53 protein-coding genes (1 of these 53 only partly in view) are annotated in these 57671 nt (G+C 71.0%); 29 read left to right on the forward strand and 24 right to left on the reverse strand.

Annotation, left to right across the window (positions count from 1 at the left end):
* Positions 1–67 precede the first annotated feature (67 nt).
* The 3 genes from ABT137_RS09700 to ABT137_RS09710 all read right to left on the reverse strand — a co-directional run bounded on the left by ABT137_RS09700 (position 68) and on the right by ABT137_RS09710 (position 3527).
* Complete coding sequence (locus tag ABT137_RS09700; protein WP_351705813.1) at positions 68–2026, reverse strand: ABC transporter ATP-binding protein; 1959 nt, start codon at positions 2024–2026, stop codon at positions 68–70.
* 359 nt (positions 2027–2385) lie between these two features.
* A complete protein-coding gene (locus ABT137_RS09705) occupies positions 2386–2823 on the reverse strand; it encodes a hypothetical protein (protein WP_351705160.1) in 438 nt (145 codons plus the stop codon).
* Positions 2820–3527 carry an ATP-binding protein gene (locus ABT137_RS09710; RefSeq protein WP_351705163.1) on the reverse strand — a complete coding sequence of 236 codons (708 nt, stop codon included), beginning with the start codon at positions 3525–3527 and terminating at the stop codon, positions 2820–2822. The genes ABT137_RS09705 and ABT137_RS09710 overlap by 4 nt, the downstream gene beginning before the upstream one ends.
* Before the next feature lie 441 nt (positions 3528–3968).
* Between ABT137_RS09710 and ABT137_RS09715 the strand changes: the two genes are divergently transcribed.
* From ABT137_RS09715 to ABT137_RS09725, 3 genes are all read left to right on the forward strand, one after another.
* The gene (locus tag ABT137_RS09715; RefSeq protein ID WP_351705166.1) at positions 3969–4829 is read left to right on the forward strand and encodes a Sco1979 family transcriptional regulator; all 861 of its coding nucleotides are present in this window, start codon (positions 3969–3971) and stop codon (positions 4827–4829) included.
* Positions 4830–5105, forward strand: coding sequence for a DUF397 domain-containing protein (locus tag ABT137_RS09720; protein ID WP_089100964.1), 276 nt, complete (start codon positions 4830–4832; stop codon positions 5103–5105).
* 104 nt (positions 5106–5209) lie between these two features.
* Complete coding sequence (locus ABT137_RS09725; RefSeq protein WP_351705169.1) at positions 5210–5992, forward strand: SAM-dependent methyltransferase; 783 nt, start codon at positions 5210–5212, stop codon at positions 5990–5992.
* Between the two features lie 274 nt (positions 5993–6266).
* Here ABT137_RS09725 and ABT137_RS09730 read toward each other — a convergent pair whose 3' ends face one another.
* The 7 genes from ABT137_RS09730 to ABT137_RS09760 all read right to left on the reverse strand — a co-directional run bounded on the left by ABT137_RS09730 (position 6267) and on the right by ABT137_RS09760 (position 11895).
* Positions 6267–7208 carry a hypothetical protein gene (locus tag ABT137_RS09730; RefSeq protein ID WP_351705172.1) on the reverse strand — a complete coding sequence of 314 codons (942 nt, stop codon included), beginning with the start codon at positions 7206–7208 and terminating at the stop codon, positions 6267–6269.
* A complete protein-coding gene (locus ABT137_RS09735) occupies positions 7208–7708 on the reverse strand; it encodes a PEP-utilizing enzyme (RefSeq protein WP_351705175.1) in 501 nt (166 codons plus the stop codon). Before ABT137_RS09735 ends, ABT137_RS09730 begins: the two co-directional genes overlap by 1 nt.
* Before the next feature lie 49 nt (positions 7709–7757).
* Positions 7758–8174, reverse strand: coding sequence for a hypothetical protein (locus tag ABT137_RS09740; protein WP_351705178.1), 417 nt, complete (start codon positions 8172–8174; stop codon positions 7758–7760).
* Positions 8175–8204: 30 nt separating this feature from the next.
* Positions 8205–8423: a hypothetical protein gene (locus ABT137_RS09745; RefSeq protein WP_351705181.1), complete on the reverse strand. Its 219-nt coding sequence runs from the start codon at positions 8421–8423 to the stop codon at positions 8205–8207.
* Between the two features lie 388 nt (positions 8424–8811).
* The gene (locus ABT137_RS09750) at positions 8812–10299 is read right to left on the reverse strand and encodes a glutamate synthase subunit beta (protein WP_351705183.1); all 1488 of its coding nucleotides are present in this window, start codon (positions 10297–10299) and stop codon (positions 8812–8814) included.
* Between the two features lie 246 nt (positions 10300–10545).
* Positions 10546–11025 carry an anthrone oxygenase family protein gene (locus ABT137_RS09755; RefSeq protein ID WP_351705816.1) on the reverse strand — a complete coding sequence of 160 codons (480 nt, stop codon included), beginning with the start codon at positions 11023–11025 and terminating at the stop codon, positions 10546–10548.
* A gap of 168 nt (positions 11026–11193) precedes the next feature.
* The gene (locus ABT137_RS09760) at positions 11194–11895 is read right to left on the reverse strand and encodes a DUF2293 domain-containing protein (protein WP_351705186.1); all 702 of its coding nucleotides are present in this window, start codon (positions 11893–11895) and stop codon (positions 11194–11196) included.
* A 173-nt stretch (positions 11896–12068) separates the two neighbouring features.
* Between ABT137_RS09760 and ABT137_RS09765 the strand changes: the two genes are divergently transcribed.
* Both ABT137_RS09765 and ABT137_RS09770 read left to right on the forward strand, forming a co-directional pair.
* The gene (locus ABT137_RS09765) at positions 12069–12701 is read left to right on the forward strand and encodes a nucleoside/nucleotide kinase family protein (RefSeq protein WP_351705189.1); all 633 of its coding nucleotides are present in this window, start codon (positions 12069–12071) and stop codon (positions 12699–12701) included.
* Positions 12702–12816: 115 nt separating this feature from the next.
* On the forward strand, positions 12817–13230 hold the full coding sequence (locus tag ABT137_RS09770) for a PPOX class F420-dependent oxidoreductase (RefSeq protein ID WP_351705192.1): 414 nt from the start codon (positions 12817–12819) through the stop codon (positions 13228–13230).
* A gap of 23 nt (positions 13231–13253) precedes the next feature.
* On the opposite strand, the gene ABT137_RS09775 is transcribed toward ABT137_RS09770, so the two are convergent.
* Positions 13254–14381 (reverse strand): magnesium and cobalt transport protein CorA, encoded by a 1128-nt coding sequence (locus tag ABT137_RS09775; RefSeq protein ID WP_351705195.1) that lies wholly within the window; start codon positions 14379–14381, stop codon positions 13254–13256.
* A gap of 199 nt (positions 14382–14580) precedes the next feature.
* Between ABT137_RS09775 and ABT137_RS09780 the strand changes: the two genes are divergently transcribed.
* Positions 14581–15375: a methyltransferase domain-containing protein gene (locus ABT137_RS09780; protein WP_351705198.1), complete on the forward strand. Its 795-nt coding sequence runs from the start codon at positions 14581–14583 to the stop codon at positions 15373–15375.
* 28 nt (positions 15376–15403) lie between these two features.
* Here the strand turns inward: ABT137_RS09780 and ABT137_RS09785 are convergent, their stop codons facing one another.
* Entirely contained in the window at positions 15404–16330 is a 927-nt protein-coding gene (locus ABT137_RS09785; RefSeq protein WP_351705201.1) for a carbohydrate kinase family protein, read from the reverse strand.
* A gap of 68 nt (positions 16331–16398) precedes the next feature.
* Positions 16399–17307 (reverse strand): pseudouridine-5'-phosphate glycosidase, encoded by a 909-nt coding sequence (locus ABT137_RS09790; protein WP_351705204.1) that lies wholly within the window; start codon positions 17305–17307, stop codon positions 16399–16401.
* A gap of 97 nt (positions 17308–17404) precedes the next feature.
* On the opposite strand from ABT137_RS09790, the gene ABT137_RS09795 reads away from it, so the two are divergent.
* Positions 17405–17833, forward strand: coding sequence for a VOC family protein (locus ABT137_RS09795; protein ID WP_351705207.1), 429 nt, complete (start codon positions 17405–17407; stop codon positions 17831–17833).
* 44 nt (positions 17834–17877) lie between these two features.
* On the opposite strand, the gene ABT137_RS09800 is transcribed toward ABT137_RS09795, so the two are convergent.
* Both ABT137_RS09800 and ABT137_RS09805 read right to left on the reverse strand, forming a co-directional pair.
* Complete coding sequence (locus tag ABT137_RS09800) at positions 17878–18432, reverse strand: methylated-DNA--[protein]-cysteine S-methyltransferase (RefSeq protein ID WP_351705210.1); 555 nt, start codon at positions 18430–18432, stop codon at positions 17878–17880.
* Between the two features lie 51 nt (positions 18433–18483).
* Complete coding sequence (locus tag ABT137_RS09805) at positions 18484–19359, reverse strand: glycerophosphodiester phosphodiesterase (protein ID WP_351705213.1); 876 nt, start codon at positions 19357–19359, stop codon at positions 18484–18486.
* A 277-nt stretch (positions 19360–19636) separates the two neighbouring features.
* Between ABT137_RS09805 and ABT137_RS09810 the strand changes: the two genes are divergently transcribed.
* From ABT137_RS09810 to ABT137_RS09840, 7 genes are all read left to right on the forward strand, one after another.
* The gene (locus tag ABT137_RS09810; RefSeq protein WP_351705216.1) at positions 19637–20503 is read left to right on the forward strand and encodes an MHYT domain-containing protein; all 867 of its coding nucleotides are present in this window, start codon (positions 19637–19639) and stop codon (positions 20501–20503) included.
* A gap of 40 nt (positions 20504–20543) precedes the next feature.
* Positions 20544–22691: an excinuclease ABC subunit UvrB gene (gene uvrB / locus ABT137_RS09815; RefSeq protein WP_351705219.1), complete on the forward strand. Its 2148-nt coding sequence runs from the start codon at positions 20544–20546 to the stop codon at positions 22689–22691.
* A 157-nt stretch (positions 22692–22848) separates the two neighbouring features.
* Positions 22849–23427, forward strand: a complete 579-nt coding sequence (locus ABT137_RS09820; RefSeq protein ID WP_351705222.1) for a TerD family protein — start codon at positions 22849–22851, stop codon at positions 23425–23427.
* Positions 23428–23626: 199 nt separating this feature from the next.
* Positions 23627–25678, forward strand: a complete 2052-nt coding sequence (locus ABT137_RS09825) for a TerD family protein (RefSeq protein ID WP_351705225.1) — start codon at positions 23627–23629, stop codon at positions 25676–25678.
* A gap of 221 nt (positions 25679–25899) precedes the next feature.
* On the forward strand, positions 25900–26901 hold the full coding sequence (locus ABT137_RS09830; protein ID WP_351705228.1) for a TerC family protein: 1002 nt from the start codon (positions 25900–25902) through the stop codon (positions 26899–26901).
* A 130-nt stretch (positions 26902–27031) separates the two neighbouring features.
* Complete coding sequence (locus ABT137_RS09835; protein WP_351705231.1) at positions 27032–27334, forward strand: hypothetical protein; 303 nt, start codon at positions 27032–27034, stop codon at positions 27332–27334.
* A gap of 117 nt (positions 27335–27451) precedes the next feature.
* The gene (locus tag ABT137_RS09840) at positions 27452–28552 is read left to right on the forward strand and encodes a calcium:cation antiporter (RefSeq protein WP_351705234.1); all 1101 of its coding nucleotides are present in this window, start codon (positions 27452–27454) and stop codon (positions 28550–28552) included.
* 15 nt (positions 28553–28567) lie between these two features.
* Here the strand turns inward: ABT137_RS09840 and ABT137_RS09845 are convergent, their stop codons facing one another.
* Positions 28568–29872 (reverse strand): MFS transporter, encoded by a 1305-nt coding sequence (locus tag ABT137_RS09845; RefSeq protein ID WP_351705237.1) that lies wholly within the window; start codon positions 29870–29872, stop codon positions 28568–28570.
* Positions 29873–30030: 158 nt separating this feature from the next.
* On the opposite strand from ABT137_RS09845, the gene aroQ reads away from it, so the two are divergent.
* On the forward strand, positions 30031–30504 hold the full coding sequence (gene aroQ / locus ABT137_RS09850) for a type II 3-dehydroquinate dehydratase (RefSeq protein ID WP_351705240.1): 474 nt from the start codon (positions 30031–30033) through the stop codon (positions 30502–30504).
* A gap of 4 nt (positions 30505–30508) precedes the next feature.
* On the opposite strand, the gene ABT137_RS09855 is transcribed toward aroQ, so the two are convergent.
* The 5 genes from ABT137_RS09855 to ABT137_RS09875 form a co-directional block, all read right to left on the reverse strand.
* Complete coding sequence (locus ABT137_RS09855) at positions 30509–31261, reverse strand: amino acid ABC transporter ATP-binding protein (protein ID WP_351705243.1); 753 nt, start codon at positions 31259–31261, stop codon at positions 30509–30511.
* Entirely contained in the window at positions 31258–32187 is a 930-nt protein-coding gene (locus ABT137_RS09860) for an amino acid ABC transporter permease (RefSeq protein ID WP_351705246.1), read from the reverse strand. The genes ABT137_RS09855 and ABT137_RS09860 overlap by 4 nt, the downstream gene beginning before the upstream one ends.
* Complete coding sequence (locus ABT137_RS09865; protein WP_351705249.1) at positions 32184–33068, reverse strand: ABC transporter substrate-binding protein; 885 nt, start codon at positions 33066–33068, stop codon at positions 32184–32186. Before ABT137_RS09865 ends, ABT137_RS09860 begins: the two co-directional genes overlap by 4 nt.
* Before the next feature lie 338 nt (positions 33069–33406).
* Positions 33407–34063 (reverse strand): MBL fold metallo-hydrolase, encoded by a 657-nt coding sequence (locus ABT137_RS09870; protein WP_351705252.1) that lies wholly within the window; start codon positions 34061–34063, stop codon positions 33407–33409.
* 55 nt (positions 34064–34118) lie between these two features.
* Complete coding sequence (locus ABT137_RS09875) at positions 34119–34808, reverse strand: maleylpyruvate isomerase family mycothiol-dependent enzyme (RefSeq protein ID WP_351705255.1); 690 nt, start codon at positions 34806–34808, stop codon at positions 34119–34121.
* Between the two features lie 224 nt (positions 34809–35032).
* Between ABT137_RS09875 and uvrA the strand changes: the two genes are divergently transcribed.
* On the forward strand, positions 35033–38098 hold the full coding sequence (gene uvrA / locus ABT137_RS09880; RefSeq protein WP_351705258.1) for an excinuclease ABC subunit UvrA: 3066 nt from the start codon (positions 35033–35035) through the stop codon (positions 38096–38098).
* 158 nt (positions 38099–38256) lie between these two features.
* On the opposite strand, the gene ABT137_RS09885 is transcribed toward uvrA, so the two are convergent.
* The gene (locus tag ABT137_RS09885) at positions 38257–39174 is read right to left on the reverse strand and encodes a carbohydrate kinase family protein (protein WP_351705260.1); all 918 of its coding nucleotides are present in this window, start codon (positions 39172–39174) and stop codon (positions 38257–38259) included.
* A 41-nt stretch (positions 39175–39215) separates the two neighbouring features.
* Positions 39216–40274: a LacI family DNA-binding transcriptional regulator gene (locus tag ABT137_RS09890; RefSeq protein ID WP_351705263.1), complete on the reverse strand. Its 1059-nt coding sequence runs from the start codon at positions 40272–40274 to the stop codon at positions 39216–39218.
* Positions 40275–40572: 298 nt separating this feature from the next.
* On the opposite strand from ABT137_RS09890, the gene ABT137_RS09895 reads away from it, so the two are divergent.
* Positions 40573–41001 carry a Rieske (2Fe-2S) protein gene (locus tag ABT137_RS09895; protein WP_351705265.1) on the forward strand — a complete coding sequence of 143 codons (429 nt, stop codon included), beginning with the start codon at positions 40573–40575 and terminating at the stop codon, positions 40999–41001.
* A gap of 26 nt (positions 41002–41027) precedes the next feature.
* Here ABT137_RS09895 and ABT137_RS09900 read toward each other — a convergent pair whose 3' ends face one another.
* A complete protein-coding gene (locus ABT137_RS09900; protein WP_351705268.1) occupies positions 41028–41978 on the reverse strand; it encodes a hypothetical protein in 951 nt (316 codons plus the stop codon).
* Between the two features lie 813 nt (positions 41979–42791).
* Between ABT137_RS09900 and uvrC the strand changes: the two genes are divergently transcribed.
* The 12 genes from uvrC to pgi all read left to right on the forward strand — a co-directional run.
* Positions 42792–44915, forward strand: a complete 2124-nt coding sequence (gene uvrC, locus ABT137_RS09905; RefSeq protein ID WP_351705271.1) for an excinuclease ABC subunit UvrC — start codon at positions 42792–42794, stop codon at positions 44913–44915.
* Complete coding sequence (gene rapZ, locus ABT137_RS09910; RefSeq protein ID WP_351705273.1) at positions 44912–45958, forward strand: RNase adapter RapZ; 1047 nt, start codon at positions 44912–44914, stop codon at positions 45956–45958. Before uvrC ends, rapZ begins: the two co-directional genes overlap by 4 nt.
* Positions 45955–47022 (forward strand): gluconeogenesis factor YvcK family protein, encoded by a 1068-nt coding sequence (locus tag ABT137_RS09915; protein WP_351705275.1) that lies wholly within the window; start codon positions 45955–45957, stop codon positions 47020–47022. The genes rapZ and ABT137_RS09915 overlap by 4 nt, the downstream gene beginning before the upstream one ends.
* The gene (gene whiA, locus ABT137_RS09920) at positions 47013–48002 is read left to right on the forward strand and encodes a DNA-binding protein WhiA (RefSeq protein ID WP_030642347.1); all 990 of its coding nucleotides are present in this window, start codon (positions 47013–47015) and stop codon (positions 48000–48002) included. Before ABT137_RS09915 ends, whiA begins: the two co-directional genes overlap by 10 nt.
* 168 nt (positions 48003–48170) lie before the next feature.
* The gene (locus tag ABT137_RS09925) at positions 48171–51125 is read left to right on the forward strand and encodes a M14 family metallopeptidase (protein WP_351705277.1); all 2955 of its coding nucleotides are present in this window, start codon (positions 48171–48173) and stop codon (positions 51123–51125) included.
* Between the two features lie 274 nt (positions 51126–51399).
* Positions 51400–52410: a type I glyceraldehyde-3-phosphate dehydrogenase gene (gap, locus tag ABT137_RS09930; protein ID WP_351705280.1), complete on the forward strand. Its 1011-nt coding sequence runs from the start codon at positions 51400–51402 to the stop codon at positions 52408–52410.
* Positions 52411–52561: 151 nt separating this feature from the next.
* The gene (locus tag ABT137_RS09935) at positions 52562–53773 is read left to right on the forward strand and encodes a phosphoglycerate kinase (protein WP_351705282.1); all 1212 of its coding nucleotides are present in this window, start codon (positions 52562–52564) and stop codon (positions 53771–53773) included.
* A gap of 6 nt (positions 53774–53779) precedes the next feature.
* Positions 53780–54556, forward strand: a complete 777-nt coding sequence (tpiA, locus tag ABT137_RS09940) for a triose-phosphate isomerase (RefSeq protein WP_351705285.1) — start codon at positions 53780–53782, stop codon at positions 54554–54556.
* A 130-nt stretch (positions 54557–54686) separates the two neighbouring features.
* On the forward strand, positions 54687–54917 hold the full coding sequence (secG, locus tag ABT137_RS09945; RefSeq protein WP_502984499.1) for a preprotein translocase subunit SecG: 231 nt from the start codon (positions 54687–54689) through the stop codon (positions 54915–54917).
* 210 nt (positions 54918–55127) lie between these two features.
* The gene (locus ABT137_RS09950; protein ID WP_003976875.1) at positions 55128–55463 is read left to right on the forward strand and encodes an RNA polymerase-binding protein RbpA; all 336 of its coding nucleotides are present in this window, start codon (positions 55128–55130) and stop codon (positions 55461–55463) included.
* Positions 55464–55601: 138 nt separating this feature from the next.
* The gene (locus tag ABT137_RS09955; RefSeq protein ID WP_502984500.1) at positions 55602–56852 is read left to right on the forward strand and encodes an MFS transporter; all 1251 of its coding nucleotides are present in this window, start codon (positions 55602–55604) and stop codon (positions 56850–56852) included.
* A 71-nt stretch (positions 56853–56923) separates the two neighbouring features.
* Positions 56924–57671, forward strand: the start of a protein-coding gene (pgi, locus tag ABT137_RS09960) for a glucose-6-phosphate isomerase (protein ID WP_351705291.1). Its footprint extends 905 nt past the window's final position; the window shows 748 of its 1653 coding nt (coding positions 1–748); the start codon lies at positions 56924–56926; its stop codon lies off the right edge, out of view.

A 57671-nucleotide genomic window follows, 5' to 3' on the forward strand; every position in this document is an offset into this window, starting at 1 on the left:
TGCCTCTGACGGCTGACCGCCTCCGGACCGCTGACCGGGCCTTGGACCGCTGACCGCCCCCGGACCGCTAACCGGCTTTGCGGACCGGCAGTTTCACCGTGAACTGGTTCGCCTGGAGCGCGTACAGCTCCGCGTAGACCCCGCCGCTCGCCAGGAGTTCGTCGGGGGTGCCCGACTCCACCACCCGGCCCTGGGCGAGGACGTGCACCAGATCCGCGTGCCGGACCGACGCCAGCCGATGGGTGATCAGTACGACGGTCTGCCCGCTGCCCGCCAGCGCGCGGATCTTCTCGAAGACCTCCAGCTCGGCCCGGGCGTCCAGGGCGGCCGTCGGCTCGTCCACGATCAGGATGCGGCCGCGCCGGTAGGCGGCCCGCGCGATGCCCAGCCGCTGCCACTGGCCGCCGGACAGCTCGTGCCCGCCGCTGAAGTTGCGGGCCAGCAGGGTGTCCAGGCCGCGCGGCAGGTCCTCGACCACCTCCTCCGCGCCTGCCTCCGCGACCGAGGTGGCCAGCCGCTCGTCGGTGAGCGGTGCCGACGAGCGGCCGACGGCCACGTTGACCTTGGCGGTGAACGGCCAGCGCTTGAAGTCCTGGGCGACCATGGCGATGCGCTCGGCGAGCCGGTGCCGGTCGGCCCGTGCCGCGTCGACGCCGTCCCACAGGATGCAGCCGCGATCCGGCTGGTACAGCCCCGCCAGCAGCTTGACCAGGGTGGTCTTGCCGGAACCGTTCTCGCCGACCAGAGCGATGATCCGGCCGAGGGGGAGCGCGAGCGTCACGTCGTCCAGGGCGGGGCGGGCGGCACCACCCGGACGGTCACCCGGATGATCGCTCGGATGATCGCTCGGATGATCGCTCGGATAGGTGAAGGTGACGTTCTCGAAGCGGATCTCCCGGGGATCGTCGGGGAGCGGGTCGCCGCCGACCGGGATCGCCCGTTCGGCCGCCTCGACGTACAGCCGCTCCAAGTCGCCCACGAACAGCGCCTCCTCGTGCAGCGTGTTGATCTCCAGCACGAGGGTGTTGAGGCTCGCCGAGCCGCTGCGGATCGCGATCACCGCCGTACCGGCCACCGACAGGGCCATCGCCCCGCTCAGCAGCAGCCCGCCCAGCGTCGCGTACGTGGCGACGGTCGCGAGGCCGGTCCAGGCCGCCGCGATCAGGCCGGTACGGGCCGCCAGCCGGGCCAGCCGGGCCTGCTCCGCCTCCGCCGTCTCCGACATCGCCCGGTAGTGCCGCAGCAGGAACGGGCCGACCCCGTGCACCCGGATCTCCGGCGCCGCCTCCGGCTCGGTGAGCAGGGCGCTGATCAGGTGGCCGGCGCGGGCGTGCTGCACCCAGGTGTGGAACGACTCGTAGCGGCGCCGGGCGTTGGTCAGGGCGCCCCAGGCGCTCGGGATCGTCATCGTGATCAGCAGCGGGAGCAGGGCCGGGTGCAGCACGGTCAGCACACCGGCCGCGGTGATCAGCGAGATCATCGCGTTCACCACGCGCGTGCCGTACATGATCATGCGGCGGGCCGAAGATGCGCCGTACTGCGCGGTGTCCAGCAGCTTGTGGAAGGCGTGGTCCTCGATCGCGGCGAGTTCGACGGCCGCGGCCCGCTCCAGGTACATCTCGGTCGCCACCCGCTCGACCTTGGGCTCCAGGCGGCCGGTGGCGTACGTGGACGCGGCGCGCAGCAGGGCGGCCACGAACATGACGGCGGCCATGACCACCAGGGCGGGGGCGGCGCTGCGCAGCCGTTCCTCGATGGTGCCGGTGCCGATCAGCCGGCCGAGCACGCTGTTCACGGCGAGCAGGCTCACGGCCTGGGCCACCCCGACGCCCACCTGCGCGGCCAGCACGATCCGCGCGGCCCCGGCGTCCGCCTGCCGGGCCAGCCGCAGACTGGACGCGAGCATGCCGGGCAGCCGGGTCATCATGGCGCGGAAGTCCAGCTCCAGGAAGGCGTTTCCGTGCTGGCTCCAGCCCATGTCGTAGCGGAGCGGTCCCCCGAACAGCAGCTGTTCCGACTCCGACATCTCGGGTGCCGCCGTGTCCCGCCTCTTCCTCACCGCGATCCTCCCCGGGGCCGTGTCCGAGTCCGTGTCCGTGACGGCGACTGAGTCCGTGTCCGTGACCGTGACTGAGCCCGTGTCCGTGACGGTGACTGTGACCGTGGACGAACGGCCACTATCGCGGGCGGAGCCGCCACCGGGCAGGGCGCGCGACGAGGCTCTCGGGGCGCGGGGGAGTGCGCGAGGGGTACGGATCGAGGGGACCCCGACGTGCGGGGGAGTGCACGAGCGGCAGGGACCGAGCAGATCCCGAGCCACCACGGAGCCGACTCACGTCCCGAGAAGGCCGGTTCCGCCCCTCTGCCGGCCGAGGCCGCGCAGCGTCACGCGCTCAGGGGACGGGACCACTCCGGTGTCGTTCCCGTCATCCGGCACAGGGCGAGGTACAGGGGTATCGGTGGGGTGTACGGCACCGTGCCCTCGGGGCGGTGGATCAGGCGGGCGGTGTCGGGAAGCGGGGCGCCCGGGCCGTAGTGGGCGGGGGCGGGCCAGGTGAGGGCGTCGTCGGAGTCCGACGGGACGATCCACCACCAGTGCGTCCCATCGGCGTACACGCATCCCACCCGCGGCAGTCGCGGTACCACCAGCGGCCCGAGCCGTGCCGGTACCGCCACCGCGTCGCAGCCCAGCGGTGCCGTCATGCCCTCGGGCACCGGGAACGACCCGCCGACACCGCCCGCGGACGACGACCGCCGGTCGCGCTTCAGGCGGATCAGCGTGTCGAGGCCCAGCGAATGGCCGGAGCCGGATGCGCCGTTCATGCCTGCCTCCGCCGGGGCACCGGCCCCAGCGCCTCGGACTGCCCCTCCGCGCCGGAGCCCGACGACGGCCGGGGCACCGTGGTGTGCGCCGGTTCGTGGGACGAGCCGTGTGACGGACCCGGAGCGGGACGCGCGCCCCAGCCCAGGTCGTTGCGCGGCTCGCCGGTCTCCCGGGCGGCGTCGGTCTGGCGCCGCAGCTCCGCCCAGACCAGCAGCCCGGGCCCGTGCTCCTGAGCCCCCCAGGCCTGGCACAGCGCCTCGACGAGGAGCAACCCCCTCCCGTGCTCCTCCTCCGGGCGCTGCGGGGACGGGTGGGGCTCGTCGGGCGCACAGCCCTCGTCCTGCACGGCGATGCGCACCGTGTCGTCGTGGTCGTGCAACTCGCATACGACGCGACTGCTCGCGGTGTGCACGATCGCGTTGGTGACCAGCTCGGATATGACCAGGGCTGCGGTGTCACAGGTGTCCGCGCAGACCGACCAGCCGGCCAGCCGGGCACGCACCAGGCGTCTCGCCTGAGCGGGGGAACCCGGATGAGCGGCGAGCTCGAACCGGAACCGGCGCGTGGCAGTGCCCTCACCTGGGTCGACTGCCTCCCCCACGCTCGAACGAGTTCGCACGGGAGGACCCCCATCAGCACCGAGACCAAGACGGTCTGCGGTGGTGTCTGTTCCTAAGGGCGCGGACGGAATCACGCTTGCCACTATCTCCCCGCCGTGAACACTTGGCAAGTGTCACTCTGAAAAATGCAGAGTGCTGTGTGACGCGGTGAAGGGCCGTGGCACACTGCTCGCAACAGCATGTCGAGCGGCGCCAGTTGGGATGAGTGAGGATCCGACGGACCGATCCGGCCAATGAGATCGATGCGACCGAACAGGATGTTCCGGCTGTTACGGCCAATTCGGTCTTATTGGTTGATTCGGTGGTTTCTGCCGGGTCTTCGAGTGAGTCTTCGAATGGCGCCGCTGGGCTGTCAGCATGCCGGGTGACACCTGTATGTGCGGCGTGACGGTGTGCATGCGTGATCGTGTGCGTGCGTGACCGTGTATGTGCGTGACCGTGTATGTGCGTGACCGTGTATGTGTGTGGCGGCCAGGGCGCAGGCGAGCCCGGCCGGGGAACAGTGAACTTCGTGGAGGTGGAGCGTGAGCGAGCCGCGGTCCGCGCCGACGGTGGGCCAGGTGGTCCTCGGTCGGCGCCTCCTCGACCTCCGGGAACGCGCGGGGCTCAAGCGCGAGGAGGCCGCCCGTGTGCTCCGCGTGGCGCCCGCCACCGTCCGCCGTATGGAGATGGCCGAGGTCGCCCTCAAGATCCCGTACCTCCAACTGCTCCTGAAGGCCTACGGGGTGACCGACGACGAGGCCGACCTCTTCGTCCGGCTCGCCGAGGAGGCCAACAGGCCCGGCTGGTGGCAGCGGTTCCACGACATCCTGCCGAGCTGGTTCTCCATGTACGTCAGCCTGGAGGGCGCGGCGAGCCTGATCCGCTCCTACGAGCCGCACTTCGTGCCCGGGCTGCTGCAGACCGAGGACTACGCGCGCGGGGTGCTGAAGTCGGGCGCCGTCGGCCAGACCGAGCCGGAGGAGATCGAGCGCCATGTCGCCCTGCGCATGCAACGCCAGCAACTGCTCACCCGTGCCGAGGCGCCCCGCTTCTGGGCGGTGATGGACGAGACCGCACTGCGCCGCCCGGTCGGCGGTCCGGAGGTGATGCGCGCACAGATCGACCGACTGCTCGACGTCACGAAGCTGCCCAATGTGACGCTCCAGGTCGCCCCGTTCTCCAGCGGGCCGCACCCGGGGACGTACGGGCCCTTCGTGCTGTTCCGATTTGCCATGCCCGAACTTCCGGACATGGTCTACAGCGAGTACCTGACCGGCGCCGTCTACCTGGACGCGCGCACCGAGGTGGCGACCCACCTCGAGGTCATGGACCGCATGGCGGCGCAGGCCGCTACGGCACAACGCACGAAGGAGATCCTCCGGGATCTCCGCAAGGAGCTGTGAATGGATCGCATAAAGCCCCAGTCCGGGCCGCGGAACCGTACCGAGCGGATCTACAACGGCATGCCTGCCCGGGAACTGGGCAGCGAGGGCTGGCACAAGCCGTGGAGTGGCGGAAACGGGGGCAACTGCCTGGAGGCGATGAAGCTGGCCGACGGCCGGATCGCCGTCCGTCAGTCGACCGACCCGGACGGGCCGGCGCTGATCTACACCACGGACGAGATGACGGCCTTCATCGAGGGCGCCAAGGCGGGGGAGGCCGACTTCCTGCTCTCCTGAACCTCTTCTGTCTCCTTCTGCCTCCTTTTCTTTCTTCTTATTCAACTTCTTTGTAATGGTGCTGAATTGATCATCGACCGCGTCAGACGTTTACGGAGTGTCTCGTGATCGACACCAGCAAGCCGCACCCGGCGCGCATGTACGACTGGTATCTGGGCGGCAAGGACAACTACCCGGTTGACGAGGAGCTGGGGCGGCAGATGCTCGCCCTCGATCCCCGGGTGCCGGTGATGGCGCGGGTCAACCGCGCCTTCATGCACCGCGCCACCCGGTGGCTGGCCGAGCACGGCCTACGGCAGTTCCTGGACATCGGCACGGGCATCCCGACCGAGCCCAACCTGCATCAGATCGCCCAGGACATCGCGCCCGACGCCCGGGTGGTGTACTGCGACAACGACCCGATCGTGCTCGCCCACGCGGCGGCCCTGCTGCGCGGTACACCCGAGGGCGCGACGGAGTACCTCCAGGCCGACGTGCGCGACCCGGCGGCGATCGTCGCCGGCGCGCGGGCGGTCCTGGACCTCGACCGCCCGGTCGCGCTGTCGCTCGTCGCCCTGCTCCACTTCGTCTCCGACGAGGACGGGGCGCACGAACTGGTCGGCCGGCTGCTGTCCGAACTGCCGTCCGGCAGCTACCTGATGATGACCCACGCCACCGCCGACTTCACCCCGGAGGAGTCGGCGGCGGCCGTCGCGAAACTCAGGGCGGCCGGGGTCACCCTGGCGCTGCGCTCCCGCGAGGAGTTCGGCCGCTTCTTCGAGGGCCTCGAACTCGTCGAACCGGGTGTGTCGGTCGTCCACCACTGGCACCAGGAGCTGGGCGAGCCGGTACCGGGACAGGACGACGGGGTGATCCCGGGCTACGGGGCGGTGGCGCGCAAGCCATAGGCCCCCGCAGCCCATAGGTCCCCCGGAGCGCGGACATCACAGCCAGGACCAGATCCGCCAGGGCGCGGCAGGGCACGTCCAGGCAGGGCGCTTCGGGGCGAGGGGACGAGGGCGAAGGCCATGGGCGACCCGGGGGACTCGGGGACGGGGGCGCTTCGGCATCGTAACCCGGGGCTCGGACGGGCGAGTTGTCCGTGTTCGGCTCGGTGGGTGAGGCGTTGTTCACGTCGGTGGGCCGGTTCGGTGGGCCGGTTCGGTGAGTCAGCTCCGTGGGTCAGTCGTCGTCGGCATCCGCGTCCCCGATGCCGACGACCGTGAGGTGGGTGCGTTCGAGGGTGGTGTCCTCCAGGCAGCCGCGCAACCGCATACGGTCGTGCTCGGTGAGCGCGGGCCGTACGACCCCGGCGAACACGCCGTCTCCCAGGTCGCCGAGTACCGCGTGCCGCAACGGCACGGACGTGGAGTCCCGGCACCGCTCCCACACCTGCTCGGCGGCCAGCGCCCGCCGCTCACCCGTCATGCCGGCACCGCGGGTGTCGACCTGGACGAGCACGGAGGTCGCCTCGTCGTCGTTCTCGTGCTGCTCGCGCGTCTGGGTGAGGTCGGCGAGACCGACGACCAACCCGCCGAGCAGGGCGGCGCCGACGACGGCGCCGACGGCCAGGCGGACGGTGCGGCCCCGGGCGGCCCGGGGGAGCGCGGGGAGGTCCTCCGGGTCTGCCGGATCGCGTGAGCCGCGTCCGGGTTTGGGTGCGGGTGCGGGTGCGGCAAGGACGGCCAGCCGCCCCGCGAGCCGCCGTTCGGCGGGCCGGGCCGTCGCCGACGCGACCCGCTGCACCAGCCAGGCGAGCCCCGACAGCAGTACGCCGGTCACCATGAGGACGGGAACGAAGACGTACGTCCGGTCCGCGGTGTCCTCCAGCCAGCGGAACCGGGCGGCGACGCCGTGCCCGGGCACCGCCTCCCGCAACCGGGCCAGCACCTCCTCCTGCCGTACCGCCGACTTCCGGTGCCGCAGTTCGCCGTCCCGCAGCCGCTCCTCGATCCGGGTCAGCCGCCCCAGCAGCACGATGCCGAGCAGCATCACCTCCACGACCAGCAGCAGCACGCCGTACAGGATGGCCCGCTGCCACTGCCACCGGTACAGGTAGACGACCGTGTACGTCCCTGCCCCCGCGGCTGCCAGCCCGCCGAACACATACGCGATCCGCCGCATCACCCGCCTCCCGCCCGTACGTCACCACCGGTCCCGTCGACGGCGATCCGCGACCCGGGCCGGAACCGCCGTACCGCGTCCGCCGCGCCGACCACCGCCGGTACCCCGAACTCCCGTGCCAGCACGGCAAGATGGGACAGCGGACTACCGGTCTGCGCGACCAGCCCGGCGAGACCGGGCAGCAGCGGGGCGAGGACCGGATCGAGGGTCCGTACGACGAGCACGGCGTCGGCCGGCCGGGGCCCGGACCCGTCCCAGACCGTCCCGACCGCTCGGCCGCCCGACACGCCACGCGCGGCGCCGTGTCCCCTGCGCTCGGCGACGACCGCGCCGTCCGCCAGCCGGAAGGCGTCCGGGAGAGGCGGCGACTCGGGCTCCGGCACGCGCGCGTGGACATCGGCGGGAAGCGCGGCACCTTCGAGCACGGCGACCAGTTCCGGCCACCGCAGCAGACCGGCCCGCTGCACGCCCAGCCCGAGCCGCCGTGCCGCCTCCCGCACGAGCCGGACCTGTCACTCCTGAACCCACCGGACCCGGAGACGAAGGGCTTCACGAGGCGGGAGGGCGGGGGAGCCGTGGTTTGCCGGGGAGGTGTGGTTCGGCGGGGAGCCGTCGCTCGGCGGCGAGGTGTGGCTTGGCGGGGAGCCGTCGCTCGGCGGGGAGGCGTGCGGGACGGTCGCGGAGACGCTGCCGGCCCAGCAGCCGGCGCGGCGCGCTGCCTCCGATGTCCAGCGCGGCGGCGAGCCCGCGGGCCATGGGCGTCACCCACAGGTCCGCCTCCAGCGGCAGGAGCTGTCCCGGCAGCGTCTCCGCGACCGGTCCGGGCCCGAGCAGCCGTGCCCCGCGCGCAGGCCGGGCCGCCGTACCGAAGTCCGCCCAGCCGCGCACGTCGAGGACGGACGTGAACTGCCCCGCCAGAGACGAGGACTCGGTGTCCTCCTGGGGCGAGGAGGACCGTACGACCAACGGCAGGGCACCGCCCTCGGAGAGTTCCTGTCAGGCCGGCCACAGAGCGGCCGGATCGCCGTGGGCGCCGGCGGCGCCGTCGAGGATGACGAATCCGGGGAGCACCGGCAGCCCGGCACCCGCGGCACGCGCGAGGTTGGCGGCCTTGGAACCGGCGTGCAGGGGAAGCGCGGCGAACGGCTGGTCCAGCGGAACGGCTACCGGGCCCTGCGTCTCGACCAGCCCATGACGTTCGTCGAGCGTCGTCATCAACACCCTCCAGGACCGACCGTCAACAGGGGGGACGCGCGGGGGTGGCCCTGCGTCTGACGACGGAACGAAGGATGGGGGCGCCCTCGGCCGCCTCACTCCGGGCCGGCCGTGACACGCCTCCTGAGCCCATAATCCCACCGACGTTGAACTCCATGCCGTCTGCAGTCCACTCTCCGGCCGCCGGCGAAGGGATTTCGTGAGCCGGAAGGAGAACATCCCGACCGACTCGTCTCCCGGCAGTACGCCCCACCTCCTCCCCAGGGCCGAGAGCCTGCACCCTCCCCAGGGCCGAGAACCCACACCGCGCACGCCGACGCCCACCGCACCCCGCAACTCTCCCGCCGACCGCGCCTGTCGGCTCCGGTCCCGGCCCCTTCCTCGGCGCCTACACCGTCATCGGCCGGTCGTGCGGCGATATCGGCCAGGGCAGTTGCGAACTCCCTGTCAGGTAGTGGTCGACGGCCGCCGCCACCGCCCGTCCCTCGGCGATCGCCCACACGATCAGCGACTGCCCGCGCGCCGCGTCCCCGGCGGCGAACACGCCGGGCACGTTCGTGGCGAACCCCGCGTCCCGGGAGATGGTGCCGCGCGGCTCCGTCGCCACCCCCAGCTGGTCGATGAGCCCGTCCTCCCGGTCGGGCCCGGAGAAACCGAGCGCGAGCAGCACCAGGTCGGCCGGGAGCGTCCGCCCGGTTCCCGGCACCGGCAGCCGCGCCGCGTCCACCTCCACCAGATGCAGCGACCGCACATGCCCGTTCCCGTCGCCCGTGAAGCGAAGCGTCGACGCCGCGAACAACCGCGCGTCCGCGTCCGCCGAAGGCGCCGTCTCCAGGTCCCGCGCCTCCTCGTGCGCCGCCGACAGCCGGTAGATCTTCGGGTACGTCGGCCACGGCTCGATGTCCTCGTCCCGCTCCGCGCCCGGCTGCGCGTAGATGTCCAGCTGGGTCACCGACGCGGCCCGCTCCCGCAGCGCCGTCCCCAGGCAGTCCGCCCCCGTGTCACCCCCGCCCACGATCACCACATGCTTCCCGGCCGCCGACATCGGCGACTCGGCCAGATCTCCCTCGCACACCCGGTTGGCCAGCGGCAGATACTCCATCGCCTGGTGTATTCCGTCCAACTCCCGGCCCGGCACCGAAAGTTCCCGCCACGCCGTCGCCCCGGTCGCGATCACCACCGCGTCGTACCGGGTCCGCAGCTCCGCCGCCCGCAGGTCGCGCCCGACCGCCACGGACGTACGGAACTTCGTCCCCTCGGCCCGCATCTGGCCCAGCCGCCGTTCCAGATGGCGCTTCTCCATCTTGAACTCGGGGATGCCGTACCGCATCAGCCCGCCGAGCCGGTCGTCCTTCTCGTAGACGGCGACCGTGTGCCCGGCCCGGGTCAGCTGCTGCGCCGCCGCGAGCCCGGTCGGCCCGGACCCGATCACCGCCACGGTCCGCCCCGACAACCGCTCCGGTGGCCGCGGCGAGGCGAACCCCTCCGCCCAGGCGTGGTCCGCGATGGCGCACTCGACGTTCTTGATGGTGACGGCGGGCTGGTTGATCGCGAGCACGCACCCCGCCTCGCACGGCGCCGGGCACAACCGTCCCGTGAACTCGGGGAAGTTGTTCGTGGCGTGCAGCCGGTCGCTGGCCGCCCGCCAGTCCTCCCGCGACACCAGGTCGTTCCACTCGGGGATCAGGTTGCCCAGCGGACACGCGTCGTGGCAGAACGGCACCCCGCAGTCCATGCAGCGGTCCGCCTGCTTGCTGATGATCGGCAGCAGCGCGCCGGGGACGTACACCTCGTCCCAGTCCCGGACCCGTTCCTCGACGGGCCGCCGCGGCCACTCCTCGCGTGGCGTGGTCATGAACCCCTTGGGATCGGCCATGGTCGTCTTCCTCGCGTGCTGATACCCCAGGCCGTGCGTCATCGGGCGGCACTCTTTCGGCCACGATACGTCCGCTCGGTTACGCCCGCAGAGTGGCTGACAGCGCTTTCTGGTGAGGGCTTCCTCAGCGGGGAGCCAGCCGGATGCCAGCCGCCTGCCAGCCGGCTGGCAGGCGGCCGTCAGGCGGGATCCAGCCCCTGTCCAGCCGATATCCAGCCGTGGGGCCGATGTGCTCCCACGTCTGCCTCAGGACAGGGCCAGTACATACACGACCGCCGCCGCGGCCGCCGCGACGGTGCGCACGTGGTTCCAGAGCGTCCACTCACGCACGTACACCGGCCAGTAGGAGACGGCCTCCGGCGCCCCTGGCTCCAGCTTGGCCAGCGCCTCGTTCCGGGGCACGTTCGCCATCGCGGTCAGCCCGAACGAACCGAACAGATACAGCCCGCTGCCCAGCAGCAGCTCCACCTTCCCGTCGTCCGGCCACACCACGAACGTCACCACCGCGATCATCGCGCACACCACCGCCGACCCCGCGAACACCAGCATGAACGCCGGGGTCAGGGCCGCCCGGTTGATCGCGTTCATCGCGGCTATCCCCTGCGCCGGCGGCAACGAGGCCAGCCCGCGCATCACGAAGGTCGAGAACCCGCAGAACACCCCCGCCACCAGCCCGGCCCCCAGCACCCCCAACAGGACCAGCACGTAATACGGCCCGTCGATCACGGCCACCACACCCACTCTCGCCCATGGACGCCTCCGCCTCTCAGATCCATGCCCACGGGCCACCCCTCCCCATGACTGTGAAGCCCGTCCACATACACATCCGACCGGAATCACCCCCCACCTCCGTCCCCGCTCCCGCCGCCGCCGTGGCTCCACCCCTGCCCGCCGTCACCCGGTCAGGCGGATCTCCACCCCGGCCTCCCACTCCCGCAGCACCGCCTCCACCGTCCGCGCGATCCTTCGCCGCGCCTCGTACCGTGGCACCCCGCTCATCAGCAGCTGGTCGTACGGCGTGTCCACGTGCCGTACTCCGGCCACCACCGCCGAGACCACCGCCCCCTCCGTCAGCGCCCGCCCGGCCGCGGTCCGCCCGACCCGTCCGCTGCCCCGCACCGACGCGTGTGCCGCGATCGCCCGGGCCCGCTCCACCGGGCAGCCCGGGAACAGGCGCAGGATCTCCGCCGCGAACGCCTCCGTGAAGCGCACGTCCTCGGCCGCCCGCCGCTTCGTGTCCCGCGCCCGGCGCCGCCGCCGTGCCTCTGCGTCGGCCAGGCACCGCGCCTCGGCCCGGGCCAGCGCGGCCTCCTCGACCAGGACGCCCTGCCGCTCGTACCGGCTCTTGCGCCGGTTGAACCGGACCACCACCGCCGACAGCGTGCTCTCCTCCCGCGACCGCCGGGTCAGTGCCGTGTCGCCACGGGGCAGGAACACCAGATGCCCGAGATCGGCGCACTCGAGGCACCGCGGTACCCCGTCCTCCACCACCAGCAGCGACAGCGGCCCCCGCCGGCACGCCGCACACCGCTTGTGCCGCAGCGGCTGCACGACCAGAAGTCCACCGTGGTGAGGGGGAGTTGCAAGGCGTGTCATATGCGGTACTTTCCCCTCCCCGGGGACTGATCTCACGTCGTTCGCGTCCTCCCTGACGACCGGGCGACGGCATCCTCCCGCCCGGCGCGCGGCCCGTCACGCCAACCGTCACCGGTGCCCGGCCCCGGAACCACCCCGGCGTGCCCGAACGGCCGACCCGGCATCATGATCCTGTGCGACTCGAAGCGATCACCTGGGACCGGCTCGCCGAGCGTCTCGCCGAGCGGCTGGTCGAACTGAAGCCCGCCGACGGGAGTGCCTGGCCACGCGTCGCCTTCGACGGCGCCCCGGCCGCCCGGCCCGGCGACCTCGCGGAGCGCGTCGGCGAGGCGCTGCGCGTAAGGGGCCGGCCGTCCCTCGTCGTGGGCACCGAGGGCTTCCTGCGCCCCGCCTCGCTGCGCCTGGAGCACGGCCGGCGCGACGCGGAGTCGTACTACGGCGGCTGGTTCGACACCAACGCCCTGTGGCGGGAGGTCTTCGGCCCCCTCGATCCCGGCGGGAACGGTCGCGTCCTGCCCGATCTGTGGGACCCGGCCACCGACCGCGCCACCCGCAGCCCCTATGTCCAACTCCCGCCCGGTGGACTTCTGTTGCTGCACGGACCGCTCCTGCTGCGGCACTGGTTCCCGTTCGACCTGACCGTCCACCTCCTCCTGACTCCCGGTGCCCTGCGCCGCCGTACCCCCGAGACCGACCACTGGACCCTCCCTGCCTTCGAGCGCTATGCGGCCGAGACCGACCCCGCCGGCACGGCCGACGTCCTGGTCCGCGCCGACGACCCGCGGCATCCGGCGTGGAGCGGCTGAGTGGCCCCGCGGCGGGACCGGATCGAGGACGGTGCGGCCGGTCTGGCGCGGCTCGGCCTCGGAGGAGATCCGGTAAACCCTTTTATATGCACGCGCATATAAGTAGCCTGGCCGTATGCCTGCCTCCTCGATCACTCCCGTCACCTTCGACGACTCCCTCCGGGCCCTCCTCGACGCCAGGAACTTCGCCAGCGTCGCCACCCTCGGCCCCGACGGCGCCCCGCACAACTCGGTGGTCTGGATCAAGCGCGAGGGCGACACCGTGCTGTTCTCCTCCACCGACGGCCGTCAGAAGGTGCGCAACCTCCGCCGTGACCCCCGCGTCAGCCTCACGGTCTTCGACCTGGCCAACCCCTACCACTCGGCCGAGATCCGGGGCACAGCCGAGATCCTCCCGGACGAGGACAAGCGGCTCCCGCACGAGCTCTCCCACAAGTACCTCGGCATCGACCCACCCGCGGAGAAGGACGACGAGACCCGCCTGATCATCAGGGTCGTGCCGCGCCGGGTCGTCGCCTTCTCGGCCTGAGGCGCCGCCCGCGGCCGGGCGGCTCAGAGCCAGCCGTTGCGCCTGAAGCCGCGGTACAGCACCAGGCACGCCAGGGATATGACGCCGATGACGAGCGGATAGCCGAACCGCCAGTGCAGCTCCGGCATGTGATCGAAGTTCATGCCGTACACGCCGCACACCATCGTCGGCACGGCGATCACCGCCGCCCAGGCCGTGATCTTCCGCATGTCCTCGTTCTGCGCGACCGTCACCTGCGCCAGATGTGCCTGGAGGATGGAGTTGAGCAACTCGTCGAAGGCCGCGATCTGTTCCTTCGCCCGCATCAGATGGTCGAGCACATCCCTGAAGTAGGCCTGTATCTCAGGGTCGATCACCCGTATCGGCCGGGTGGTCAGCTCCTCCATCGGCCTGCCGAGAGGCACCACCGCCCGCTTCAGTTCCAGGAGTTCACGCTTCATCTGGTAGATCCGGCCCGGGTCGGCCCGTGCGCCGTTCTCCGCGAACACGTCCGCCTCGACCTGGTCGATGTCGCCCTGCACCGAGTCCGTGACGCTCAGGTAGTCGTCGACCACATGGTCCGCGATCGCGTGCAGCACCGCCGCCGGCCCCTTGGCGAGCTGGCTCGGCGTGGCCTCCAACTCCTCGCGCAGCGGCCCCAGCGAGCCGTGCCGACCGTGCCGTACCGTGATCACGAAGTCCTCGCCGACGAACACCATGATCTCGCCGGTGTCGACCACCTCGCTGGTCGCCGTCAGTTTCTCGTGCTCGACGTAGCAGACCGTCTTGAACACGGCGAAGAGCGTCTCGCCGTACCGCTCCACCTTCGGGCGCTGATGGGCCTCGACCGCGTCCTCCACGGCCAGCGGGTGCAGGTCGAACAGCTCGGCGATGCCCGCGAACTCGCTGTCCGTCGGCTCGTGCAGCCCCAGCCAGACGAACCCGTCTCCCCTCTTGCGCACCCGTTGCACCGCGGAGAACAGGTCGCTGCACTCCGGAACCCGGACCCCGTCCTCGTACGTCACGCAGTTGACCACCGAGGAGCCCAGCGGGGACCGTGCGTGATGGTTCAGGTCGACACGGGGCCGCCGCCGGGCCAGCCGCGCCACCCTGCGCAGGCCGCCGGTCCTGCCCAGCCCTGTGACCTTGCGCAGATTCCCTGCCATCGTCATCCGGATCTCCTTGCATGGATCCACTCGCGCAACGCTTCCCGCCTTGCCCGGCAAGTCTGCCAGCCCGGTGTGAGACACGGGTAAGCCTGTGGGAACAGCGGGTTCCGGTTGGTTCCCGCCTGTGGACAACCGCATTCCCGACCCGTGTCCCCGATCCGCGTTCCCGAACCGTGTGCCGGGCAACTGAAATCATCGCTTCATGACACAGGCCGACGGATATCTTCTCGACAACCGCCAGAGCGAGGCCGGACAGCGCTTCGACGCCTTCGCGAACCTCTTCGACCCGACCACCTTCCGCCACCTCGAGGCATTCGGTCTCGGACCGGGCTGGCGCTGCTGGGAGGTCGGGGCCGGCGGCACCTCCGTGGTGTCCTGGCTGGCCGGGAAGGTCGGGCCGACCGGCCTGGTCGTCGCCACCGACATCGACACCTCGCTGCTCGCCGCGGCCGCCCACGCACCCGTCGAGGTCCGCACCCACGACGTGGGCGCCGAGGAGCCGCCGGGGGAGGGCTTCGACCTGGTGCACGCCCGGCTCGTCCTGGTCCATGTGCCGGACCGGGAACGGGCGTTGCGGTCCATGATCAAGGCCCTGCGCCCCGGCGGACGGCTGCTGATCGAGGACGCCGACCCCGCCCTCCAGCCCCTCACCTGCCCCTACGAGTACGGCCCCGAGCAGCAGCTCGCCAACCGCCTGCGCCAGGGCTTCCGCAAGCTCCTCGCCGAACGCGGCGCCGACCTGTCGTACGGCCGCAAGCTTCCGCGGCTGCTCCGCGAGGCCGGGCTGCACGACGTGGAGGCGGACGCCTGCTTCCCCGTCGCCTCGCCCGCCTGCACCGCTCTGGAGTCGGCCACCGTCCGGCAGATCAGGGGCCGGCTCGTAGCGGCCGGCCTTGCCACCGACGAGGACATCGACCAGCACCTGGCCAACGTGGCGACGGGCAGCATGGACCTCGCCACGGCCCCGATGATCTCTGCGTGGGGCCGCAAGGCGTAGGCCCGCCGCTTCCCGGCGGGCGCCCGGGTCAGTCGCGGGCGGGCGGTCTCGCACCCACGCGTTCCACCGCCCGTGCGCCCGCCCGGCAGCCGAGCGCCGCCGCCTCCTGGGCATCCGTGCCGGCGACCAGCGCGGCGAGGAACGCCCCGGTGAAGGCGTCACCGGCGCCCGTGGTGTCCCGGGGCGTCGCCGGTGCGGCCGGGATGCGTGCGAGGACGCCGCCCGATCGGGCCACCAGCGCGCCGTCCGCTCCCGCCTTGGCCACCACCAGCGGCACCTGGCGGCTCAGCTTGGCCGCGGCGTCCGCCGGATCGGGCAGCCCCGTCAGCAGACAGGCCTCGTCCCGGCTCGGCAGCAGGACGTCGACCCCCTCGACGAGCGTCAGGAAGCGGTCCACGCCCAGCGCCACGAGGAACCCGGCCGACGCCGGGTCCAGGCTCACCGGTACGCCACGCGCGCGTGCCGCCGCCAGGGCCGTCGCCACCAGTGCCCGGCTCGGCTCGGAGAACAGCAGGTAGCCGGAGAGATGCAGCCGGGCCACCCCGTCGAGCAGCGCGTCCGACCAGTCGGAGGGCTCCAGCCGCAGGGACGCCCCGCTGTCCGTGAGGAAGGTCCGCTCGGCCGAGGCACCGTTGTCGACCAGGCAGATCACCGCCCCCGTCGCGGCCTCGGGGTCCACCACGAGCCGGGACCGCACCCCGGCGGCGGCCAGTTCCCGCTCGTGCCACTGGGCCGCGTCCGCGCCCACCCGCCCCAGCAGCCGTACGTCCGCACAGCCCGTGTGCGCTGCCCAGCAGGCCACGTTGGCGCCCGCCCCGCCGGGCAGGGTCCGGATCACGGCGGCCGTGTCGGTGCCGACCGCGAGCGGCCCCCGGTACCGCGCGACCACATCGGTGACGACGTCCCCGACGACCAGCAGCGCCCCGCCCGGAGCCCGGCCACCGCTAGGCGTCACTTCCCCGTCAGGCGTCAGCTCCCCACCAGGTGCCGCTGCCGCGCCCGGCGCCGCCGCCCGCTCGGTCGTCACCCCCTGGCCCACGCCGACGCGATCCGCGCCGCCAGCCCGACATTGCCGCGCACGGCCGCCAGGTTGGCCTCCAGGGAGGCGCCGTCCGTGTGCCGGACCAGATAGTCGAGCAGGAACGGCGTGACCGCCTGACCGGCGATCCCTTCCGCGTCGCACGCGTGCAGCGCGTCGGCGAGCACGCGTGCGTGCAGCGCGGGGTCGAGCTGCTCCGCCTCCGGGACGGGGTTGGCGACGATCAGCGCCGAGTCCGCCGCGTCCAGCGCGTCCTGTGCCCGCATGACGTCCGCGACCTGCTCCGGGGTCTGAAGCGTCCAGTCGACCGGATGCCCGGAGTCGGACAGATAGAAGCCGGGGAAGCGGTCCGTGCCGTAACCGGCGACGGCCACGCCCAGGGTCTCCAGGCGCTGGAGGGTCGCAGGCACGTCCAGGATCGACTTCACGCCCGCGCACACCACCGTGATCCGGGTGCGTGCCAGCAGGCCGAGGTCGGCGGACTCGTCCTGGGTCGCCGTCCACTCGCGGTGCACCCCGCCGAGACCGCCCGTCGCGAACACCCGGAGGCCGGCCAGTGCCGCCAGCTGCGCCGTCGCCGACACGGTGGTCGCCCCGCTCGCCCCCGCCGCCACGGCGAGCGGCAGGTCGCGGTGGCCCAGCTTGCGGATCCCGTCCTCGTTGGCGATCCGCTCCAACTGGTCCTTGTCCAGGCCGACATGGGGCAGCCCGTCCAGCACGGCGATGGTCGCGGGCACCGCGCCCGCACGTCGTACCGTGTCCTCCAGCTCCAGCGCCACCTGGAGATTGCGCGGGCGCGGCAGCCCGTGCGCGATGATCGTGGACTCCAGGGCGACCACCGCGCGACCCGCGCCGAGCGCCTCCCTGACCTCTTCCGACACCACCAGCACCACGCCTGCCTCCTGTCCGTCGGTCTTCCCTCATTTCTGGCGGGGGCCGTACCCGGCTAAACGCTTGCGGCCTGTGGGGGACGCCACCAGCCTGGGCGGCATGACGAATCACCCGGTACGCCTGGATCACGTCGTCCTCTGGGTCGCCGACCCGGCCGCCGCGGCCGGCTTCTACGAGCGGATGCTCGGCCTGGAGCCGCTGCGGGTCGCCGAGTTCACCGCTGGAGAGGTGTCCTTCCCCTCCGTACGCGTCAACGGGGAGACCATCATCGACCTCGCGCCGCTCACCCTCGCCGAGCGCATGCCGGCACTTCCCGGCACCGCCGACAGCGCGGGCCACCCCGTGAACCACGTCTGCCTGTCCCTGCCGTCCGACGCCTTCGACGCCCTGCGCGCCCGCCTCGCCGAGCACGCCGTCCCCATGACCGACATCGGACGCGACTCCTTCGGCGCCCGTGGCAAGGCCCCGCGGAACTTCTACTTCCGGGACCCCGACGGCAACGTCGTCGAGGCACGGCACTACGCCTGACCGCGCCCGCGGAGCGCCGCACGGAAAGGACTCGGGAGCGCGTCTCAGAACAGCGGCTCGGGAAGCACGCCCTCCAGGGCGAGCAGCTTCCGCTTGGTCTCCAGACCGCCCCCGAACCCGCCGATCCCGCCGTCGCTCTCCACCACCCGGTGACAGGGCACGACGACCGGCAGCGGGTTGGCGCCCATCGCCGCGCCCACCGCCTGCGCCCCGCCGGGCTGCCCGACGCGCCCCGCCAGATCGCCGTACCCGACCACCGTGCCGTACGGGACACCGGCGGCCAGTTCGCGCAGCACCTGGCGGTTGAAGCCGGAGATCAGCGACCAGTCCAGCGGCAGGTCGAAGTCCTGCCGCCGGCCCGCGAAGTACGCCCGCAGCTGGGATATCGCCTCGGCCAGCACTGGCTCCGTGGGATCCTCGACGGGCTCGGTGCCCAGCCGGGCCGCCAGCCGCTCCACCGTCCGCTCCCGCACCGCCTCGGTGGCGTGGAACACCACGTTGACCAGGCCGGTCCCGGTCGCCGCGAGCAGCAGCGGACCGATGTCGGTGGCCACGACGGCCCACACCACCCGCTGCCCGTACTGTCCTTCGCTGTCCATGTGCCCCACCGTACGGCCCGCCACTGACAATGCCCCTCGCCCCGGCCCGGGTCAGCTCGCGCGCAGCGCGGCCCGCACCACGTCCGGCTTGTTGGTGATGATCCCGTCCACGCCGTAGCCGACGGCCTTCCAGGTGGTCACCGCGTCGTTCACCGTCCAGGTGAAAACGCGCAGCGGCCTGCCGTGCGGACCCTCGAACGAGTGCACGTTCTTCACATAGCCGGCGGAGATCGAGTCCACCGAGGGGTTGATCAGGTCCACGAAGCCCGCGTACCGCTGCAGGGACCCCACGGACGGTGTGCCGAGGTAGCCGGTCGTCACGGCGGGCCGGAGTTCGTGGACGGTGCGCAGACTGTCCGCGCTGAAGCTCTGCACGACGAGCCGGTCCAGGTGCGGGCGGTCCAGCCAGCCCTCGTCGCCCAGCAGCTTGAGGATCTGCTGCTCGATGCCGGGGTACAGCTCAGGGTTCTTGATCTCCAGGAGCAGCTTCTCGTGGTTGTGGTCGACCCGGCGCATGTACTGCGCCAGCGTCGGCACCCGCGTGCCCCGGTACGCGGGGGAGAACCAGCTGCCCGCGTCCAGCCGGGCGATCTCGGCCGCGGTGAAGTCCTTCACTTTCCAGGGCGCCCGGTCGGGAAAGACCTGTTCGACGTCGGTCGTGCGCTCGAGGCTGTCGTCGTGGATGACGACGAGCCGGCCGTCCCTGGTGCGCTGGACGTCGTTCTCGACCCAGGTGAAGCCCAGCGAGGCCGCCTTGTCGATGGCGGCCTGAGTGTTCTCGGGTGCGTAGGCGGAGGCACCCCGGTGCGCGAGCACCGTGGGCTCGGCGGTGTCGCCGGCCCGGGCTGCGGGGACGGGGCTCAGCAGGGCGGCCGCTCCCAGCAGCGCGGTGGCGGTGGCCGTGGCGGCGACTGCGCGCGCGTGCATGGGCACTCCTCACGTCGAGCGAATACGGACAGCACAAGAGTGACAGCAGGGAGTCAACAGCGGCTGGGTACGGGATGGCCACAGATTGAATGGAGTGGCCCAAGCCCGCTCACCGTTGCCGCACAACTGCGGCAAGGGCGTGTTTCTTTGCCGGAAAATCGTTCGACCATTCCGGTGCGGGTCATACTCTCTGCGTCAACCCTGACCGCTCGGGCGGTCCTGGGACGGGGGCGCATTGCACATATTCCGGGACGCAAAGGGTGAAGGGCAGCCGCGCATGCAGGGCACGGTCGACGGATTCAGCTACGGGGTCGTCACTCCGCTGGTGGCCTATCTGATGGCCTGCCTCGGTGGCGCTCTCGGGCTGCGCTGCACGACCCGGGCGATGCTGGTGGCCCACTCCTGGCGACCCGCCTGGCTCGCGCTGGGCTCGGCGGCGATCGGCTCCGGCATATGGACCATGCACTTCGTCGCCATGATGGGGTTCAGCGTCAGGGAGACGCCGATCCACTACGACAAACCCCTCACCTACGCGAGCCTCGGCCTCGCCATCGTCATGGTGGGCGTCGGGATCTTCATAGTCGGCTACCGGGGCGCCACCGGAACCGCGCTCTTCACGGGCGGCACGATCACCGGTCTGGGCATCGCCTCGATGCACTACCTGGGCATGGCCGGGCTGCGCCTCAACGGAACCCTGGAGTACAACACGCTCACGGTGGCCGCGTCGGTCGTGATAGGGGTCGTCGCCGCCACCTCGGCCCTGTGGGCGGCCGGGCAGGTCCGCGGCTTCCTGTGGAGCGTCGGCGCGAGCCTCGTCATGGGGCTCGCCGTCAGCGGCATGCACTACACCGGCATGGCCGCCCTCACCGTCCACCTGCACAGCGCCGGCGTGACGTCGCCGGGCGACTCGCCCGCCTCCCTGCTCGCCCCCATGCTGATCGGCCCGCTGGCCTTCCTCTGCCTGGCCGCCGTCGTCGTGATCTTCGACCCGCTGATGGTCACCGGCAAGCCCGACCAGCTCCGCGTAGAGCACAAGCCGGGCGTCCCGGCCGACGAGGTCACCCACCATCCCAGCCGCCGCCCGCAGGTCCGCGTCGGCCGCCAGCAGAGCCACCACAGCGCGCGCACCCCGCAGAACCGCTGATCAGAACCGGTTGTCAGTGCGGGGTCGTACGGTGGAACCCATGCGGCCCGTTTCCCACATCGAACGCACGGTGGCGCCTTTCGAGGTCGTCAGCCCCTACCAGCCCAGCGGCGACCAGCCGGCGGCCATCGCCGACCTGGCCAGGCGCATCGAGGCCGGTGAGAAGGACGTCGTCCTCCTCGGCGCGACCGGCACCGGCAAGTCCGCCACCACCGCGTGGATGATCGAGAAGCTCCAGCGCCCCACCCTGGTGATGGCGCCGAACAAGACCCTGGCCGCCCAGCTGGCCAACGAGTTCCGCGAGCTTCTCCCGAACAACGCGGTCGAATACTTCGTCTCGTACTACGACTACTACCAGCCCGAGGCGTACGTCCCGCAGTCGGACACCTACATCGAGAAGGACTCCTCGATCAACGAGGAGGTCGAACGGCTGCGCCACTCCGCCACCAACTCGCTGCTCACCCGCCGCGACGTGATCGTGGTCGCCTCGGTCTCCTGCATCTACGGCCTCGGTACCCCGCAGGAGTACGTCGACCGGATGGTTCCGCTGCGGGTCGGCGACGAGATCGACCGTGACGACCTGCTGCGCCGCTTCGTGGACATCCAGTACACGCGCAACGACCTGGCGTTCACCCGCGGCACCTTCCGTGTCCGCGGCGACACCATCGAGATCTTCCCGGTCTACGAGGAACTCGCCGTCCGCATCGAGATGTTCGGCGACGAGATCGAGGCGCTGTCCACGCTGCACCCGCTCACCGGCGAGATCATCAGCGACGACCGGCAGCTGTACGTCTTCCCGGCCTCCCACTACGTCGCGGGCCCCGAGCGCCTGGAGCGGGCCGTCAACGACATCGAGAAGGAGCTGGGGGAGCGCCTGGCCGAGCTGGAGAAGCAGGGCAAGCTCCTGGAGGCCCAGCGGCTGCGCATGCGCACCACGTACGACATCGAGATGCTCCGCCAGATCGGCTCCTGCTCCGGTGTGGAGAACTACTCGATGCACTTCGACGGCCGCTCGCCCGGCTCCCCGCCGAACACCCTGCTCGACTACTTCCCGGAGGACTTCCTCCTCGTCATCGACGAGTCGCATGTCACCGTGCCGCAGATCGGCGCCATGTACGAGGGCGACGCCTCCCGCAAGCGCACTCTGGTCGACCACGGCTTCCGGCTGCCCTCCGCGCTGGACAACCGCCCGCTGAAGTGGGAGGAGTTCCAGGAGCGGATCGAGCAGGCCGTGTATCTGTCGGCCACCCCCGGCGCGTACGAGCTCTCCCGCGGGGACGGCGTCGTCGAGCAGATCATCCGCCCCACCGGCCTCGTCGACCCCGAGGTCGTCGTCAAGCCCACCGAGGGCCAGATCGACGACCTGGTGCACGAGATCCGCAAGCGCACCGATAAGGACGAGCGCGTCCTGGTCACCACCCTCACCAAGAAGATGGCCGAGGACCTCACCGACTACTTCCTGGAGCTCGGCATCCAGGTGCGCTACCTGCACAGCGACGTCGACACCCTGCGCCGCGTCGAGCTGCTGCGCGAGCTGCGTTCCGGCGAGTACGACGTCCTGGTCGGCATCAACCTCCTCCGGGAGGGCCTCGACCTGCCCGAGGTGTCCCTGGTGGCGATCCTCGACGCCGACAAGGAGGGCTTCCTGCGCTCGGGCACCTCGCTGATCCAGACCATCGGCCGCGCGGCGCGCAACGTCTCCGGCGAGGTCCACATGTACGCCGACAAGATCACCCCGGCGATGGAGAAGGCCATCGACGAGACCAACCGGCGCCGGGAGAAGCAGGTCGCCTACAACAAGGCCAACGGCATCGACCCGCAGCCGCTCCGGAAGAAGATCAACGACATCGTCGCGCAGATCGCCCGCGAAGAGGTCGACACCGAACAACTGCTCGGCTCGGGCTATCGCAAGCTGAAGGACGGCAAGGGGGCCAAGGCTCCCGTTCCTGCCCTGGGCGACAAGGCGGCCAAGGGCGCGAAGGCCGGCAAGGCAACCAAGGGCAAGGCCAAGGAAGCCGTGCCCACCGACCGTCCGGCTGCCGAACTCGCCGAGCAGATCGAGGAGATGACGGAGCGCATGCGTGCCGCCGCCGCTGATCTGCAGTTCGAGATCGCGGCCCGGCTGCGCGACGAGGTCTCCGAGATGAAGAAGGAACTGCGCCAGATGAGGGAGGCGGGCCTGGCCTGACCCCTGGGCCGCGGCCGGACCCCGGCAACGGCGCGAAGTGTTGCAAGACCGACACAAAGCGCGGGCCGGGGTTCGGCACTGTCAGTGGCGCTGCATAGGGTTTTGGGCAACCGCGCACTTCGCGGCCACCGGGGACATCCGACGAGGGGAAGCAGCCGTGACCGTCAACATGACCAAGGGCCAGGCCATCAGCCTGGAGAAGAAGGACGGCGGATCCCTGAGCGCGGTCCGCATGGGTCTTGGTTGGAAGGCGGCTCCCCGGCGCGGGCTGTTCGGTTCGCGCACCCGTGAGATCGACCTGGACGCCTCAGCGGTGCTGTTCGCCGACAAGCAGCCCGTCGACGTCGTGTTCTTCCGGCACCTGGTGAGCGACGACGGCTCGGTCCGCCACACGGGCGACAACCTCGTCGGCGGCGCGGGTCAGGGCGGCGACGACGAGGCCATCCTCGTCGACCTCGCGCGCGTGCCGGTCCACGTCGACCAGATCATCTTCACCGTCAACTCCTTCACCGGCCAGACCTTCCAGGAAGTGCAGAACGCCTTCTGCCGGCTGGTCGACGAGACCACCGGTCAGGAACTCGCCCGCTACACGCTCGACGGCGGCGGCGAGTACACCGCCCAGATCATGGCGAAGGTGCACCGGACGGGATCCGGCTGGACGATGACGGCCCTGGGCGTCCCGGCCAAGGGCCGCACCTTCCAGGACCTGGTGCCGGCGATCCTGCCGATCCTCTAGGCAGGCCGGGTGGAGTCCACCGCGGTGCGGCAGCGCCGCAAAGGGGCGCGGGGCTGAGACATGTGCGGCTCCGCCGCGTGGGCGCGGCCGGCCTCTACGGCGCAGCAGACGTCGGACGACCCGTTGCGGCACTTCCAGCGGAGCGCTTTGCGGGGGCCCGGCGGCACACGAGGACACGACACACAGGGGGACGTGGGCAATGGCGGCCGAGCTGGTGCGCGGGCAGAACCATCCGCTCTCGCGGAACCGGATCGAGATCCGGATCTCGGCCGACGTGCCGGTCGTGGCCGGGGCCACCCTCGCCGACGAGAGCGGCCGGGTACGGGGCGCCGACGGGGTGGCCCATCCGGGCGCGCCCACACTGCCCGGGATCGAGGTCTCCCGGCAGGCGGCCGCCGAACACCGGCTCGCCGTCGACCTCGACGCCATGCCCGAGACCGTGCACCGGGTCAGCGTCCTGATCGCACTGCCCGCCGCGCCCGGCGGGCCGCTCCGCTTCGGCGCCCTCGCCGCGCCGCGCGCCGCGGTCACCGGACTCGACGGCATCGAGGTCGCCGGCTACACCCTCGCCGGCCTGGACGCCGAGTCGGCGGTCGTCGCCCTGGAGCTCTACCGCCGCCAGGCCGCCTGGAAGATCCGCGCGGTGGGCCAGGGCTACGCGGAGGGCCTGACGGGGCTCCTCACCGATCAGGGCCTGCCCCAGGCCGCCGAACTCGCCCGCGGGATCGAGGAAGCGGTGGCGCGCGGCCTGGCCCGCTCTGTGCCCGCCCGCACCACGGACACCGCCCGCACCACGGACACCGCCCGCACCACGGACACCGACCGCTCCCGGCGCACGGCCGCCTCCGTCGCGGGCCCCGACCTGCCGGGCACCGCCGCCGCAGCCGGGTCTCCGTACGACGTCCAGGCACCCGGCGACAGCGCCGGCCGACCTTCCCCCTCCGACGGGCCTGTCGAGCCGGAGCCGACGCCCGACGACGGTGGCAGGCCCCCGGCTTCCGGCGGGCCGGACGGCTCGGCGGCCGCCACCTCCACGGGCGGCCCCATCGACTACACGCATCCGAAGCGCCGCCGGGCGTCCCAGCCCCCGGCCCCCGAGGCCGCGGCGGCCCCGGCGGACGGGCCCGCGCCGCCCGTCGCGGGTGACGCCGCCGGCTGGTCCATGGACGAGCGGCTCTACAACCAGGTCTGGGGCATGTTCGAGGACCTGGCCCGCTCCACCGCCGCCTATCGCAGCGCTGTCGACTTCGCCGAGTCGCGCATGGAGAAGGAGCTCGACCAGGTCCTCTCCGACCCACGCAGCCGCCTGGGCTCGGCGGGCGACGCCGCACGCGAAGCGGCCCAGGCCCGACAGGCCCAGCTGGTCGACCAGGCGCGAGCGGCGCTCGACCGGGACCTCGCCCAGCTCACCGCCGAGTCCGAGGTGGTGGAGCCCGCGTTGCCACCTGCGTACGCCCGCTGGGACAACCCGGTCTGGCACGGCTACCGGGTACCGACGGAGCCGCCGATGGCCATCAGGCTGGGTGACCTCCACCTCCCGGAGAGCGCCCCGCTGCGCATCCCGATGCTGGTCCGGCTGCCCCTGGAGCGGGGCCTGTGGATCGACGGCGGCGTCCCCGACACATCCCCGTTCGAGGAGGCGGGTGAGCTGCGGCACCTCGCTCTGCAGACGGCGGTGGCGCTCGCGGCCCGGCTCCTCGCCGTGCATCCGGCAGGGGAGTTCGGCGTGCAGGTCATCGATCCGGCGGGTGCCGGCGCGTCCGCGTTCGCACCGCTGACCGGGGCCGGTGCGCTGGACGCGCCGCCCGCGACGGGCGCCGCCGGTGTGGCCGGTGTGCTCGGGCGGCTCACGGAGCGCGTCGACCTGGTGCAGATGGCGGTGCGGGGCGGTGCGCCCGACGCGCTGCCGCCCGGTCTGGACACCTCGCGGCAGCTGCTGATCGTGAACGACTTTCCGCACGGCTTCGACGACCGGGCCGTCACCCAGCTTCGCTATCTCGCGGACGAGGGCCCGGACGCCGGCGTCCATCTGCTGTTGGTCGCCGATCGTGAGGACGCCGTTGCCTACGGCCCGTTGCTCGGTCCGCTCTGGCGTTCACTGATGCGACTCACGCCGGTACCGGACGATCACCTGGCCGATCCCTGGGTGGGGCATGCCTGGACATACGAGCCCGGCCTTGTACCGCCCGGCAGCCAGGTGCTCCAGCAGGTTCTCACCCAGGTCGCGACAGCTCGCACCAAGCGTATGTAAAGTGCCCTGACCAGGTAACTTGGCCTTTCTTTTGCCAATCGCTTTACCTTTCCTTGGTGATTGGGGTAGTGTTTTCCGCACGGAGGGGAGTACTCCCTGTCTGCTGCGGCGTACCCGTCAATACGGATCCGGTCGGATCCCGGGGCGTCGGCCCGTCCCGGGTGGAAGAGACCTCCGGTAGCGCAACGCGAATCTTTGCCGTTCACTAACCGGAGGCAACAGTGGATGTATCCGTGACCCTTTGGGTCCTCACCATCCTGGGGCTGGCCGCCCTGATCACGGTCGACTTCTTCATCGGCCGCAAGCCGCATGACGTGTCCGTCAAGGAAGCCGGAATCTGGACCGTCGTCTGGATCGCCCTGGCAGGACTCTTCGGCCTCGGCCTGCTCGTCTTCGGCGGCGGCCAGCCCGCCGGCGAGTTCTTCGCGGGCTTCATCACCGAGAAGTCGCTGAGCGTCGACAACCTCTTCGTCTTCGTCCTGATCATGGCGAAGTTCGCCGTGCCCTCGCAGTACCAGCAGCGGGTGCTGCTCTTCGGTGTCCTCATAGCCCTGGTGCTGCGGGCCGTGTTCATCGCTGCGGGCGCCGCGATCCTCGCCAGCTTCTCGTGGGTCTTCTTCCTCTTCGGCGCCTTCCTGATCTGGACCGCCTGGAAGCTGATCCAGGAGGCCCGGGCCGACCAGGAGGAAGAGGAGTTCGAGGAGAACAAGCTGCTCAAGGCCGCCGAGCGCAGGTTCGGCGTGGCCGACCGCTACCACGGCACCAAGCTGTGGATCCAGCAGAACGGCAAGCGGGTCATGACCCCGATGCTGGTCGTGATGCTCGCGATCGGTACGACCGACGTCCTGTTCGCGCTGGACTCCATCCCCGCGATCTTCGGCCTGACGCAGGACCCGTACATCGTCTTCACGGCCAACGCCTTCGCGCTGATGGGTCTGCGGCAGCTGTACTTCCTCATCGGCGGACTGCTGAGGAAGCTGGTCCACCTCTCCTACGGCCTGTCGATCATCCTCGGCTTCATCGGCGTCAAGCTGGTGCTGCACGCGCTGCACGAGTCCGGCGTCCATGTCCCGGAGATCAGCATCCCGGTCTCGCTCGGCGTGATCTGCGCGGTCCTGATCGTCACCACGATCACCAGCCTGAGGGCCTCCAGGAAGCAGGCGGCGGCCGAGGCGGCGCAGGCTCCGAGCGAAGGCGCTCCGAAGGACAGCATCGACGTCTGACCACGTCGGACGTAGGAACAACCACCCCGCGCAGAGGTGCGAAGCACATTGCCGCCCCACCGCTCCGGATGCTTCGTTGGGTGGCGGAACGTCCCCGGTCCGGGGACGCCGCCGCCCGGTGGAGGCAACCGTGACATTCGTCCAGATCATCGACTTCGAGACCGACCGCATCGACGAGATGAAGGCCCTCGCCGACGAGATGGGCGGTCGGCTCGCCGGCCGCGAGAACAGCCCCACACGCCGCCTGATCCTCAGCGACCGGAGCCGGCCAGGACGCTACCTCGGCGTGATCGAGTTCAACTCCTACGAGGAGGCCATGCAGAACAGCAGCGACCCCGAGACGAGCAAGTTCGCCGAGCAGATGGCCGCCCTGTGCACTCGGCCGCCGTCCTTCACCGACTGTGACGTCGTGGACCTGACCGACTTCACGTAATCGCCCGAAACCGACCGCAGCCGTACGATCCGGGGGCCGCGCCGCGCCGGCGGCAGGCCCCCGGGAGCCCGAAAAGACCGGAATGCGAAGCCTGTACGCCTCTGCCACCATCGCTGCATGATCACTCGGCTCAGGTCGCTCACCACCCAGTGGACGCTCCTCGTGCCGGTGCTCGCGGTCGTCCTGCTCCTGTTCACCTGGGGCCGCAGTCTGCCCGGCGCGGTCGTCGCGCTGGTGACCGTGGTCCTCGCCGGATCGGTCCTCGCCGCGGTCCATCACGCCGAGGTCGTGGCCCACCGGGTCGGCGAACCCTTCGGTTCCCTGGTCCTCGCCATCGCCGTCACGGTCATCGAGGTCGCCCTGATCGTCACCCTCATGGTCGACGGCGGCGACAAGAGCTCCACCCTGGCCCGGGACACCGTCTTCGCGGCCGTGATGATCACGTGCAACGGCATCGTCGGCCTCTGCCTCCTCGTCGCCTCACTCCGCCACGGCACCGCGGTCTTCAACCCCGAGGGCACCGGCGCCGCCCTGGCGACCGTGGCCACCCTGGCCACGCTCAGCCTCGTACTGCCGACCTTCACCACCAGCAGACCGGGCCCGGAGTTCTCCGGCGTCCAGCTGACCTTCGCGGCCCTGTCGTCACTGATCCTGTACGGCCTGTTCGTGGCCACCCAGACCGTGCGGCACCGCGACTACTTCCTGCCCATCACCCGGCAGGGCGAGGTGATCACCGCCGACGACCACGCCGCGGCCCCGTCCGCGCGCGCCGCCTGGATCAGCCTCGGCCTGCTCGGCCTCGCGCTCGTCGGGGTCGTCGGACTGGCCAAGGGAGTGTCGCCGACGATCGAGTCCGGCGTGGCGGCGGCCGGCCTGCACCAGGCCGTGGTCGGCGTGGTCATCGCCCTGCTGGTACTGCTCCCCGAGACCATCGCCGCCCTGCGCTCGGCCCGCCGTGACCGCGTGCAGACCAGTCTCAACCTGGCGCTCGGTTCGGCCATGGCCAGCATCGGCCTGACCATCCCCGCCGTGGCCCTCGCCTCCGTATGGCTCTCCGGCCCGCTGGTCCTCGGCCTCGGCGCCACCCACATGCTGTTGCTCGCCCTGACCGTGGTGGTCAGCTCCCTGACGGTGGTGCCGGGCCGGGCCACACCGCTGCAGGGCGGCGTCCACCTGGTGCTGTTCGCCGCCTACCTGGAACTTGCGATCAACCCGTAGCGGCTCCGGAAGCCCTCACCCGGCGACCGGCTCGACCGCCGCCACCGGCACCGGACGCGTCTCCGGCAGCAGCGCGAAGCACCCCAGGCTCAGCAGCGCGATCGCCGTCAGATACGCCCCCACGGCCCAGGGCACGCGCCCGCTGTGCTCCGCCAGCGCCGTCGCCACGATCGGCGTCAGCGCGCCCCCAAGGACCCCGCCGAGGTTGTAGCCGACGGCGGCACCGGTGCAGCGCACCCGGGGCTCGTACAGCTCCGGCAGATAGGCGGCGACCACCGCGAACATGGTGATGAAGGCGACCAGGGCACCGGTGAACCCGAGGAACATCAGCAGCGGCTGTCCGGTCGCGAGCAGCGCGACCATCGGGAACATCCACAGCGCCGAGGCCGTGCACCCCACCAGGCACAGCGCCCGCCGCCCGTAGCGGTCGCCCAGCAGGGCCATCACCGGCGTGAGCGCCCCCTTCACGACGACGGCCGCCATGACACACGTCAGCATGACGGTACGGCTCACCCCGAGCCGCTCCGTCCCGTACGCCAGCGACCAGGTCGTCACCGCGTAGAACACCGCGTACCCGACCGCGAGCGCTCCCGCCGTCAGCAGCACCAGCCGCCAGTGGTGCCGTACGACCTCGGCGAACGGCATGCGCGCGGGCTCCTCGATCTCCAGGAACTGCGGACTCTCGGGGAGCGCCGAGCGCAGCCACAGCCCGCCCAGCGCCAGCGCCCCGGCCGCCCAGAACGGCACCCGCCACCCCCACTGCGCGAACTGGGCGTCCGTCAGGGACGCCGACAGGACCAGCATCACGCCGTTGGCGAGGAGGAAGCCGATGGCCGGACCGATCTGCGGAAAGCTCGACCACAGGGCGCGCCGTCCCGCGGGCGCGTGCTCCGCGGTCAGCAGCACCGCCCCGCCCCACTCCCCGCCGAGCCCCAGCCCCTGCAGAAAGCGCAGTACCAGCAGCAGCACCGGGGCGGCCATGCCGATACTGTCGTACGACGGCACGAACCCGACCGAGACCGTCGACGCGCCCGTCAGCAGCAGGGACGCGAACAGCACCGGGCGCCGGCCGCGCCGGTCACCGAAGTGCCCGAACAGCACCGAGCCCAACGGCCGGGCCACGAACCCCACACCGAACGTCCCGAACGCCGCCAGCGTCCCCGCGAGCGGCGAGAACGTCGGGAAGAACAGCGGTCCCAGGACGAGCGCCGCGGCCGTCCCGTAGACGAAGAAGTCGTAGAACTCGATCGCGGTCCCGGTGAGTGAAGCGGCCGCCAGCCGCAGCATCGCGGGGGCCCTTACGGTGCGTGCATCATGCATGCTCCGTCAACTACCCAGGGTGATCGCGGGTTACGGGGGCGCGCGGTGGTGAGACGCCCCTCACAGGAGCCGCCGCGCACCGTGATAGACCGGACCGAACAGCGGTCCCTCCCGGGCCGTTCGTCTTTCCCATGGATTTCCCACGGACCGGAGGAATCGTGCCCCGCACCCTGGCCAACGCCCCGATCATGATCCTCAACGGGCCCAACCTGAACCTGCTGGGCCAGCGCCAGCCCGAGATCTACGGCTCCGACACGCTCGCCGACATCGAGGCCCTGTGCGCCAAGGCGGCGGCCGCGCACGGCGGCACCGTGGACTTCCGGCAGTCCAACCACGAGGGCGAACTGGTCGACTGGATCCACGAGGCCCGCCTCGACCACTGCGGCATCGTCATCAACCCGGGCGCCTACTCGCACACCTCGGTCGCGATCCTGGACGCCCTCAACACCTGTGACGGCATGCCGGTGTTGGAGGTCCACATCTCCAACATCCACAAGCGCGAGTCGTTCCGGCACCACTCCTACGTCTCCCTGCGCGCCGACGGCGTGATCGCCGGATGCGGCGTGCAGGGATATGTGTTCGGCGTGGAGCGGGTGGCGGCACTGGTCGGCGCCGCGACCGCGGACGCGTAGCGCCTCAGAGCCGTCCGGCCTCCACGATCCGCCGCAGGAAGCGCCGGGTGCGCTCCTGCTGCGGATCACCGAACACCTGCTCGGCGGTGCCGCGTTCGAGTACGACGCCGCCGTCGAGGAAGCAGACCTGGTCGGCGACGTCCCGGGCGAAGCCCATCTCGTGCGTCGCCAGCACCATGGTCATCCCCTCGCCCTTCAGGTCACGGACCACGGTGAGCACCTCGCCCACCAGCTCCGGATCGAGGGCGGCGGTGATCTCGTCGAGCAGCAGCAGCCGGGGCCGCACCGCCAGGGCGCGTACGATCGCCACCCGCTGCTGCTGACCGCCGCTCAGCCGGTCGGGGTAGGCGCCCGCCTTGCCGCCCAGTCCGAGGCGTTCAAGGAGCTCCCCGGCCCGCTCCTCGGCCTCCGCGCGGGAGACGCCGTGCACCCGCCGCGGCGCCAGGGTGATGTTGTCCAGCACGGTCATGTGCGGGAAGAGGTTGTACGCCTGGAAGACCACGCCGATACGGCGGCGCACCGCGTCCTGGTCGGCGCGCGGGTCGGTGATCTCCTCGTCGCCCAGCCAGATCGCGCCGTCGTCGATCTCCTCCAGGAGGTTGGCGCAGCGCAGCAACGTCGACTTGCCGGACCCGGAGGCGCCGATCAGCGCCGTCACCGTGTGCGGAGCGACCTCCAGGTCCACGTCCCGCAGCACGACCGAATCCCCGAACGTCTTGCGGACGGACTCCATGCGCAGAACAGGAGCGTCGCTCATATGGATCCTCCCTGGGCGCGCTGCCGGTCCATCCGGGCCGTCACCCAGTCCGTGAAACGGGTCATCGGGATGGTCAGCGCCACGAAGACCAGGCCGGCGACGATGTACGGCGTGTAGTTGAGGCTGCGCTGGGCGATGATGTCGGCCGCCCGTACCGCGTCGATGGCACCGCCGATGGACACGAGCCCGGTGTCCTTCTGCAGCGACACCAGGTCGTTCAGCAGGGGCGGCACCTGACGGCGCACGGCCTGGGGGAGCACCACGTACCGCAGCGCCTGCCGGTTGGTCAGCCCCAGCGAGCGGGCCGCGGCGCGCTGCGAGGGGTGCACGGACTCGATGCCCGCGCGGAACACCTCGGCGACGTAGGCGGAGTACGTCAGGGTCAGCGCCGTACCGCCCAGCAGCACGGGGTCGACGGTCACGCCCTGGAGGCGCAGCGCGGGTACCCCGAAGACCACGATCATCAGGTTGATGATCAGCGGCAGACCACGGAAGAAGTCCGTGTACGCCGCCGCCAGCGCCCGCAGCGGGAAGAACACCGGCCCCGGCAGCGTGCGGGCGATGGCGATCAGCATGCCGAGGACGAGCACCAGCACGCCGCAGATCAGCAGCAGCCGGACGTTGAGCCAGAGACCTTCGAGGACCTTGGGGAACGCCTCGCGCGCGTACTGCCCGTCGAAGAAGGTCTCCTTGGTGCGCTCCCAGCCCGGCGCGCTGACCACGACCACGTACAGGACGACGGCCGTGACCAGAGTCGACAGCGCCGCGATCGCCGTCGCGCGACGGGCGCGGGCACGCTTGTAGCGCTCCCGCTCCAGCCGCCGTTCGGAGGGGGTGTAACCGTCGGCGCCCGCGGGGGCACCGGCGGACATGTCGCCCTTGTCGTCCGCACCCTCCTGGCCGGACTCGTCCTTCGTGACCGTCACTTGAGCACCGGAGCGTCGACGGCGTCGGACAGCCACTGCTTCTCGAGCTTCGCCAGGGTGCCGTCCTGGCGCAGGGCGTCCACGGCCGACGTCACGCAGGACGTGAGGCCGCTGCCCTTGTCCAGCACGAGCCCGAACTGCTCGGGCGTACCGCTCTGGTTCTCGAACTGGCCGACGATCTTGGCGTTCGTCACCTGGGCCGCGGTGACGTAGAAGGCCGTCGGCAGGTCGACGACGATCGCGTCCACCTGGCCGTTCTTGAGTGCCGAGATGGCCTGGTCGTTCTTGGAGAACGCGGCCGCCTCCTGCGACGGCTTCACCACGTCGCTGATGTAGTTGAGGCTGGTCGTGCCGACCTGGGCGCCCAGTTTGAGACCCTTCAGATCCGCGATGTCCGTCGCCTTGGCGGCTTTGCTGCCCTTGAGCGCGACGACCGCCTGACGCACGTCGTAGTAGCCGGACGAGAAGTCCACGGCCTTCTTGCGCTCTGCGCTGATGGACACCTGGTTGATGTCGAAGTCGAAGGTCTTCACACCGGGCGCGAACGCCTTGTTGAACGGCACGCTCTGCCAGACGACCGCGCTCTTGTCGTACCCCAGCTGCTTCGCCACGGCGTATGCGACCGCCGACTCGAAGCCCTCGCCGTTGGCCGGCTTGTCGTCCTTGAACCACGGCTCGTAGGCCGGTTCGTCCGTCGCGATCGTCAACTTGCCGGAGGTCTGGGTGGCCAACTTGCCCTTGGCGCAGGTGGTTCCGGCCGATGAGGAGGACCCGCCGGACGCCTTGTCGTCCGGCTGCGGAGCGCAGCCGACGGCGGTGGCGAGCAGGGCTATGGTGGCAGCGGCGGCAGCGCGGCGCAGTGCGCTCGGGGCAGGGTGCATGGCGGGAGAGTGACAGCGAACGCCGCGTTTGTCCACGTCAAGCGGGTGTTTGTCCGCATACTGGGAACGGGTGTTGCGGTTTTGTGAACGCTGCGCGTGGGGGAGCGGACACGCCGGGGCCGCCGGCCGAGGGCGGGGAATGATGACCGGCGGCCCGTACCGCGCAGGAGCCGTCATCCTGTGCGGGGCTGCCACCAGTTGACCGCGCAACGGCGCGCGCGGGGAGCGTGCGCCGGATGCCGGCGCGTGCGAACTGTTCACACGGGGCGCGCGATGGGCCTGCGCGCCCCGCGCTCACCACCCGCGCGCCCCGCGCTCACCACCTGGGCGCCCCGCACTCACCACCCGCGCGCGTGCCACTCCGGCAGGTGCGGGCGTTCCGTGCCCAACGTGGTGTCGTTGCCGTGCCCCGGGTACACCCAGGTCTCGTCCGGGAGCACGTCGAAGATCTTCGTCTCGACGTCGCGGATCAGGCTCGCGAAGGCCTTCGCGTCCTTGCGCGTGTTGCCGACACCGCCGGGGAAGAGGCAGTCCCCGGTGAAGACGTGCGGATGGCCGTGCGGGTCGTCGTAGACCAGGGCGATGGAGCCCGGGGTGTGGCCGACCAGATGGCGGGCGGTCAGTTCGACGCGGCCGACCCGGATCACGTCGCCGTCGCCGACGAGGACGTCGGTGGTGACCGGGATGCCGGGGGCGTCCTCGCGGCCCGCGTAGGTGCGCGCGCCGGTGGCGGCGACGACCTCGGCCAGCGCCTGCCAGTGGTCGCCGTGCTGATGCGTGGTGACGACGGACGCGATGCCGTCGTCACCGATCATGCCGAGGAGCGTCTCCGCGTCGTTGGCCGCGTCGATCAGCAGTTGCTCGTCGGTGGCGCGGCAGCGCAGCAGATAGGCGTTGTTGTCCATCGGCCCGACCGCGATCTTGGTGATCATCAGGTCCTTGAGCTCGTGCACGTCCGCCGGTCCGCCGACCGTGACCTCTCCGCTGTACGTCATGGCGGTCAGCCTATAGCGGGGAGCGGGTGCCGATGCGCCGCGCGCTGCACGCGCACTACAGCGGCGGAAGCGCGGGCAGCGCGCCGCCCTTCACCACCAGGGCCGAGCCGGCGCGGCGGCCGGCGAGCCAGCCCAGCAGGTCGGCGGCGGATCCCTCGACGGCGATCGGACCTCCCGGGGCGCCACCGCCCGTCGTCCAGACCTGGCCGCTGTCGCTGCGCAGACCGGTCGACGGGACCTCCTGGTGCCCGCCGAAGCGATCCACCAGAAAGTCGATCTCCCGCTCGGTGAACTCCGCCGGGAGATCCTCCAGCTCGTACCCGATCCCGAGATCGACATGGTGCAGCTCGACCTCGGCCCAGCGGCGGAATGGCACCCTGGCGGCGATGTCGGTGACCCCGTTGCGCAGTTCCACCGAGCGCGTCCAGTCCGCGGGCTCGGCCGCCCGGGCCCGGAATCCGTCGTGGCTCGCGCGCAGGTCTTCGAGCTGGGCGCCGAGCGCGCGCGGTGCGTCCCGGTCGATGTCGGCGTCCCGTGCCTCGGCGGAGACGTACATGGGACGTCCGTCCAGCACGTTGGCGAGCGCGTCCGCGTTGCGGGCGAGGTGGGCCAGAACGTGGCCGACCGTCCAGCCGGGCAGCCGTGACGGTCGCGCGCCGGCCGCGTTGTCCAGTGCGGCGGCTGCGGTGAGGAGCCGTCCGGTCGCTTCATGTACAGACGCCAGGTCATGAGCGTGATCAATCATGGGGCTGACAGTAGCCCTGCCACACCTTCGGGTGAAGGTTTCGCATGGGCTCCGTAAATCGAATGCGCGTGCTATATCGTCGGTGGCGGCGTCGGGCATGCTGGATGGTCCGGGATTGTTGATGCATCCAGGAATCCGACCGGCGTTGTCAGTGGCTCCCCCTAGTCTGAAGAAGCACGGGGCCCTGCCCCTGTCACTTCTCTCAAGAAAGGTGCGGACCGGCTGTGGCCGACCGTCTCATCGTCCGTGGCGCGCGCGAGCACAACCTGAAGAACGTCTCGCTCGACCTGCCTCGTGACTCGCTCATCGTCTTCACGGGTCTGTCCGGGTCGGGCAAGTCCTCCCTGGCCTTCGACACGATCTTCGCCGAGGGCCAGCGTCGCTACGTGGAGTCGCTCTCCTCGTACGCCCGCCAGTTCCTCGGGCAGATGGACAAGCCGGACGTGGACTTCATCGAGGGCCTGTCCCCTGCGGTGTCCATCGACCAGAAGTCGACCTCGCGCAACCCGCGCTCGACGGTCGGCACCATCACCGAGGTCTACGACTACCTGCGGCTGCTCTTCGCGCGCATCGGCAAGCCGCACTGCCCCGAGTGCGGCCGGCCGATCTCGCGCCAGTCCCCGCAGGCCATCGTGGACAGGGTCCTGGAGCTGCCGGAGGGGAGCCGCTTCCAGGTGCTCTCGCCGCTGGTGCGCGAGCGCAAGGGCGAGTTCGTCGACCTCTTCGCCGACCTCCAGACCAAGGGCTACTCCCGCGCGCGCGTGGACGGCGAGACCGTCCAGCTCTCCGAACCCCCGACGCTGAAGAAGCAGGAGAAGCACACCATCGAGGTGGTCGTCGACCGCCTCACGGTGAAGGACACCGCCAAGCGCCGCCTCACCGACTCCGTGGAGACCGCGCTCGGCCTGTCCGGCGGCATGGTCGTGCTCGACTTCGTCGACCTCCCAGAGGACGACCCGGAGCGCGAGCGCATGTACTCGGAGCACCTGTACTGCCCGTACGACGACCTGTCCTTCGAGGAGCTGGAGCCCCGCTCCTTCTCCTTCAACTCGCCCTTCGGCGCCTGCCCCGAGTGCACCGGCATCGGCACGCGCATGGAGGTCGACCCGGAGCTGATCGTCCCGGACGAGGACAAGTCGCTCGACGAGGGTGCCATCCACCCCTGGTCGCACGGCCACACCAAGGACTACTTCGGCCGCCTGATCGGCGCCCTCGCCGACGCGCTGGGCTTCCGCACCGACATCCCCTTCGCCGGGCTGCCGCAGCGTGCCAAGAAGGCCCTCCTCTACGGCCACAAGACGCAGATCGAGGTCCGCTACCGCAACCGGTACGGCCGCGAGCGCGTGTACACCACGCCCTTCGAGGGCGCCGTGCCGTTCGTCAAGCGCCGGCACAGCGAGGCCGAGAGCGACGCCAGCCGCGAGCGCTTCGAGGGCTACATGCGCGAGGTGCCCTGCCCGACCTGTCAGGGCACGCGCCTGAAGCCGATCGTCCTCGCGGTCACGATCATGGAGAAGTCGATCGCCGAGGTCTCCGCGATGTCCATCAGCGACTGCGCGGACTTCCTGGGCGAGCTCAGGCTCAACGCGCGCGACAAGAAGATCGCCGAGCGTGTGCTCAAGGAGGTCAACGAGCGGCTGCGGTTCCTGGTCGACGTCGGCCTGGACTACCTCTCGCTGAACCGCGCGGCCGGCACCCTCTCCGGCGGCGAGGCCCAGCGCATCCGCCTGGCCACGCAGATCGGCTCCGGCCTCGTCGGCGTCCTGTACGTCCTCGACGAGCCGTCGATCGGCCTGCACCAGCGCGACAACCACCGGCTGATCGAGACCCTGGTCCGGCTGCGCGACATGGGCAACACGCTCATCGTCGTCGAGCACGACGAGGACACCATCAAGGTCGCCGACTGGGTCGTGGACATCGGCCCCGGCGCCGGCGAGCACGGCGGCAAGGTCGTGCACAGCGGCTCCCTGAAGGAGCTGCTCGCCAACGACGAGTCGCAGACCGGCCAGTACCTGTCGGGCAGGAAGTCGATCCCGCTGCCCGACATCCGCCGCCCGCAGGACCCGTCCCGCCGGCTCACCGTGCACGGCGCCCGCGAGAACAACCTGCAGGACATCGACGTGTCGTTCCCGCTGGGAGTCTTCACGGCCGTCACGGGCGTGTCCGGCTCCGGCAAGTCGACGCTGGTCAACGACATCCTGTACACGCACCTGGCCCGCGAGCTGAACGGCGCGCGGAACGTCCCCGGCCGGCACACGCGCGTGGACGGCGACGACCTCGTCGACAAGGTCGTGCACGTCGACCAGTCGCCCATCGGCCGCACCCCGCGCTCGAACCCGGCGACGTACACGGGCGTCTTCGACCACATCCGCAAGCTGTTCGCCGAGACCACCGAGGCCAAGGTCCGCGGTTACCTGCCGGGCCGCTTCTCCTTCAACGTCAAGGGCGGCCGCTGCGAGAACTGCGCGGGCGACGGCACCATCAAGATCGAGATGAACTTCCTCCCGGACGTCTACGTCCCGTGCGAGGTCTGCCACGGTGCCCGGTACAACCGGGAGACCCTGGAGGTCCACTACAAGGGCAAGTCCATCTCCGAGGTCCTGAACATGCCGATCGAGGAGGCCACGGCGTTCTTCGAGGCCGTCCCGTCGATCGCCCGCCACCTGAACACGCTGAAGGACGTCGGCCTCGGCTACGTCCGCCTCGGCCAGTCCGCCACCACCCTGTCCGGCGGCGAGGCGCAGCGCGTGAAGCTCGCCAGCGAACTGCAGAAGCGCTCCACCGGCCGCACGGTCTACGTCCTGGACGAGCCGACCACCGGTCTGCACTTCGAGGACATCAGCAAGCTGCTGAAGGTCCTCGGGGGCCTGGTCGACAAGGGCAACACGGTCATCGTCATCGAGCACAACCTCGACGTGATCAAGACCGCCGACTGGGTCGTCGACATGGGTCCCGAGGGCGGAGCCGGCGGCGGACTCGTCGTTGCGGAGGGTACGCCGGAGGAGGTCGCCGGAGTCCCGGCCAGCCACACCGGCAAGTTCCTGCGCGAGGTCCTCGGTGCCGACCGCATCAGCGACGCCAGCTCGGTGAAGGCACCGCGCAGGACAGCGGCGAAGAAGACGGCCGCGGCGAAGAAGACCGTCGCGGCGAAGTCGACGGCGAGAAGGACGGCGACCGCCACGGCCGTCGACAACGCCGACAACGCCGACAACGCGGCGACGAAGAAGACGGCCGGGGTCACGAAGAAGACGACCCCCGCGAAGAAGACGACGCGGGCCCGCAAGGCCTGAGGACCCGCTCGCGCACCTGCTCCGGCAGATCCAGGCAGATTGCGGCAGACCCGATGAAAAGCGGCGCCCCACGGGAACTTCCCGCGGGGCGCCGCTCGTTCCACGATCAGCCGCCGGATTCCCGCGGCCACGACGGACCTTGACCCCTCAACAGCGAGTCAGAGAGAGAAGCCTTCGAGTTCGGAGGCGTACGGCGGTTCCGCACCCGCCCGGGAGCACGTGATCGCGGCCGCCCGCGCCGCGCATCGCAGCAGCCTCGTCCACCCGTCGGCGCCCAGTCCCAGGAGCGCCTCGGCGGACAGGGCGTCCTGAGCGGCCAAGCCGTGCAGCAGAGCCGCGTTCACCGTGTCACCGGCGCCGATCGTGTCCACGACGGCGACCTCCTCACCGGGCACGGCGTACACGGTGCCGTCGCGGGTGAAGGCGCTGAGACCGTCACCGCCGTGAGTGATCACCACGGCCGAGGGCCCCGCCGCCAGCCATTCGAGCGGGGTGCCGCCCAGCCACAAGGCATCCTCCTCCGAGAGCTTGAGGAGAGTCACCGAGGGCAGCCAGCTCTTGAAACGGGCCCGGTAGGCGTCCGGGTCCGCGATCAGACCCGCCCGGATGTTCGGGTCGAGTGCCGTGAACAGGCCCTGCCCGGCCGCGTCGCGCATCAGCTCCTCATAGGCGCTCGCCCCCGGTTCCAGGACGAGCGAGAGCGTGCCGAAGGAGACGGCCCGGGTCGTGGCGGGGAGGCCGGCGGGGGTGGTGAACAGGCGGTCGGCCGTGCCCTCGACGTAGAAGGAGTAGGAGGCGGAGCCCCGCGGGTCGATCGTGGCGGCCGCGAGGGTGGTCGGCTCCGGGCCGCGCTCCACCAGGGAGACGTCCACACCCGCCCGCCGCAGCCCGTCCAGAAGGGCCTCGCCGAAGGCGTCATGGGAGGCTCGGGAGCAGAACGCGGTGGGGGAGCCCAGGCGGCCGAGGGCCACGGCCGTGTTGTACGGGCCGCCGCCGAGCGCCGGCTGCAGGGCCGCGAGGGCGCCCGTGCCCTGCGGTACCAGGTCGATCAGTGCCTCACCGGCGACGACGATCACGAGAGGGTTCCTTTCCAGGGGTGCCAGGCGTGCCAAGGGTGCTAGAGGTACTTAGGGGTACGAGGGGTGTCCGCGGCGCTGTCCTCCTCCCGGCACCCGCACGACGTCCGGTGCACGAAGGTGCAGGGGAGCCGTACGGTCCGGGCTGGCCGCTTGGGTGAGGTCAGCCGTTCCAGGAGCACCCGGACCGCCTCGGCGCCGAGCTCCCTGCTGGGCTGGGCGATGGCGGTGAGCCGCGGCGAGAAGAGGTCGGCCCAGGCGAAGTCGTCGAAGCAGCACAGGGCGATGTCGTCCGGTACGGAGAGGCCCTGCGCGCGCAGGGCACGCAGGGCGCCGATGGTCATCGCGTTGTTGGCGGTGACGAGTGCCGTGGGTGGCGCGGTGAGCGACAGCAGGGCGGCGGTGGCCTGCTCGGCGCCCGCGGATTCCGAGTTGCCCGGGACGATCAGGTCCTCGTCGAAGGCCATCCCGGCCGTGGCCAGCCCCTGCCGGTAGCCGGCGACCCGCTCACCGGTGGTGCTCAGCCCGGGCAGCCCCGCGACCAGGCCGATCCGGCGGTGTCCGAGACCGGCGAGGTGGGTGACGAGCCGGGCCGTGGGCTCGGTGTTCTCGGCGCAGACCTGGTCGAAGGGCGGGGTGGTGTCCGCGCGGCCGTCGATGACCCGGTCGAGGAGGACGGTCGGTACGGCATGACGGTCGAGGTAGGCGAGGAGTGCGTGCGGGTCGGCGGAGGGGGCGACGATCAGGCCGTCGACGCGGCGTTCGTGGAGGAGCTGGACGACCTTGCGTTCGTGCTCGGGGTCGTCGTGCGGGTCGGCGATGAGCAGGCTGTAGCCGTGCTCCAGGACAGCGGCCTCGACGCCTTGGAGGATCTCCGTGAAGTAGGGGTTGCTGATCGCCGACACCGCGAGCCCGATGGAGCGGGTGCGGGAGGTGACCAGGGCGCGGGCGAGGGTGTTGGGCGTGTAGCCCAGCTCCTCGATGGCGTCGAGCACGGCCTGACGGGTGTGGGGCAGCACCGGGCGGGTCTCGTTCAGCACATGGGAGACGGTCGCCACGGAGACACCGGCGCTCCGGGCGACGTCGGCCATGGTGGGCATGGGACTCCCCTCGTCGCTTCCCCCCCGGGGCAAGGGCTCAGTGGTTCCGGCTCGGGCTGCCGGTTCCGATCGGTACGTCGGTTCCCGCTCGGGCCGCCGTGGGGCCTTCGGCCGGAAGCTACCCCATCCGGCAGGACCGCGTAAACGCTTGCGTAAGCGTTTACGCGCTATCGGGTGAACTCCGCCCTCACTGCGCCCCACCCCGAAGCGGGACGATCCGCCCAGGTAGTGTCGTCCCGCACGGTCCCGGGCGGCTGTCTCCCGGAGTTCCGCAACCCCGATCCACCAGGAGCCCCTCGTGCCCGCCCGCCCCTCCGCAAGTCGCCGTACCGTCCTGCGCGGAGCGGCCGTCACATCGGTCGCCGGGCTGGGGGCGGCCGCCTGCCGGGCACCCGGAGGTGCGGCCACGGCGGAGGCCACGCCGACCGCGCCGGTCGACCTCGGAGCCGAGAGCGAGGTCACCAAGGGCGGCGCCCGGCTCTACCGGGAGCACAACGTGGTCGTCAGCCGGTCCGCCGACGGCGCCCTGAAGGCGTACAGCACGATCTGCACGCATGCGGGGTGCCCGATCAACAAGCTCCAGGGCACGACCCTGGTCTGTCCCTGTCACGGCAGCGAGTTCGACGCGGTCACCGGCAAGGTGGTGCGGTCGCCGGCCACCGAGCCGTTGAACGAACTGCCGGTCAAGGCAGCGAACGGTCGGCTCGTGGCGGGGCCGGGAGCCTGATCCGAGGGCTGGGTGTCAGCTCCGGTTCATTCCCAGTCCCAGCCGATCCCCAGCAGTCCCGGCCGTACCCGGGGCTCGACCAGGTGGACGGAGCGGTGCAGTCCGCTCAGCGGCAGGGTCTGCCGGCCGCTGCGGGGGGCCGCCGCCGAGTGCTGGGCGAACCGGTGGCAGCGGGTCGGCAGTGCGTCGGCGGCGAAACGCACCTGAAGGGTGTACTGGCCGCCCGGAAAGCCGAAGCCGCGGACGTACTCGCGTGAGGCACCTGCCGTGCCGTCCTCGACGGCGTAGCGGAAGAGGAAGGTGTCGCCGGAGCGCAGACGCGTGTCGAAGAGGAGTTCGGCGACGAGGAGGCCGGTCTCCTGGTCCGAACGGACGCGTCCCGCACGGCAGTTCTCCAGCGCGCGCACGGTCATGTGCTGCGGGGCGCAGCCGGGGTCGCCGTGGTGGACGGCCACGAAGCGGTCGACGCCGTCCCGGTGGGCGCGCACGATGTGCTGCGACTCGCGGGCGGCCAGTTCACGGTGGGCGCCGATCCGCACCCGCTCGTGATGTCCCAGGGTGTGCAGGCCGCCGTCGAGGGACCAGCCGAGCTCGGCCTGCATCCGGTCGAGGACGTCACATGCCTCGATCAGGGAGCGGTAGGAGCGGGTGGCGGGGCGGCGCACGGCGGGCTCCTGGTCGGTGGTCTCGGCGAGCAGCCGGATCAGGGACTCGTCCGGGAGCTGGAGGATCTCCTCCAGCGCGCGGACGGCCCGCAGCGACTCCGGGCGCTGGGGCCGACGGGCACCCTGCTGCCAGTAACTCAGGCTGGTGACGCCCACTTTGACGCCGTAGCGGGACAGGTGGTGCTGCACGCGCTGGAGCGGCAGCCCGCGGGCGGCGATCGCGGCGCGCAGGGCCACGTGGAAGGGGCCGCCGCGCAGGGCCGAGTCCAGTTCCGCGGTCGCGACGTCCGCGTGCTGTGTGCCGTGCCGCATGCAGGGGGCCTCTCTGTCGGGGGGTTCAACGGCTGGTCAGGCCGTTGGCGCGGTTCGGGGCCACCCCGTCGGCGCCGGGGCGGCCGCACCTGGGCACGCCGCGTCCGCAGGCCGTCGCTCACGGCCCCGAGTTCCACCGCATTGAAGCGTGTTGACCAATCCCCGACAACACCTTCGGCCGGTCGAGAGCGCCCACCTGGCCGGGGCGCGCCCCTGTCACCGGCGGGACCGTGCCGGCACGGCCGTGCCGCTCTCGGCCAGGAGGCCGGAGATCGTTCGTGGATGAGGGGTCGATTTGGGGAGGAAGCAGAGCAAGATCCGTCACGATCCGCGAAGCGGCGGCGAGCCGGTCGCGCACCGCGCCCGCGCCCGCGGAACGCCGGAACGGCTCGCGATGCCGCGGAGGTGTCCGATTCCGCGATCCGTTCTCCGGACGGGCAGGGACGGCGGGCGGGAGACCACGGGGGGCTGGGTGCCCGCTGTGCTCGCCCGGACGCGCGGAGTCCGCGCACCGAGTTCCGACGGTGCATCGCCGTACCTCCGAGATCCCCGGCCTGCCGCCGGTATGCACCTGCCACCGGCCACGAAGCGCCGGCCACGAAGCGCCGGCCACGGACCCCTGGCGCCCACTCGGCCGGGCGTCCCGAACGCCCCCGCAGGCTTGCGGCCCCTCTCTGCTCCCTCGGCCCTGCCTCTCCGTCCCGTCGGCTTCGCCCCCTCGGAGCCCCTGGTACCCCCGCCGTCCCGCCCGCCCCGCCCGCGGTTGTCCACAGGCTCGTCGCGGTGTCGGTGCTCGCCAGTAGGGTGTGAGACATGGCCGACCCCTCCAGCTACCGCCCCAAGCCGGGACAGATCCCGGACACTCCCGGGGTGTACAGGTTCCGTGACGAGCACCGCCGGGTGATCTACGTCGGAAAGGCGAAGAGCCTGCGCCAGCGCCTGGCGAACTACTTCCAGGACCTGGCGAGCCTGCACCCCCGCACCCGGACGATGGTCACCACCGCGGCGTCCGTGGAGTGGACCGTGGTGTCCACGGAGGTCGAGGCACTCCAGCTGGAGTACTCCTGGATCAAGGAGTACGACCCCCGCTTCAATGTGAAGTACCGCGACGACAAGAGCTACCCGTACCTCGCGGTGACGATGAACGAGGAGTTCCCGCGGGTTCAGGTGATGCGCGGTCACAAGAAGAAGGGCGTGCGCTACTTCGGGCCGTACGGCCACGCGTGGGCGATCCGGGACACCGTCGACCTGCTGCTGCGCGTGTTCCCGGTGCGCACCTGCTCGGCCGGGGTGTTCAAGAACGCCGCCCGCACCGGCCGCCCCTGTCTGCTCGGCTACATCGGCAAGTGCTCGGCCCCCTGCGTCGGCCGGGTCGAGCCGGAGGAGCACCGCGAACTGGCCGAGGAGTTCTGCGACTTCATGGCCGGCCGCACCGGCACCTACCTCCGCCGTCTGGAGCAGCGGATGACGGAGGCCGCCGAGGAGATGGAGTACGAGCGGGCCGCCCGGCTGCGCGACGACATCGAGGCCCTGAAGAAGGCCATGGAGAAGAACGCGGTCGTGCTCGCCGACGCGACCGACGCCGACCTCATCGCCGTCGCGGAGGACGAGCTGGAGGCGGCCGTACAGATCTTCCACGTGCGCGGCGGACGCGTGCGCGGCCAGCGCGGCTGGGTGACGGACAAGGTGGAGGACGTCACCACCGGGGCTCTCGTCGAGCACGCCCTCCAGCAGCTCTACGGCGAGGAGAGCGGCGACGCCGTCCCCAAGGAGGTGCTGGTCCCGGCGCTGCCCGAGCCGGTCGAGCCGGTCCAGGAGTGGCTCACCGGCCGCCGCGGGTCGAACGTCTCGCTGCGCATCCCGCAGCGCGGCGACAAGAAGGCCCTGATGGAGACCGTGCAGCGCAACGCCCAGCAGGCGCTCGCCCTGCACAAGACCAAGCGCGCCTCCGACCTCACCACCCGTTCGCGTGCCCTGGAGGAGATCGCCGACGCCCTGGACCTGGACAGCGCCCCGCTGCGCATCGAGTGCTACGACATCTCGCACCTCCAGGGCGACGACGTGGTGGCCTCCATGGTCGTCTTCGAGGACGGCCTGCAGCGCAAGAGCGAGTACCGGCGCTTCCAGATCAAGGGCTTCGCCGGCCAGGACGACGTGCGCTCCATGCACGAGGTGATCACCCGCCGCTTCCGCCGCTACCTCGCCGAGAAGGAGCGGACCGGCGAGTGGGCGGAGGACGCTACCGAGGACGCCCGCACGGAATCCGACGCCACCACGGAATCCGGCGCCCCCGCGACCGCCCCCGACGCCGGCCCCGTCAACGGCTTCAAGGACGAGGACGGCCGTCCCAGGAAGTTCGCCTACCCGCCCCAGCTCGTGGTCGTCGACGGCGGACAGCCGCAGGTCGCCGCCGCCAAGCGGGCGCTCGACGAGCTCGGTATCGACGACATCGCCGTCTGCGGCCTCGCCAAGCGCCTCGAGGAGGTGTGGCTGCCCGAGGACGACGACCCGGTGGTCCTGCCCCGCACCAGCGAGGGCCTCTACCTGCTCCAGCGCATCCGTGACGAGGCGCACCGCTTCGCCATCACCTACCAGCGCACCAAACGGGCCAAGCGCTTCCGCTCCAGTCCCCTGGACGACGTACCGGGGCTCGGCGAGACCCGCAAACACGCGTTGATCAAGCATTTCGGCTCGGTGAAGAAGCTGCGATCCGCCACAATCGAGCAGATCCAGGAAGTGCCCGGGATAGGCCGTAAGACGGCCGAGACCATCGCCGTGGCCCTCGCCCAGGCGGCCCCGGCCGCACCCGCCGTGAACACGGCGACCGGAGAGATCATGGATGACAGGGAAGACGAGGCGCCCGAGACGACGGCGGACGCCTCGGGGGAGCCCGTACCCGCGGGCGCCCCGGACGATCGACGGGGCCAGGAGAGATGACCGAGCGCGACGCACAGCCCACAGCACAGCGAGATCCGGCGTTCAGCGAAACGCAGGGCGAGCCCAAGGAAACGCACAACGAGGCGCGCCAGGATCAGCCGCAGGAAGCGCAAGCCGAAGCGGGCCAGGAAAACGGAGCAGAAGTGAGTACGGACGCCACCGCTGCCGGGGTGCCCGAGGCGGCCATCCCCGAGCTGGTGATCATCTCCGGCATGTCCGGAGCCGGCCGTTCGACGGCGGCGAAGTGTCTGGAGGACCTCGGCTGGTTCGTCGTGGACAACCTCCCGCCGGCCCTCATCCCCACCATGGTCGAACTGGGCGCCCGCTCCCAGGGCAACGTGGCGCGGATCGCGGTCGTCGTCGACGTGCGCGGCCGGCGCTTCTTCGACAACCTGCGGGAGTCCCTCGCCGACCTCGACAGCCGGGGTGTCACCCGCCGGATCGTCTTCCTGGAGTCCTCCGACGACGCCCTGGTCCGCCGCTTCGAGTCGGTGCGCCGCCCGCACCCGCTGCAGGGCGACGGCCGGATCGTGGACGGCATCGCCGCCGAACGGGAGCTGCTGCGCGAGCTGCGCGGCGACGCCGACCTGGTGATCGACACCTCCAGCCTCAACGTGCACGAGCTGCGCGCCAAGATGGACGCCCAGTTCGCCGGCGAGGAGGAGCCCGAGCTGCGGGCGACGGTGATGTCGTTCGGCTTCAAGTACGGCCTGCCGGTCGACGCCGACCTGGTCGCCGACATGCGGTTCCTGCCCAACCCGCACTGGGTGCCGGAGCTGCGCCCGTACACCGGCCTCAACGAGGAGGTGTCGGCGTACGTCTTCAACCAGCCGGGCGCCAAGGAGTTCCTCGACCGGTACGCCGAGCTGCTGCGGCTGATCGCGACCGGGTACCGGCGGGAGGGCAAGCGCTACGTGACGATCGCCATCGGCTGCACGGGCGGCAAGCATCGCTCGGTCGCCGTGTCCGAGAAGCTCGCCGCCCGCCTGGCCGCCGAGGGAGTGGAGACCGTAGTCGTGCACCGGGACATGGGGCGCGAGTGACCGAGCGCAGTCCACGGCTGAGCAGGCTGCGCCGGGTGGTGCCCGAGTCCCGCGCGGGCCGTCCCGTCGAGGCCCGCGGCGCCCGGCCGCGACGCCGCGGTGCCCAGCCCAAGGTGGTCGCCCTGGGCGGCGGCATGGGCCTGTCCGCCTCGCTCGCCGCCCTGCGGCGGATCACCGGCGACCTCACCGCCGTCGTCACCGTGGCCGACGACGGCGGCTCCAGCGGGCGCCTGCGCGACGAGCTGGGTGTGCTCCCGCCGGGTGATCTTCGCAAGGCCCTGGCCGCCCTGTGCGGTGACGACGACTGGGGGCAGACCTGGGCCCGGGTCATCCAGCACCGCTTCCAGTCCAAGGGCGACCTGCACGAGCATGCGGTCGGCAATCTGCTGATCGTCGCCCTGTGGGAGCAGCTCGGCGACCACGTCCAGGCCCTGGACCTGGTGGGCAGGCTGCTCGGCGCGCACGGGCGCGTGCTGCCGATGTCCGCTGTGCCGCTTGAGCTGCAGGCCCTGGTCAAGGGGCACGATCCGGAGCGGCCCGAGGAGGTGGACCTCGTCCGCGGGCAGGCCACCGTGGCGCTCACGCCCGGCGAGGTGCAGTCCGTGCACCTGGTGCCGCACGACCCGCCGGCCGTGCCGGAGGCGGTGGCGGCCGTCCTGGACGCGGACTGGGTGGTGCTCGGCCCCGGCTCCTGGTTCTCGTCGGTGATCCCGCACCTGCTCGTCCCCGATCTGCTGGACGCGCTCACCGAGACCAAGGCCCGTAAGGTCCTCTCGCTGAACCTGGCACCGCAGCCGGGAGAAACCGAAGGCTTCTCACCGCAGCGTCATTTGGAGGTTTTGGGGCGACACGCCCCTAAACTCGCCCTGGACGTGGTGCTGGCCGACGAGGCCGCCGTGCCCGACCGCGACTCGCTCACCGAGGCCGCCAAGCGGCTGGGAGCCGCGGTCGAGCTGAGCCCCGTGGCCCGGACCGACGGTTCACCCCGGCACGACCCGGAGCTGTTGGCCGCCGCGTACGACCGTATTTTTCGGATGCATGGAAGGATCGGCCCATGGCGATGACGGCAGCGGTGAAGGACGAGATCTCCCGGCTACCCGTCACCCGGACCTGCTGCCGGAAGGCGGAGGTCTCCGCCATTCTGCGGTTCGCGGGCGGCCTCCACCTGGTGAGCGGGCGCATCGTGATCGAGGCGGAGCTGGACACCGCGATGGCGGCCCGGCGCCTCAAGCGGGACATCCTGGAGATCTTCGGCCACAGCTCCGAGCTGATCGTGATGGCACCCGGCGGGCTGCGCCGCGGCTCCCGGTACGTCGTGCGGGTGGTGGCGGGCGGCGACCAGCTGGCCCGCCAGACCGGCCTGGTGGACGGCCGGGGCCGGCCGATCCGGGGCCTGCCCCCGCAGGTCGTCTCCGGGGCCACTTGCGACGCCGAGGCGGCCTGGCGCGGCGCCTTCCTGGCACACGGCTCGCTGACCGAGCCCGGCCGCTCCTCCTCCCTGGAGGTGACCTGCCCCGGTCCGGAGGCCGCGCTGGCGCTGGTCGGCGCCGCCCGCCGGCTGTCCATCGCCGCGAAGGCCCGAGAGGTGCGCGGGGTGGACCGGGTGGTCGTCCGTGACGGTGACGCGATCGGCGCGCTGCTGACCCGGCTCGGCGCGCACGAGTCGGTGCTGGCCTGGGAGGAGCGCCGGATGCGCCGCGAGGTCCGCGCCACCGCGAACCGCCTCGCCAACTTCGACGACGCCAACCTGCGCCGCTCCGCCCGCGCCGCCGTCGCGGCCGGAGCCAGGGTCCAGCGCGCCCTGGAGATCCTCGGTGACGAGGTGCCCGAGCACCTCGCGGCGGCCGGCCGGCTGCGCATGGAGCACAAGCAGGCCTCCCTGGAGGAGCTGGGCGCGCTCGCCGACCCGCCGCTCACCAAGGACGCCGTCGCGGGCCGGATCCGCCGGCTGCTCGCGATGGCCGACAAGCGTGCGTCCGATCTGGGTATCCCGGGCACCGAGGCCAACCTCTCCGAGGAGCTGGCCGACAACCTCGCAGGCTGAGGCACCGTCAGCACGCCGGTGCCGACGGCCGCGACGGTCGTCGGCGCCGGTGTTTGCGTCCCTTTTAAGCCACCGTGAACTGGCCATGAGGCGCCCTTGACTGGATCATGAAGTGTCATGAGCCTGGCAGGAGTTCGCCGCCGTGGCGAACCACTGCTAGGGGGGTTCATGAGACACAGAGCGAGATCGATCCTCGCTGTCGGCGCGCTCCTGATCGGCTCGGCCGCACTCGCACCCATGGCCCAGGCGCGGACCGGAGGTTCAGGGCAGACCGACCCCGACCAGGTCAAGGTCTTCCACGCCGACGTCACCAAGAAACAGATTCCGCTCCTGCTCGAAGCCGGGCAGGACGGCCACGAACTCGGCGACCAGGTCACCGGATCCGGCAAGACGGAAGTCGAGCTGTACCTCACCGACCAGCAGGCGAAGAAGCTGGAGAAGCAGGGCGTCGACCTCACCGAGCACACGGTGTCGGCCAAGGCGGAGGCCCGGGTCGAGGACGCCTCCCAGGGCGTGTTCCGCCCGTACAGCGGCACCGGCGGGCTCGAACAGGAGATCCTCGCGACCGCGCAGGCCAACCCCGGTCTCACCAAGGTCGAGTCCATCGGCAGGACCGTCGACGGCCAGGACATCCTCGCGCTCAAACTGACCAAGGGTGCGAAGAGTTCGAAGGACGGCTCGAAGCCCTCCGTGCTGTACGTGTCCAACCAGCACGCACGCGAGTGGATCACGCCGGAGATGACCCGCCGGCTGATGCACTACTACCTGGACAACTACAGCACCGACAAGCGCATCAAGAAGATCGTCGACTCGACCGAGCTGTGGTTCGTGCTGTCCGCCAACCCCGACGGCTACGACTACACCTTCCAGAACTCCGACACCCGCCTGTGGCGCAAGAACCTGCGGGACGTCAACGGCGACGGGGTCATCAGCACGGGCGACGGCGTCGACCTCAACCGCAACTTCGGCTACAAGTGGGGCTACGACGACGAGGGTTCGTCCCCCAACCCCACCAGCGAGACCTACCGCGGCACGAGCCCCGAGTCCGAGCCCGAGACCAGGGCGCTGGACGACTTCGAGAAGCGGATCGGGTTCACGTACGGCATCAACTACCACTCCGCCGCCGAGCTCCTCCTCTACGGCGTCGGCTGGCAGGTGGCCACCCCGACCCCGGACGACGTCCTCTACAAGGCGCTCGCCGGCACCCCGGACAACCCGGCGATCCCCGGCTACCACTCGCAGGTCTCCTCGGAGCTGTACACCACCAACGGCGAGGCGGACGGCCACGCGTCGAACGTCAACGGCATGGCGATGTTCACTCCCGAGATGTCGACCTGCCAGACGGCTTCGAACATCGACCCGAACGACGCCTGGAACGCCGCCGACTGCCAGTCGGTCTTCAACTTCCCGGACGACGAGAAGCTGATCCAGGACGAGTTCGAGAAGAACATCCCCTTCGCGCTCTCCGTCGCCGAGACCGCCGCCCACCCCGACCAGCCGGTCTCCTCGGTCGGCCTGAGCGCCGCCGACTTCACCCCGGCGACGTTCTCCACGTCGTACTCGCGCGGCGCCGACCAGGAGGTCTCCGTCGTCGTCCGCAAGGCGATCCGCGACAAGGAGCTCAAGTACCGCGTCAACGGCGGCCGCACGCGCGACATGGCGCTCAAGCCCTGGAAGGGCGGCGAGACCTACGGCGGTCGGGACAACCTCTACTTCGACGAGTACCGGGCCAAGGTGAAGGACGGCGACCCGGGCGACAAGGTCGAGGTGTGGTTCACCGGTGAGACGAAGAGCGGCAAGAAGGTCTCCAGCGCGCACTTCACGTACACCGTCGCCGAGCGGGCCAAGGCGGACACCCTGGTGGTCGCCGAGGAGGGCGCCAAGGCCACCCAGGCGCAGACCTACGTCGACGCGCTGAAGGCCGCCGGGCACAAGGCGGTCGTCTGGGACGTCGCCACTCAGGGCGCGCCCGACGCGCTCGGCGTGCTCAAGCACTTCAAGACCGTCGTCCACTACTCGGGCACGAGCGGTCCGGGCAACGACACCCAGCTCCAGCTGCGCGCCTACCTCAACGAGGGCGGCAAGCTGGTCGAGGCCGGCGAGCTGGCCGGCGGCAGCGTGAACCTGGCCGACGGCACCCCGTCGAACGACTTCAGCCAGTACTACCTGGGCGCCTACTCCCGTACGTCGACGCCCGGAGCCAACGGCTTCACCGGCTCCGGCACCCTGGACGGCTTCAGCGGGCCCCTGAGCGGCACGTCCGCGAACCCGCTCGACAAGGCCGGGACCTACGCCGTCACCTCCGACGAGCTCTCGACCGACACCTATCCCCAGTTCGCCAGCACGGGCGCGGGCCAGTTCGCCGGGACCGTCAACCCGTACGGGCCGTACTCCGGGTCGTACATGGCCGCGGCCGTCCACACCGACGACGCCTACAAGCGCCTCACCCGCACCGTCGACCTCACCAATGTCACCGCGTCCCAGCAGCCGACCCTCAGCGCCAGGCTGCTGTGGGACACCGAACCCGGCTACGACCACGCGGTGGTCGAGGCGCACGTCGTCGGCGGCGACGACTGGACGACCCTGCCCGAGAAGAACGGCGCCACCAGCAGCGCCGTACCGAGCGAGTGCGGGGCGGGCTTCCTGATCGCCGAGCACCCGTGGCTCAAGCACTACCTGACCATCGCGGACAACCAGTGCACCGCGAGCGGCACCAGCGGCGCCTGGAACAGCTTCACCGGCAGCTCGGCGGGCTGGCAGCCGGTGGGCTTCGACCTGAGCGCATACGCCGGCAAGACCGTCGAGGTCTCCATCGGCTACATCACCGACCCGAGCACCGGCGGGCACGGCGTCCTCGTCGACGACGCCTCGCTCGTGCTCGGCGGCACGGCCACCGAGACCGAGGGCTTCGAGACCTCCCTCGGCCCCTGGAGCGTGACCGGCCCGCCCGCGGGCAGCCCGGCCGTCCTCAAGGACTGGGAGCGCACCGGAGCCCTGTTCAAGACGTACGGAGCGGTCACCACCGACCGCACCGTGCTGCTCGGTTTCGGCCTGGAACAGGTCACGTCCGCGGCCGATCGTGCCGCTCTGGTGAAGAAGGCGTTGACAGCACTCGACAACTGATGCCGACAGCACTCGACATGTGAGCCGACCCGCTCACGAACGAGTGAAAGGGCGGTAAAAACCGGTCGGCATTCCCTGACAAACCAGGGCAAAACGACCCTCGATCCGAGGCGGTCCGTACCCCTACTGGCGGGTACGGACCGCCTCGCCGTGTATGGGGCATCTGGATGTCACCACGGAAGCCTCAGGGAGGTAGGGTCATGGGTGGTCGGGGACATCCCAAACACAGCTCGCCGGCACCGCATGGCCGGCGTACCAACGAGGAGATCGGTTCGTGACGATCCGCGTAGGCATCAACGGCTTCGGTCGTATCGGTCGCAACTACTTCCGCGCGCTGCTGGAGCAGGGCGCTGACATCGAGATCGTGGCTGTCAACGACCTGGGTGACACCGCGACCACCGCGCACCTGCTGAAGTACGACACGATCCTCGGCCGCCTCAAGGCCGAGGTGTCGCACACCGCCGACACGATCACCGTCGACGGCCACACCATCAAGGTGCTGTCCGAGCGCAACCCCGCCGACATCCCGTGGGGCGACCTGGGCGTCGACATCGTCATCGAGTCGACCGGCATCTTCACCAACAAGGACGACGCCGCCAAGCACATCGCGGGCGGCGCCAAGAAGGTCCTCATCTCGGCTCCGGCCAAGAACGAGGACATCACCATCGTCATGGGCGTCAACCAGGACAAGTACGACGCGGCCAACCACCACGTCATCTCCAACGCCTCCTGCACCACCAACTGTGTGGCGCCGATGGCGAAGGTCCTCGACGAGAACTTCGGCATCGTCAAGGGCCTGATGACGACGGTGCACGCGTACACCAACGACCAGCGCATCCTGGACTTCCCGCACAAGGACCTGCGTCGCGCGCGTGCCGCCGCCGAGAACATCATCCCGACCACCACCGGTGCCGCCAAGGCCACCGCGCTGGTCCTCCCGCAGCTCAAGGGCAAGCTGGACGGCATCGCCATGCGCGTCCCGGTCCCGACCGGCTCCGCCACCGACCTGGTCGTGACGCTGCAGCGCGAGGTCACCAAGGACGAGGTCAACGCCGCGTTCAAGAAGGCCGCCGAGGACGGCGACCTGAAGGGCTACCTGGCGTACACCGAGGACGAGATCGTCTCCTCGGACATCGTCGGCGACCCGGCCTCCTGCACCTTCGACTCCTCCCTGACCATGGTCCAGGAGGGCAACACGGTGAAGATCCTCGGCTGGTACGACAACGAGTGGGGCTACTCCAACCGCCTCGTCGACCTCACGGTCTTCGTCGGCGAACAGCTCTGATCGGCCGAACAGGCACCACGATGCGGTAGCAGGGCTCGGGCAGCGCACGGTCGCGCCGCCCGGGCCCTGACGCACGTAAGGATCGACCCGACGACATACGGTTCGATCAGTCCTCGTACGATCAAGAGCCCTCCTGTAGGAGTCCCCAACCATGAAGACGATCGACGAACTCCTCGCCGAAGGGGTCGACGGCAAGCGGGTCTTCGTCCGTGCCGACCTCAACGTGCCGATGGCCGACGGTCTCATCACCGACGACGGCCGCATCCGCGCCGTCCTGCCCACCGTCAAGGCCCTCGCCGACGCGGGCGCCAAGGTGGTCGTCGCCTCCCACCTGGGCCGCCCCAAGGGCGCCCCGGACCTGAAGTTCTCGCTGCTCCAGGCCGCCGAGCGGCTCGCCGAACTGCTGGGCGCCCCGGTCGCGTTCGCCCAGGACACCGTAGGCCCCGCCGCCCACGACGCGGTGCGGGGCCTTGAGCCCGGCCAGGTCGCGGTCATCGAGAACCTGCGCTTCAACGCCGGCGAGACGTCCAAGGACGACACCGAGCGCGGCGAGTTCGCCGACCAGCTCGCCGCCCTCGCGGACGTCTACGTCGGCGACGGCTTCGGCGCCGTGCACCGCAAGCACGCCTCCGTCTACGACCTCCCGGCCCGGCTGCCGCACTACGCCGGCTACCTGATCGCCACCGAGGTCGGCGTCCTGAAGAAGCTCACCGAGGACGTCCAGCGGCCGTACGTCGTCGTGCTCGGCGGCGCCAAGGTCTCCGACAAGCTCGCCGTGATCGACCAGCTGCTCGGCAAGGCCGACCGCATCCTCGTCGGCGGCGGCATGGTGTACACCTTCCTCAAGGCCAAGGGCTACGAGGTCGGCAGCTCCCTCCTCCAGGAGGACCAGCTCGCGACCGTCACCGAGTACCTGGAGCGCGCCGAGAAGACCGGCGTCGAGATCGTGCTGCCCGTCGACACCCTGGTCGCTCCCGAGTTCCCGGACCTGTCGGGCAAGGCTCCGGCCAACCCCAGCACGGTCGCCGCGGACGCCATGCCGGCCGGCCAGATGGGCCTGGACATCGGCCCGGAGACCAGCAAGCTGTACGCCTCGAAGCTCGCCGACGCCGCCACCGTCTTCTGGAACGGCCCCATGGGCGTCTTCGAGCACCCCGACTACGCCGCGGGCACCCGGGCGGTCGCCCAGGCCCTCGTCGAGTCCAAGGGCTTCACCGTCGTCGGCGGCGGGGACTCCGCAGCCGCCGTGCGCATCCTCGGCTTCGACGAGAACGCGTTCGGACACATCTCGACCGGTGGCGGCGCCTCCCTCGAATACCTCGAGGGCAAGACGCTCCCCGGCCTCGCCGCACTGGAGGACTGACCCCGTATGACCACTCGCACGCCGATCATGGCGGGCAACTGGAAGATGAACCTCAACCACCTCGAGGCCATCGCGCACGTCCAGAAGCTCGCCTTCGCCCTGGCCGACAAGGACTACGAGGCCGTCGAGGTCGCCGTCCTGCCGCCCTTCACCGACCTGCGTTCCGTGCAGACCCTGGTCGACGGCGACAAGCTCAAGATCAAGTACGGCGCCCAGGACCTGTCGGCGCACGACTCCGGCGCCTACACCGGCGAGATCTCCGGCCCCATGCTGGCCAAGCTGAAGTGCACGTACGTGGTCATCGGCCACTCCGAGCGCCGCCAGTACCACGCCGAGACCGACGAGATCGTGAACGCCAAGGTCAAGGCCGCCTACAAGCACGGTCTGACCCCGATCCTGTGCGTCGGCGAGGAGCTGGACGTCCGCGAGGCGGGCAACCACGTCTCCCACACCCTCGCCCAGGTCGAGGGCGGTCTCAAGGACCTCCCGGCCGAGCAGGCCGAGACCGTCGTGATCGCCTACGAGCCCGTGTGGGCCATCGGCACCGGCAAGGTCTGCGGCGCCGCGGACGCCCAGGAGGTCTGCGCCGCGATCCGCGCCAAGCTCGCCGAGCTGTACAGCCAGGAGCTGGCCGACCAGGTCCGCATCCAGTACGGCGGCTCCGTCAAGGCCGGCAACGTGGCCGAGATCATGGCGCAGGCCGACATCGACGGCGCCCTGGTGGGCGGTGCCTCGCTGGACGCGGACGAATTCGTCAAGATCGTGCGCTTCCGCGATCAGTGATCAGGCCGAGCGAGTAGGCCCAGGGGACGATCCGTCGTACCCTTGCGGGGACAAGGCGGCTTGCCGCTTTGTCCCCGTGGTTCACCAGAGTCGTTCATCCGAATCCGAGAGAGTTGGTCCAGCCGTGGTTTTGGGGTTCTCGATCGCCCTGATCGTCTTCAGCCTGCTGCTGATGCTGCTGGTGCTGATGCACAAGGGCAAGGGCGGCGGCCTCTCCGACATGTTCGGTGGCGGTATGCAGTCCTCCGTCGGCGGCTCCTCGGTCGCCGAGCGGAACCTGGACCGGATCACCCTGGTGATCGGTCTGCTGTGGCTCGCGAGCATCATCGTCCTCGGCATCCTGATGAAGACGAACAGCTGATCCGCGACTCGCACACACGCACAATCTGTACGTAAGGCCCCATGTTCGGTACGCGCACCTGAGCGCGGCCTATCATGGGGCTTGCGTCTAGGTGCTGGGGCGGTAACTCCCACCACTGGACGCGCGTTGGGCCTTACGTAGACTGAGGCGCTCGCAACGAAGCGACACGCCGACTCGCTTCGCGGCACCATCACGCAGGGAGTTACGACCGTGGCAAGTGGCAACGCGATCCGAGGTAGCCGGGTCGGGGCGGGGCCGATGGGCGAGGCCGAGCGCGGCGAGTCCGCGCCGCGTCTGCGCATCTCCTTCTGGTGCTCCAACGGGCACGAGACGCAGCCCAGCTTCGCCAGCGACGCGCAGGTGCCCGAGACCTGGGACTGCCCGCGCTGCGGCTTCCCGGCCGGTCAGGACCGGGACAACCCGCCGGACCCGCCGCGCACCGAGCCGTACAAGACGCACCTCGCGTACGTACGGGAGCGGCGCAGCGACGCGGACGGCGAGGCGATCCTCGCCGAGGCGCTCGCCAAACTGCGGGGCGAGATCTAGGAGTTGGGACCGGCCGGAAGCCTGCGGGCGCCCGGCCGGAGCTGTCTCCGCGGCCGGGGCCGGGTACGCGTCCGGCTCATTGTCAGTGGTGCCCTCTACGGTTTGTGCATCGGCGAATCGTGAGGGGCGGCGGTGACGGTGAGCGAGGGGGCACCCGCGTGGCGCGGGGGATTCGGGCGGCTGTGGACGGCCGCCGTGGTCTCCCGGTTCGGGGACGCGTTACGGGCGTCCGCGCTGCCCCTGCTGGCCGCGCGCCTGACCGACGACCCGCTCGCCATCGCCTCGGTGACCGCCTGCGGCTATGCGCCGTGGCTGCTGTTCGGCCTGCTCGGCGGCGCCGTCGCGGACCGGGTGGACCAGCGGCGCGCGATGTGGGCCGTGGACACGGTACGAGGGCTGCTCGTCGCCGCCTTCGCACTCGCCGTCGCACTCGGTCACGCCTCGATCGCCCTCCTGCTCCTGCTCGCCTTCACGCTCACCACCCTGCAGACACTCTTCGACAACGCCTCCACGGCCCTGCTGCCCTCCCTGGTGGACCGGCACGCCCTGGGCGGGGCCAACGCCAGACTGATGACCGGCCAGCAGATCGCCGGCGGCCTGCTCGGCGCCCCGCTCGTGCCGCTGCTCCTGACGGCCGGCGCGTTCGTGCCCTTCGCGGCCGACGCGAGCACCTATCTCGCGGCAGCCGCCCTGGTCGCCTCGCTGCGGACCCCGCCGCCGGAGCGGGCGCCACGCCCGGCCGGCAGCACCCTGCGCACGGAGATCGGCGAGGGCCTGCGCGCCCTGTGGCAGGACCGCGCCCTGCGGGCGGTCTGCGTGGCCACCCTGCTCTGCAACATCGGCATGGGCGCCCTGATCGCCACCCTCGTGCTGCACGTCACGCGCTGGCTGCACGCCGGTACCGCCGGATACGCCGCGGCCATGACCGCCTACTCGGCCGGCAGCATCACCGGCGGCTTCCTCGCCCAGCGCATCGCCCGCCACACCGGCCGGGTGCGGGCCCTGCTGGTCGCCGGGACGGTCCAGACGTCCTCCCTGGTGCTCATGGGCACTGTCCGGCACCTCGGCGCGCTCGTCGCAGGCATGCTGCTGCTCGGCGCAATGAACATGGTGTGGAATGTCAACCAGGTCACGCTGATGCAGCAACGCGCGCCCGAGTCGATGACCGGCCGGATCGCCGCCGCCTTCCGCACCTCCTCCACGTCCGGCGCGCCGCTCGGCGCCCTCCTCGGCGGAGCCGTCGCGGGAGCCTACGGCCTGAACGGGCCCGCGCTGCTGGCCGCCGTCCTCTTCGGCCTGGCGGTCACCTCGTTGATACCGGTGCGCCGGCCGGACGTACCTGTTGTTGCGCCGCGGGACAGCGTGACGGCAGGCCGTGCCCCGAGCTGATCAACTAGGTTGGAACGGCAGCGGCGCAGACACGCAGCAGGACAGGTGCAAGGAAGAAGGCTGAAGTCGGAATGAACGCAGACGGCCGTACCAGGCTCAACCAGACGCCCGAGTGGACCGCGCTCGCCAAGCACCGGGAGGAGCTCGCCGAGACCCATCTGCGGGACCTGTTCGACGCCGACCCCGGACGCGGTACGGGCTACACCCTCCAGGTCGGCGACCTCCACATCGACTACTCGAAGCACCTGGTCAACGACGAGACGCTGCGGCTGCTGCGCGAGCTGGCCGCCGCCACCGACGTCTTCGGCCTGCGGGACGCCATGTTCCGCGGCGAGAAGATCAACGTCACCGAGAACCGCGCGGTGCTGCACACCGCCCTGCGCGCCCCGCGCGACGCGGTGATCGAGGTCGACGGCGAGAACGTGGTGCCGCAGGTGCACGCGGTCCTGGACAGGATGGCCGACTTCGCCGACCGTGTCCGCTCCGGCGCCTGGACCGGCCACACGGGCAAGCGCATCAAGAACGTGATCAACGTCGGCATCGGCGGCTCCGACCTCGGCCCCGCGATGGCCTACGAGGTGCTGCGCAGCTTCACCGACCGCGGCCTCACGGTCCGCTTCGTCTCCAACGTCGACGGCGCCGACCTGCACGAGGCCACCAGCGACCTGGACGCGGCCGAGACCCTCTTCATCATCGCCTCCAAGACGTTCACGACCATCGAGACGATCACCAACGCCACCTCCGCCCGCAACTGGCTCCTCACCGAGCTGAAGGCCGGTCAGGAAGCGGTCGCCAAGCACTTCGTGGCCCTCTCCACGA

Origin of the sequence: Streptomyces sp. NPDC001980, from assembly GCF_040296885.1 — a bacterium.
Taxonomy (GTDB): Bacteria; Actinomycetota; Actinomycetes; order Streptomycetales; family Streptomycetaceae; genus Streptomyces.

What these genes read in the sequence shown, in the direction of transcription:
- ABT137_RS09720 (WP_089100964.1), top strand. Translation starts at nt 4,830, where the DNA reads ATGGATCGCATAAAGCCCCAGTCCGGGCCGCGGAACCGTACCGAGCGG.
- ABT137_RS09700 (WP_351705813.1), bottom strand. Translation starts at nt 2,026, where the DNA reads ATGTCGGAGTCGGAACAGCTGCTGTTCGGGGGACCGCTCCGCTACGAC.
- ABT137_RS09865 (WP_351705249.1), bottom strand. Translation starts at nt 33,068, where the DNA reads ATGCACCCTGCCCCGAGCGCACTGCGCCGCGCTGCCGCCGCTGCCACC.
- whiA (WP_030642347.1), top strand. Translation starts at nt 47,013, where the DNA reads ATGGCGATGACGGCAGCGGTGAAGGACGAGATCTCCCGGCTACCCGTC.
- ABT137_RS09925 (WP_351705277.1), top strand. Translation starts at nt 48,171, where the DNA reads ATGAGACACAGAGCGAGATCGATCCTCGCTGTCGGCGCGCTCCTGATC.
- ABT137_RS09770 (WP_351705192.1), top strand. Translation starts at nt 12,817, where the DNA reads ATGCCTGCCTCCTCGATCACTCCCGTCACCTTCGACGACTCCCTCCGG.
- uvrB (WP_351705219.1), top strand. Translation starts at nt 20,544, where the DNA reads ATGCGGCCCGTTTCCCACATCGAACGCACGGTGGCGCCTTTCGAGGTC.
- ABT137_RS09775 (WP_351705195.1), bottom strand. Translation starts at nt 14,381, where the DNA reads ATGACGATGGCAGGGAATCTGCGCAAGGTCACAGGGCTGGGCAGGACC.
- ABT137_RS09845 (WP_351705237.1), bottom strand. Translation starts at nt 29,872, where the DNA reads ATGCATGATGCACGCACCGTAAGGGCCCCCGCGATGCTGCGGCTGGCG.
- ABT137_RS09890 (WP_351705263.1), bottom strand. Translation starts at nt 40,274, where the DNA reads ATGCCCACCATGGCCGACGTCGCCCGGAGCGCCGGTGTCTCCGTGGCG.
- ABT137_RS09730 (WP_351705172.1), bottom strand. Translation starts at nt 7,208, where the DNA reads ATGCGGCGGATCGCGTATGTGTTCGGCGGGCTGGCAGCCGCGGGGGCA.
- rapZ (WP_351705273.1), top strand. Translation starts at nt 44,912, where the DNA reads ATGACCGAGCGCGACGCACAGCCCACAGCACAGCGAGATCCGGCGTTC.
- ABT137_RS09745 (WP_351705181.1), bottom strand. Translation starts at nt 8,423, where the DNA reads ATGACGACGCTCGACGAACGTCATGGGCTGGTCGAGACGCAGGGCCCG.
- ABT137_RS09900 (WP_351705268.1), bottom strand. Translation starts at nt 41,978, where the DNA reads ATGCGGCACGGCACACAGCACGCGGACGTCGCGACCGCGGAACTGGAC.
- ABT137_RS09760 (WP_351705186.1), bottom strand. Translation starts at nt 11,895, where the DNA reads ATGACACGCCTTGCAACTCCCCCTCACCACGGTGGACTTCTGGTCGTG.
- tpiA (WP_351705285.1), top strand. Translation starts at nt 53,780, where the DNA reads ATGACCACTCGCACGCCGATCATGGCGGGCAACTGGAAGATGAACCTC.
- ABT137_RS09935 (WP_351705282.1), top strand. Translation starts at nt 52,562, where the DNA reads ATGAAGACGATCGACGAACTCCTCGCCGAAGGGGTCGACGGCAAGCGG.
- uvrC (WP_351705271.1), top strand. Translation starts at nt 42,792, where the DNA reads ATGGCCGACCCCTCCAGCTACCGCCCCAAGCCGGGACAGATCCCGGAC.
- ABT137_RS09805 (WP_351705213.1), bottom strand. Translation starts at nt 19,359, where the DNA reads ATGCACGCGCGCGCAGTCGCCGCCACGGCCACCGCCACCGCGCTGCTG.
- ABT137_RS09750 (WP_351705183.1), bottom strand. Translation starts at nt 10,299, where the DNA reads ATGGCCGATCCCAAGGGGTTCATGACCACGCCACGCGAGGAGTGGCCG.
- ABT137_RS09795 (WP_351705207.1), top strand. Translation starts at nt 17,405, where the DNA reads ATGACGAATCACCCGGTACGCCTGGATCACGTCGTCCTCTGGGTCGCC.
- ABT137_RS09810 (WP_351705216.1), top strand. Translation starts at nt 19,637, where the DNA reads ATGCAGGGCACGGTCGACGGATTCAGCTACGGGGTCGTCACTCCGCTG.
- ABT137_RS09800 (WP_351705210.1), bottom strand. Translation starts at nt 18,432, where the DNA reads ATGGACAGCGAAGGACAGTACGGGCAGCGGGTGGTGTGGGCCGTCGTG.
- ABT137_RS09780 (WP_351705198.1), top strand. Translation starts at nt 14,581, where the DNA reads ATGACACAGGCCGACGGATATCTTCTCGACAACCGCCAGAGCGAGGCC.
- ABT137_RS09840 (WP_351705234.1), top strand. Translation starts at nt 27,452, where the DNA reads ATGATCACTCGGCTCAGGTCGCTCACCACCCAGTGGACGCTCCTCGTG.
- ABT137_RS09870 (WP_351705252.1), bottom strand. Translation starts at nt 34,063, where the DNA reads ATGACGTACAGCGGAGAGGTCACGGTCGGCGGACCGGCGGACGTGCAC.
- ABT137_RS09825 (WP_351705225.1), top strand. Translation starts at nt 23,627, where the DNA reads ATGGCGGCCGAGCTGGTGCGCGGGCAGAACCATCCGCTCTCGCGGAAC.
- ABT137_RS09855 (WP_351705243.1), bottom strand. Translation starts at nt 31,261, where the DNA reads ATGAGCGACGCTCCTGTTCTGCGCATGGAGTCCGTCCGCAAGACGTTC.
- ABT137_RS09875 (WP_351705255.1), bottom strand. Translation starts at nt 34,808, where the DNA reads ATGATTGATCACGCTCATGACCTGGCGTCTGTACATGAAGCGACCGGA.
- ABT137_RS09705 (WP_351705160.1), bottom strand. Translation starts at nt 2,823, where the DNA reads ATGAACGGCGCATCCGGCTCCGGCCATTCGCTGGGCCTCGACACGCTG.